Below are 44563 nucleotides of genomic sequence, written 5' to 3'. Positions count from 1 at the left end.
AAGGCGCTGAAGCGCCAACTCTGGTCGACCGCAAGTACCTTGCATGGGACCAGAGTAAGGCGCTGAAGCGCCAACTCTGGTCGACCGCAAGTACCTTGCATGGGACCAGAGTAAGGCGCTGAAGCGCCAACTCTGGTCGACAGGAGAAACGCCGTGTTCAATCAGTGCGAATGGCTGAACGAGCCCGCGACATGGGTTCTGGAAGGCGATCTGCTGCGTGTCACGACAGATGCCAGCACCGATTTCTGGCGTGGGACGCACTACGGTTTCGTGCGCGATTCAGGTCATTGCTTCGGCACGCGCACAAAAGGCGATTTCACGGCGCAGGTGCAGATTCGCGGCGGCTTCGAATCGCTGTATGACCAGGCCGGGCTGATGGTGCGCATCGATGAGGCGAACTGGGTGAAGGCGGGTGTCGAATTCACTGATGGCGCGCTGTTGCTGAGCAGCGTGCTGACCGTCGGGCAGTCGGACTGGGCAACCGGATCCAGCCTCGCGACGGCCGGCGAATTCTGGCTGCGCGCGACGGTGTCGAAAGGCGTGCTCAAGCTGCAGTTCTCGACCGATGGCAAGACATGGCCACTTCTGAGGCTTGCGCCGTTTCCTGTTGCGCAAAGCTATTTCGTGGGGCCGATGTGCTGTACGCCGGAACGCTCGGGCCTCGTCGTCGACTTTGCGGACTTCGAGGTCGGGCCACCACGTGAGAAGAATCTGCACGATCTCACATAGCGTCGCGTTCCGCGTGCATGTTCCGTGGCCTGCTGCGTGGGGCCACTGGCAGGCCAAAAGCAAAATGACGACTTGCGATTTTCCTATAAGAAACACCGGCTTTTCCATCAGGTCGCGCCGGCATGGCGGGTGTCGTCGCTCACCCGGGAACCGCGGGTGGCAAAGGGTCAGACGTTGCCGCATCGGGCCCTTCATGATGGCCGCTGGCTCGGGCCTACCCGGGGTTGTCGCCATAAAACCCACCGTGTATAGTCTCCGGATCTGCTTTTGTTTCGTATTGGAAATCAAAGGACTCATGCCATGAACGCTTCGACCATCCTCGCCGATCTCGGCATTGCCCATCTGGCTGAAGCCGGCGACATCGCCGTGCATTCGCCGATCACCGGCGAGCTGATCGGGCGCGTGACCAGCAACACCACCGCCGAAGTCGACGCGGCCCTTGCCGGCGCGAAGCAGGCTTTCGCCCGGTGGCGCGATGTCCCGGCGCCGCGTCGTGGCGAACTGGTGCGCCTCCTCGGCAACCGTCTGCGCGAAAAGAAGCAGGCGCTCGGCAGCATCATCACGCTCGAGACCGGCAAGATTCTCCAGGAAGGTCTCGGCGAAGTGCAGGAAATGATCGATATCTGCGATTTCGCGGTGGGCCTGTCGCGTCAGCTGTACGGCCTGACGATCGCATCGGAGCGCCCCGGTCATCGCATGGCGGAATCGTGGCATCCGATGGGCACCTGCGTCGTGATCTCGGCGTTCAACTTTCCGGCGGCCGTCTGGTCGTGGAACGCGGCGCTCGCGCTCGTCTGCGGCAACGCGGTGATCTGGAAGCCTTCCGAGAAAACGCCGCTCACCGCACTCGCCGTCAACCAGATCCTGGTCGAAGCACTAAAGGAATTTGGCGACGCGCCTGCCGGGCTCACAGCCGTGATCAACGGCACACGGGAAGTCGGTGCGAAACTCGTGGCCGATCCGCGTGCTTCGGTGGTGAGCGCCACCGGCAGCACGGAAATGGGTCGTACGGTGGGCGTCGAAGTCGCGAAGCGCTTTGGCCGCTCGCTGCTTGAACTTGGCGGCAACAACGCGGGCATCGTCACGCAGACTGCCGATCAGGAACTGGCGCTGCGCGGCATCCTGTTCTCGGCGGTCGGCACGGCGGGCCAGCGCTGCACGTCGCTGCGGCGTCTCTTCGTGCATGAGAGCGTGTATGAGCAGACCGTCGAACGCCTCAAGCAGCTTTACGCGAAGGTGCCGATCGGCAATCCGCTGGAAAAGGGCACGCTGATGGGACCGCTCATCGACAAACAGGCGTTTGCGCGCATGCAGGAGGCGCTACAGCAGGCTGCCAGCGAAGGCGGCAAGGTGACGGGCGGCGAGCGCGTCGACGTGAAGGGATTCGGGAACGGCTACTACGTGCGTCCGGCGCTGGTCGAAATGCCGTCGCAAACACCGGTCGTGCTGAAGGAAACGTTCGCGCCGATCCTGTACGTGCTGCGTTACACGGATTTCGCCGAGGCGGTGGCGGCGAACAACGCGGCGGCGCACGGCCTGTCGTCGTGTGTGTTCACTACCGACCTGCGCGAAGCGGAACGTTTCGTCTCCGACGCCGGCAGCGACTGCGGCATCGCGAACGTCAACATCGGGCCGAGCGGCGCGGAAATCGGCGGCGCGTTCGGCGGCGAGAAAGAAACCGGCGGCGGCCGCGAATCGGGTTCGGACGCGTGGAAGGCGTATATGCGCCGCGCGACGAACACGGTGAACTACTCGTCGGCGTTGCCGCTCGCGCAGGGTATCGATTTCAACATCGGCTAGACGTTCTGGCCGCCCGGTCAGGCGGGCGGCGATGGCGATGCAGACGCAGATAACGTGTAACGCCCGGGCGCCGCGCAGCGCGCCCGGCACGCAGCTTCCTCACGGAGTGAGACGTGGATTCGAGAGTCGTGGTCGTCGGCGGTGGCGTCATTGGCAGTTCGATTGCGTATTTTCTGCGTGCGTCCGATCCCACCGTAAGCGTCACGGTCATCGAGCGCGATCCGACTTACGCGCGCTCTTCGTCGGCGTTGTCGGCGGCTTCGATCCGTCAGCAGTTTTCCACGCCGCTATCCATCCAGATGTCGCTCTACGGCATCGAATTTCTGCGCTCGATCGGCGAGCGGCTCGACATTGATGGCGCGAAACCTTCGATCGATCTGCATGAGGGCGGCTATCTGTTTCTCGCGACGCCCGCGGGTGTCGGCACGTTGCGCGAAAATCACGCGCTGCAGCAGAGTCTGGGCGCCGACATCAGCCTGCTCGATCGCGAAGCGCTGCAAACGCGCTTTCCATGGCTCAATACCGACGATCTCGCCGCGGGCGCGTACGGCGAATCGGGCGAAGGCTGGTTCGACGGCTATGGCCTCGTGCAGGCGCTGCGCAAGAAGGCGCAGGCGCTGGGCGCGCGCTACGTGGCAGCGGAAGTGAGCGCGATGCATCGCACCGGAAGACGCGTGACCGAAGTAATCGCATCGAACGGCGAAACGTATGCGTGCGACGTGGTCGTGGACGCGGCAGGCGCGTGGTCGCGAACGGTCGCGGCGATGGCCGGCATCGACATCCCGGTTTTCGCGCGCCGTCGCAGCATTTTCAATGTGAGTTCGCCCGCGCAGCTTGCGCACTGTCCGCTGCTGATCGATCCGTCGGGCGTTTATTTTCGTCCGGAGGGCAAGTCGTTTATTTGCGGCACGTCGCCTGCGGCGGACAACGATCCCGACGACCTGCCGCTCGACGAAGTGGACCATGCGCTCTTCGACGACGTGATCTGGCCGACGCTCGCGCATCGCGTGCCGCAGTTCGAGGCGTTGCGCGTGCAGAACTGCTGGTCGGGCTATTACGAGTACAACGTGTTCGACCAGAACGCGATCATCGGACATCACCCGGATGTCGATAACTGCATCTTCGCGAATGGTTTCAGCGGGCACGGCTTGCAGCAGGGGCCGGCGACAGGGCGCGGCATCAGCGAGCTGATCCTGCATGGGCGTTATACGACGCTCGATCTGTCGTCGCTCGGTTTTGCGCGCGTGCTGGAGAACCGGCCGATTGTCGAAAAGAATGTGGTGTAGGCCGTGCGAAAACGCGTCGCGATGAATGAAAAATAAAACAGGTGTATTGAGTGGCGCATTTTCAGATTGATGGCCGTTCTCAATCCGGCTTTCCATTGCCGGGTTTTATCTGGGTTGCATATAAACCGTCGGATATTGCCGCTGTTCGAGACGGCCTGAATATTCCGGTCTGACGGAGTAATCCGCCGTATTGCGCAAGCTGATTCAGACGATTGTTATATGTCGTCAAATTTCGAGCGATCCTGGCTTGCGCCAGAAAATATCGGTTATGATCGCCACGACCGTCAGCCGGGCCGCTTCGCATGGGTTTAACTGGTTCTAACGGTTTAACGGTGTCAGTCTTTTAGCATGACGTTCAGTGTTGAACGGTTCAATGCTGATACTTTTTGTGCCGGTTTTCGGCCTTCCCGAACACTGCATCGGGCGATAACAATAAGCATTCGAAATCAGATGAAGATGTCGCGTAAGAAAATCGCCATTCTCGTGGCCAGTGTCCTGGTTGTCGCCGCCATCGGCATAGGGACGGGCTGGCGGTATTTCGGCAAACAGCATGCGGTGCAGACGGCCGAAGTCGTCCTCGATATTCACCATCCCGACGCCATCATCGATAGCGAAGCGCTCTCGCGGCTGCCGCGCGACATCCTGCGCGTGCCGCTGCTGCACGACGTACTGACGCAGGATTTCGTCGACTATTACGAATCGAACAGCAGCCGGCTTTCCGCGGAAGGCGCGCTGCGCCGGCTCGCGTTCGAGCATCACCTCGATCTGCGCGACGAGCTGGTCAGGCGCGTTTTCGACGAACCCGCGCACGTGTTGCTCTGGCGGTCACCGGACGGCCGTCCCGGCTACTGGATGATGTCCATGCATCGCAATGGACTCGCGAAACTCCTGCAGGCGCTCGCCACCGTGGCGGCGAGCGATACGCAACTGAGCCAGGTCGCGAAGCTGCGGGGCGACGTGCCCGTCTACGCCCTGAAGCTCGCGGTGGGCCGCACCGTGCTGTTCGCCGCGAAGGACGATCGCCTTGTCGTTATGTCGGCGCCCGGCGTGCTGCTCGATGCGGATAACGTGCCGATCGGCGAGCGCGCCGATCTCGTCGCCAGCATGCTGTCGGGCCACGACGACACGGCACGCGCTTTCCGGCTCGACGCATTGCCGGCGGAAGTGAAGGGGCATCGCGTGGTCGTGTCGGCGAACTGGCTGTCGTTCGGCTATCAGGCGTTTTTCTCCGGCATCGTGGCGCTGCGGTTTGATTTTTCATCGACGGGCGATGCGCCGGCGGTCTGGCAGACCGCGGCGCTGATCGATCCCACCCGTTTGCCGCAGCAATGGAACGGCACTGATCTGTGGCACGCATTGCCCGCCAACCCCGCAGCATGCGCGAGCCTGCCTGTCGACTGGAACGATGCCGCGGGCCTGCTCGGCAACGTCATCGCGGGCGGCCCGCAAGCGGCCACGCAGATCAGCGATCATCTTGCGGGGCCGGCGGCGGCCTGCTGGTACGCGAAGTCGACGCTGGTCGCGCCGGTTTTCGTCGCACGCCTGAAAGCCCCGGCCACAACGGTCGATCCTGCGCTGAAAACGGCGCTGGCCAGTGCGTTCGGCGAAGTAATCGGCGCGTATGAAGCGAACGCCGGCAAGGAAGCGGGCTATCGCCGTCTGCCTGTAACGACGCGAGCGCCAGGCGCTGACGTCACCGTCTGGCAGCGGCCCGTCAGTGCGCGCTCGGGCACGGCGCTCGCGGCCAGGGCGCCATTTGGCGCCCAGCTGGCCGCGCCGCGTTACTTCCCGGTGACGCTCGCGCTTGCCCACGGCTACCTGGTGTTTTCGCCCGACGCGCGGCTCGTCGACGACACGCTTGCGGTGCTCGACAAGCGCTATCCGGCGCTCTCGGATACGCTGTCGCCGCAGCGCCTCGCGCGCACGATCGTCACGCTGACACCCGCCGCGGCCGCTGCGCTCATCGAGCGCGAAGCCGGCGCGGCGCTGCCCGCCGATCAGGAATCGATCTTCCGGAACGCGGCCCGCACGCATCTGACGCCGAAACTGCATGCGCTCGCGCACTATCCGCCGCTGTCGTTGAGCCTGCCGTCGAATCTGCCATCAACGACGTCGTGGGTGCCAGTCGAATGGCACTTCGATCGCGCGGGCACGGCCGCCGCCGGTGCGGAAGACCTGGAAAACGGCGGCGCGGATACGCCCCCGGATCAGCCCGGTGCCGGGAGCGACTGACATGCCCGCGCGCAACACCTCGGGTGTGCCTGATTCGCTGCGTCGCGCGTGGCTGGCACGCGTGGCCGCCGCACTGGTTACGCCGCTTGTCGCGTCGGGCGCGCACGCGCTGTCGGGCACGACCGCCCCGCCTGATCCCGATGCGCTTTCGCCCGGACAGTCCGCCGCATTTCGCGCGTGGTTCGTGCGGATCGTCGACCAGCAGATGCGCCGCGGCCCGACGCCGCGCTGGACGCAACGCGACTGCGCGGGACTCGTGCGCTTCGCGGCCGGCGAGGCGCTCAGGCCGCACGACGCGAAGTGGCTGCGCGCGAATGGCATGAGCGGCGTCGCCGACGCGAGCCGCTTGCCGCCGGAACTGCAGCTTTCGCCATCGCAACGCTCGCTGGCCAACCGCTGGGCGCATATCGACGGCAGCGTCGGGCCGTATGCGTCCGCGATTGCGCTGGTTCAACGCAATTGCCGTTTCGTCGCGAAGGACGTAAATCAGGCGCTACCCGGCGATCTGCTGTTCTTCGACCAGGGCGACGACCAGCATCTGATGATCTGGCTCGACCGCTGCATCGCCTATCACACAGGCACCGTCTCGCCGACCGATAACGGTCTGCGTGCCGTCGCCGTTTCCGATCTCATGCAATGGAAAGACTCCCGCTGGCAGCCGTTCGACGGCAATCCGAATTTCGTCGGGGTTTTTCGCTTTGCCTTTCTCACGCCATGATCCGTATGCCTTTCATCAACGCTTGCAGCGAATCTTCCGTCGGCACGCGGCGCCGCGCGCGCATGGTGTTTCTGGCCCTGATGTCGCTACTCGTGTTGTGCCTGTCGCTGCCGGCTTTGCCCGCGATGGCCGACGATGCCGCGACAGCGCCGGCCGTCTCCAGCACCGGCGACGATGCGGCGAACCCGCCCGACAATCCCACGCTGGCGTCAGCCACGCCGAGCGGATATGACACGCAGGTGGTGAACGGCCAGCCGTTCTTCCTGCTCTCGGACAAAAGTTTCGGCGCCAGTCAGGTTGCACAGGTGCGCCTCGAGGCGCCAGGCCGCGAATTCAGGTCGGAACTCGAGGCGTATGGCGGCGCGGATGTCGTCGTCTACCGCGTGCCGCGGCCGCTCGAATTCCTGAAGGCGCAGAAGAATCTGCATCGTCTGACCATCGCACCGAACTATCAGGGCGAAGGGCTTGCCAATACGCTCGCGTATCTGTGGGACCGGTGGTTCACCGGGGCGCGTCGCGCGTGGCAACGCGTCCTGTCGTTCGCCACGCGCAGCAAGGTCACCGAAGCCCAGCCGCAGTTCAGACTCGGCGAGCAGGCCGGCAAGCCGACGCACTTCGAACCCGCGTCGCGCTTCGCGCCGCTGAAGGGCTACGACGTGGTTGCGCGCTTTCGCTACCCGATCTGGGACGCGAAAAATATCGAGCCGCCGAAGGGCGTCGATCTTGCGGGCAGTAGCAGCAACTTTATCGAGGCTTCACCGGGCAACGTGATGATTCCGGTCGGCAAGCTGCCGCCGGGGCTGTACCTCGTCGAGGCGATCATCGGCAACTATCGTGCGCACACATTGCTGTTTGTATCGGATACCGTCGCGGTGGTGAAGGCTGCATCGGGCAGCCTGCTCGTGTGGACCGCGCGTCGCGACAACGGCAGGCCGGTGCCCGGTACAACCGTGAACTGGACCGATGGCGTGGGCGTCCTGCAAAGCGGCACGACGGGCAACGACGGCGCGCTGATGTTGCAGCATGTCAGCCCGGAACGAAGCTATGTGCTTGGTAGCGATCCGGCGGGCGGCGTGTTCGTGTCGGAGAATTTTTACTACGACAGCGAGATCTACAACACGAAGATTTACGCGGTGACCGACCGTCCGCTGTACAGGCCAGGCGATCAGGTGCATGTGAAGTTCATCGGCCGCACGTTCAAAAATGCAACGACGTCGACGCCCGCGGCCGACGCTGACATCAACCTCGACGTGCTCGATCCGAACGGCTCGCCGATCGCGACGAACAAGGTGCATTTCTCGTCGGATACCGGTGCGCAGACAGATTTCAACATTCCCTCGGAGGCGACGGCCGGCGGCTACACGCTGCGCTTTCGCTACAACGGCGATATGTATGGCAGCGCGTTTCGCGTCGCCGAATATGTGAAGCCGCACTTCGACGTCAACCTGACGATGGACAAGACCGACTACGCAACCGGCGACACGCTGAAAGGACGCATCGCGCTGCGTTATCCGGACGGCAAGCCGGTGCGTGACGGCAAGGTGTCGGTGACGCTGCGCGCGCAGCGTGTCACGATCGTCGACGGCGAGCTGCGCTATGCGGGGCTCTTTCCCGTCAAGCTGGAGCAGCAGGAACTCACGACCGACAGCGACGGCAACGCGACGCTGAGCTTGCCCGCCGCGAAGGAGCCGAGCCGCTACGCGTTGACGCTGTTCGCGCAGGATGGCGCCGCGTACCGCGTGCGGGTGACACGTGAAGTGCTGATCGCGCGCGGCGCGACGCCATGGAAGCTCTCTGCGCCGAAGTCGTTCTCAAAGCCAAAGGAAACAGTCAACTTCACCGTGCAGGCGCTCGCCGCAGCCGACGCGGGCGCCACTGCCCGCGCGCCGGCCACGTGGGAATGGGTGCGCCTCGAATCGCAGACGCATGCGGGCGGCATGCTCAACGGCGCGCAGGCAGGCGCCACGCTGGCGTTCCCCGTCCAGTTCGACGAACCGGGTTCGTACATGCTCTCCGTCAAGGACGGCGCTGGCAACCTGCTCGCCGCGGCGAGCCACTGGGTCGCGGGCGACGGCGTGAAGGCGGTTCCCGGCAGCGTCGAGATCGTGTTCGACCGCGACCGCTATCGCGTCGGCGACACGGCCGAGGCACTGATCACGTTCCCGATGGCGGTCGACGACGCATTGCTGACGCTCGAACGCGACAACGTCGAGCGCCGCGCGTTGCTGTCTTCGGGCGGCGACTGGGTGAACCTGCAACGCGTCGCGCCCACGCAATGGAAGGCGCGTATCAAGGTCGGCGAAAACTTCGCGCCGAACATGACGTTCTCGGTGCTTTACGTACACGCAGGCGAATACGTGTTCCAGAACGCCGGCATCGTCGTCGCGCAGCCATCGATCGATATCGCCGTGAAAAGCGACAAGCCGGTGTATGGCCCCGGCGAGCTCGTCACGCTCGATCTCACGAGCGCGCTGAACGGCAAGCCGGTGACGTCGAATCTGACCGTGAGCGTGGTCGATGAAATGGTCTACGTGCTGCAACCGGAGATCGCGCCGGACATCGTCGATTTCTTCTACCACCCGCGACGCAATAACGTGCGTACGTCGTCGAGCCTGTCGTTCATTACGTACGATCTGGCGTTGTCCGCATTGCGCGGCGCGCCCGGCGGTCCGCAGCGCGGGCAGTACAACGAGCGCGGCGTGAAGGTGCTGGAACGGCCGCGTCGCGACGACATGGACACCGCGGCATGGGAGGGCAATCTGCACACGGATGCCGACGGCCATGCCCGCATGACGTTCAGGATGCCGGACGCGCTCGCGCGCTGGCGCATCACCGTACGCGCGGTTAGCGTCGATGGCATGGTCGGCCAGCGCACCGCCTACGTTCGCTCGGACAAGGCGCTATATCTGAAATGGAGCGGCCCGACGCATTTTCGCGCGAACGACCAGCCTGCGATCGACATGCTTGCGTTCAACCAGACAACGGCGGACGTGAGTGCCGACTGGATCGTCGATGGCGGCGGTCTGTCGATTAACCAGAAAGTCATGCTGAAACCCGGCGCGAATTATCTGAAGCTGCCAGGTGGCGCGCTGAAGCCGGGTGTGGTGACCGCGAGCTTGCGCCAGGCGGGCAACGCCGTCGATCGCCTGCAGACGACCATCGGCCTCGATGCAACCGGCTGGCTCGATCTTCACGAAACGGCGGTCACGCTGGATGCCGCGCAAAAGCCGCTTGCGCTTGCTCCGGACGCGCGGGATATCAGCGTACGCCTGATGGGCAGCGCGGCGAGCCAGTTCGCGCGCGTCGCGGATGATCTGATCGCGTATCCCTATGGCTGCGCTGAACAGACATCGAGCCGGCTCATTCCTCTGACGCTGGCGCGCGATGCAATCAGCCGTGGCGAGAATCCCCGCGCGACGCAAGACATCGACGCGCTGCTGCGTAACCAGCGACAACGTCTGGCGATGCTGGCGGGCGTCGGCGGTACGTTCGGTTGGTGGGGCGATACCGCGCGCGGCAGTGCGCTGATCACCGCGTACGCGTATTACGCGGACTGGCTGGCGAGCCGCAGCCTCGGCATCTCGCTGCCCGCCGACAACTGGCAGCGCGCGATGGACGTCTATCGCGATGCCGCCGGCAGGGAGCCGTTACTGCACCGAGCGCTCGCGCTGTGGTTCATGCAGCAGATGGGGCTGCCCGTCGCGACGCCGCTCTCCGGCGTGGCCGGTCAGCTCGCGCATGAGAGCGCGAAGCCTGCCGATGCGCACGCCGGCACGTTCGATGCGTCGGACAGCGTGATCTTCGCGCAGGCGGATACGCCGCGCGGCAAGGCGATGGCCGTTGTGTTGACTGCATCGATGGCACGCGGCGTGAATGCGCCATTGCCCGACGGCTTCGACGCGCTTGCCAGTGCCGCGCGCGCTTCACTTGCCGCGGATCCCGCACCGGTTGTGCAGAGCCTGCTGATCATGACCGGTGGCGTGGGGCGTTCCGCGACGAACGACGTGTCTGTCCTGCTTGCGAACAGCAGCGCCGGGTATCCGACGCTCGATCGCGCGTTGACGCTGCTATGGCTGCGCAAGTCGCTGGGCGGCGACGTGGTCGATACGTCATTGCCCTCGGTGCAGGGCTCGGGCTGGACATCGTCCACCACACCGACGGGCGCGGCTGTCTGGAACTGGAGCGGCGCCGCCGCACCCGCGACACTCGACGTCAACACAGTGCGGCCCGATGTTACCGCGCTGGTTTCTTTCCGAAGCCACGCGAGCGAAGCGAGCCGCTTGCCGGTCACGATCGAACGCACGCTGTACCGGCTCGTGCCGGTGGCAGCCACCGGCGACAAGGACAAGACGCAGGAGCCGGGCCGCTTCACGTTCTCCGCGAAGGCACTCAAACCGGGCGATTCGATCGACAGCAACGCGCTCTACGTCGACGAAGTCCGGCTGACGCCAAAGAAGGATGGCGCGTTTCACTATGGCCTGCTCGACGTGCCGTTACCGCCTGGCGGCTCGGTGGAGGCGACAAGCTGGGGCGTGAGCATCGAAGGTCTGCCCGGGCCGGGCGAGGGCGGCAGCGGTCCGCAGCCGTTCCAGCGCGCGGCGACGTTTGAAATGGGCGAGATGGCGTATCACCAGCCCGTGCCGTTGCTCGATCGTCCCGTCACGCTGCGCCAGCTCGTGCGCTTTGCGTTGCCGGGCACGTTCGTCGTGCCGCCAGCCCGATTCTTCCGGATGTACCAACCCGACGCGAAGGCTTTTGAAGGCGGCACGAGCGACAGGTTGATCACGATGCGGATCGAGTGAGTGACATGTCGATGATGCGGCTGCTGCGTGTGATGTCGGTGATCGTGTTGACGCTCCTCTGGGCCGGCCCGACGAACTCGCTCGCAGGCACGCCGATGCAATCATCCGCGCCCGGAACGACGCGCTTCGCGTGGCTGCATGACGGCCGCGCGGCGCTGTGGCAGTTCGATGCGCGTGCCGCGTCCGGCACGCCGCTGTCCGCGCAATCGGCGCAGGCGTTGCCGCCGACGCTTGAAACGCAGCTTGGCAGCGTGTGGAAGCTGTTTGTCTACGGCTACCTTGTCGACAAGGGCATCGCGTCGCCGGATTACACATGCGCTGGCGGCGATCCCGAAGAGGTGTATTGCTGCATGACGGGCGGACGGATCGATCGCGAACATGCGCTCGTGCAATCATGCGGCCTTTACTTCGCGCCCGCCCGTTTGCATCTCGATCCGGCCGGCTGGCGACAATACTGGAGCGCGGCGCATGCGCCCATGTGGCTGCGCGATCTGCGTTCGATGAGGTCCGGGCAGCGTGTGAGCGTCATCGATCTGCTGACGGCGTTGCAGTCGATGCCGGCACGTCCCCGCGCGGATGCGGCGAACACCCTCGTATCGGTGCTGACGAGCGGACGCGGCGAAGGGACCGTATCGTTATATGGAAGCGTGTTGCGCGCGAAAACGTGGACGATGCCCGATCCGGCGCGACCCGGCGCATCGATCGGCGGCGCCGCGGGCTGGCTCGCGGACGGAACGCCAGTGTGGCTCGGGGGCGCGGGTGGCAGCGCGCGCGTGCTGGCCGAGGCAGCGCCGGCAGTGGGCCCATTGCTGTCGCGGGTGAGCGTACCCGATGACTCGGCGTGCGTGGTGGTCGATTTCTTCGCGCGATACCCGATCCGTGAGGTTCTGGGCGAATCGAAGGGGAGCGCGAAGGTCACGCAACCCGGGCCGCTCGATGGCGCGTTTCGCGTCGGGTTTGCAAACGGCAACTGGTTGCGTATCGAGAGTCGCGATGAACTGATGCTCGACAACGATGCGGCCGGCCTGCCGCGCATCGTCGGGCGTTTCGGGTTGAACGACTATATCGCCCGCGTGGTCGAGCGCGAAGGCGACACGGATGAACCGGAAGCCGCGAAAGCGCTTGCCGTCGCCGCGCGAAGCTATCTCGTGCAACAGGCGCGACGCGACCGCGGGTGCTTCCGCATTGACGACAGCAGTCGTACGCAGCGTGTGTTGTCGCGTGCCGCGCGGGCGTCTGCGCGGCGTGCGGCGGATTTGACCGACGGGCTCGTGCTGACGGGCGTCACGGTTCAGTATCACCACGACCGGGCGGCGCCTCTACAGATGAGCTGGCTCGACGCGAAAGCGGCTGCGCGGCGCGGCCTCGCGTTCGATGCGATTCTCGCAAGGACATGGCCTCAGGCGACGCTGACATCGTTCCAGAGTCCGCTCTCGGACGATTGCCAGACGGTTGCCGGCGCGCGCGAGTGGCTCGACCGTAACGCCAGGCTGTGGGCGCGCCGCCTCGATACGGAACCGGGTTACGAAACCCCCGATCTGCCCGCCGTATGTGCGGTGCGTGATGGCCGCCCCTATGCCGATGCGCGGCGAAATCGGCTGTATATCCATCGTTTGCAGACTGAGGACGACCACATCGCGCTCGCGCATGAATACGTGCATCTTGCGTTTCAACATCATCCGCGCGGGCAGGACGAGGCGTTCGTCGAGCGCACCGCGCGCGCGTTAATTCGCTCTGACTGGAGCAGTCAATGAAACACGCCCCATGCAGCCGGCGCAACACGCGCCGCTGGTCACGCATCCATCCGACGCTCGTCGCGGTTACCGCGATTCTTCTTCTGTGCGCAAACCCCGCACGCGCGACCGGTATCGACATTACGGCGCCGCTGAACGGCTGGCGCAATACCAGCGGCGACACCGCGCGTTATACGCAGGACGTGCACTATCCGGCGGTCTCGGTGGCGACGCCCGAGGGGCAGTCGGTCAATGCGATGATCGCGGGACACATCAAGGGCGCACCGAAGGCGACATCGAAAAAGACATCTGTCGCGACCATGGTCGTGAACGGGACGCCGTTGCCGCAACGCGTCGAGGCCGACGGCAGCTTTTCGCGGCCGTATGCGTTCGCCGGCGGCAGCAACAGCGTCGAGGTGCGCGCGGCCGACGGGACCAGCAAGCGTGTCCAGTTCTACGACGCGTATAGCGGCAAGACGCGTCCCCGTCTGCGTATCGTGCTGGCATGGGACACGGACGGCACGGATCTCGATCTGCACGTCGTTTCACCGGACGGCGTGCACACGTTTTATGGCGACCGTGTCGCGCCGAACGGCGGTGCGCTCGACGTCGACGTCACGACCGGTTACGGGCCGGAGATCTATTCATCCGCGGCGCCGCTTCCCGGTACGTATCTTGTGTACGTGAACTATTACGGCAGCGGGAACCGCACAGGCGATATGACTGTCGCGCAGGTCTCGATCATCACCGACGAGAACACGCCGAACGAGAAGAGCGAGACGGTCCGGGTGCCAATGCGCAAGGCGGGAGAGCTGACGCTCGTGAAGACGTTTTCGATGCCGTAGCGGTCGGTTACATTGGGTTTGAACAACGGAACAGGTTGTTCGCGGATTGTCGTCAGACGTTTGACGCTTGCTGTTCCGCGGGACCTCACGGCCGCATCGTGAACGACGGAAGCGGCCTGTCCGGCCGGGAACGTGACCATGCGGAATCGCAACTGACCGTGAAGGCCATGTTCGAAGCGTGGCATCCCGAGGAGATCGTGGACAACACATCGGACGGCGCCAGAAGTGTCCGCCAGATGTTCGAACTGCACCTGTTGCCGGATTCAGGCGATACGCGGGTTGTTGATACCACGCCAGGCGACATTCGCACGGCCGTGCGCAGGCTCATCGACGCGGGGAAAATTTCGTCTGCATATCGCTGCACATGTACGTCAATGCAATGTCCATGCGGGCGAGCATCCGCCACACATCGCTTCCTCCAGGGGTGCCTTTCCGGCACCCGCTTTTTGGACAGTCAGTACGTTTGATTTTCCGCAACGTCGCCCCGAAAAATCATCCGTTTCCTACGCGATTTCAAATGGGTCCTATTGCATCCGTGCGATCTCGCTGGGCATCATCGCGGCAGAATGAACTGTCGCGAAATGTCGAACGGAGACTCAAAAAATGAAAAGAGAGGGAATGGCTGATATCGCACAGCCGGTGTCACTTGCAGGACGCACAAGGCGGCAGGCCTATTTTCTGAATGCCTGGCATCGCCAGGCACCGCATTGCCTGTTAAACACGCTCGGTCAAAGGCAGACCGAAAGGACTTCGCATGGCTACTGTTGAACGCATCATTCCACCCACGATAGCTGCCGACGGCTCAGTGCACTATTCATCCGTGACATCCGCTCCGGACGACAGTATCGCCGTTTGCTACATGGTGCCGGACCGCATTATTCCGGTAATTTTTGTGCCGGGCGTCATGGGCACGAACCTGGAGCGCAAGGGGCAGCCGGATCCGGTGTGGCTGCTCGACAGCCGGACGACGGTCACACCATGGATGGGGAAAAGTCCAGCCGTACGCAAGCAGATGCTGAATCCAGACCAGACCGAGGTATATGGCAGTGGCAAGATTCCATCCGGCACGGTGCAAACGGAAGGTGAGTTGCGACGCCGCGGTTGGGGCGAAGTGGCGTACATGAGTTACGGCGAGTGGCTGGTCTGGCTTGAAAATGCGCTCAATGATGCGCATGCGGGGACTGATTACGGACGCAAGGGGCTGCGCAGCGAACTCATGAAGCGCCTCGTGGCAGAAGCGCCGGGCGTTACGCCGCTGACTCACGACGAAGTGGCCCTGACGTACAAGTACCAGTTCCCGGTTCATGCTGTGGGCTACAACTGGCTGCAATCCAACGCGGTATCGGCGGAGCGGCTGGCTGCGAAAATAGACGAATTCACGAAGTACTATCGAGAAAAATTTCGCTATCGCTGCGAGAAGGTGATCCTGGTCACGCATTCGATGGGCGGGCTGGTCGCGCGTTACTACTCGGAGGCGATGGGGAATCGCGACAAGGTGCTCGGCATCGTGCATGGCGTGATGCCTGCCACCGGGGCGGCGGCCACCTACAAACGTATGAAGACGGGTGCGGAAGGTGTTGCCGGCCTCGCACTAGGGCCGAACGCGGCCACCATGACGGCGGTGGTCGGCAATGCACCGGGCCCGCTACAGCTTCTGCCGAGTCCCGAATACGGAATGGGCTGGCTCAAGATCAGGGATGGCGAGCAGTTCGTCACGTTGCCGCGATCCGATCCCTACAGCGAAATCTATACCGCGCGCGGCGCATGGTGGGGCCTGTGCGACGACAGGCTGCTCAATCCGCTTGACCCGGGAAAGAAAATGATCGATCAGGATTGGGGGAGTTTCACTGATCTCATCAATAAAAGAGTTCAACCTTTTCATAAGACATTGTGTGGAACAGATGGGCGAGGTAAATACCATGCCAACACTTACGCCTTCTACGGCGACGATGAGAAGCACAAAGCATACGGCGATGTGAGATGGGTGCAACAGGCCCCCTCGTTGCTGCGCGGCGATTCACTTCCGCTTGTCAGTCTGTTAGGTGGCCAGGCAAGCGATGACCCCGGCACGGATGGCCAACTCGTGAAGGCCAGCAGTGGCGGAAAGACTTCATTTGCCCAGTTTGCGTTGAGCGATGCCGACGAGAACGGAGACGGCACCGTGCCAGTACGCTCCGGCAGGGCGCCCGCCGGCATGGCGCGGGCATGCGTAGGCTATCCGGGAATCGACCATGAGGGCGGCTACAAACCGGAGGTCACGCGACGGTTCGCGTTGTGGGCGATTACGAAGATCGCCCAGAACGTGAAAGGCACCAGCCTTGAGTACAAGGCATGAAGTGCCGACGCGCAGGACTGACCGTCTGCATGCTAGTCGCACTTGCCGCGTGCGGGAACAAGCCGGCGCCATTGACGCAACAGGAAAAACAAACTGTGAACGAATTGACCGCGAATCTGAAGACCCGATGTGTGGGCCGCTACCTTGTCGATATGCCTGAAGGCATGTATGTTTCCGGCTACGCAAAAATTCAAGGTGTCGATATTGAAACGAAAGCGATGTCGGGTGATGCGTATCAGCGGGAAATCGAAAAGCGCGAGGCAGAGTTAAAAGCGACCAGGAGCGCGCTCGGCTATCAGTTCCTCTATCAGGATGGCGAAGCATGGGGAAAGGGGACAAGATATTTTGTTCATCTCGGCAATCCTGCCGATCCGAGTGATGCGGCGCGCGTGATCGAGGCTTATAAATGGGATCACAACTATCAGATCCGGTTGACTATCGAGGCTTCGGATTACACCCACTCTGTTTTTAAAGATGAGCCGTCAATCAAGCAAATGACGGTTAAGAACAACGTGCCCGAAAAGACGCGCCTGGTGTTTGGCCTGCTTGAAAAAGTCCGTGGCCGAGCCGACGACGAGATCCCAACCGAACCCGGCCTATGTTTTTACGGAGGCTTCCTGCCAGCGAAGGCCGGCAGCGAAGAGGAGATGAGCGAGCAGTATGTGCTCAAGGGTCACGACGACATCAATTTTGCCTTCGAGACCACTCCAGACCTTCGTGAGAACACGACGCTGTTGCAGCGCACCGACAGCCTGGAAGTCCGCGAGCAACTCAGGGCGGCCGACGGCGTGCTTATCCGCAAAGGATCTGTCGATCTGTCTGGCCTGAGAGCAGAGGAATGGCTGATCGAAGGCCGCAGACCTGGGGACGGACGCGGCAACTCATTCTCCCTCGTTGTCAACGAGATCACGAGCAGCCCTTCGTCGCCGTTCCTGTCCATGGATCTGACTACAGGGGGGCAGGTGCAGATCCAGGGCCAGTATGTCAAGCTCGACAAGGCGTCGCTGACAACAGGCGAAGCCGTTGCGCTGTGGGACGCCGTGTCACGTACCCTTCGGCCACGTCCAAACGGCTATTAATCTGGGCGCGAGCAGCGCTCCTAACAAGACACACGTCTAATATGTACGGCCGTCCTTCTGTAGGCAAACGAAGGTTTCCCCGAACCGCAGCGCGTCGGGAAATGGATGTTTGAGCGCACGAGGGGAAAGAAGTTTCTCCCACACGCTGCCCGGAAAGCCTTATGCGGCGGGACTGTTTATCACAGGGTGTGATTTGTCCATAGGCTTGCGCACATTTTCTGTTGATAACCTCAGCTACCCCAACCGCAGATGCGGCAACATCGCCATCCCATGCCCGCCGTGCCACCAGACATGCCCGGCGACAAACCACGCCGCTACCCACGCCGCGCCGACAACCAGCAGATCGCAGCGTCCACTGTTCCACCAGTTGAGCGAATGACGCCCGGCGACCCACGGTACGCCGAGCGGATTGGGCCAGTCCGCGAGCAGATGCATCAGTCCACCGCACGCGAAGCCGAATAACGGCGCAGCGAACGTGCGATGACCGAGCAGGTGATACGACCATGCGAGCAGCGCGAGCCAGCCGACGCCCCAATGCGTGACTGTGCGATGCGTGATCCAGAGTCGTCGCGAGCGCGACCACCATGCGACTTCGAGCCAGTCGGGCGCCGTGCCGCCAGCAACACCGCCGCCGAACGCGAGCAACGCCCACAGATGATACGGACCGCTCGCGTGCGCGTGCGCGACGAGCGCCGCGGCGATGAGACCGGCGGCCCAGCCGGTCGCATGATGTGCGTTGCTTGATGCCATCGATATCCGCGCCGCGTGAGAAGGAAGGGCGGCTATGTTCGCAGATGCATGCGCCAAACGGAAGCGTGCGGTGCATTTATCGCCGACGCTGCGGCGACCGCCACTAGACCGCGCAGCGCGCGATATCGAAACGCAGCTCCGGTTCGGGCGGGTCTTCCGGCGAATCGTCGGGGCGCAGCACCTTGATCACTGAGCCATGAGCCGACGGCGTCAGCGTGACGAAATACGAACTGTGTGAACTTGAGCCCACCGTGAGTTCGGTCGAGCCGTTAGCACCGGACGTCTCGACACGCGAAAGACGGCTCACGAGGCAACTCGCGATATCGGCGGTTGAACGGTGCGACGAGACGTACATCATCGGGCCGGTGGAACCCGTCTTTGGCGTGCTGCCGGACGAGCCGCACGCGGCGAGGACAGCAACAGGAAGCAGCAGAAGAAGTCTTTTCATGAGTCCAGTCGTCGGCGTCCCCGTCGATGTGCGGGAACATGGGGCGCGGGCGGAGCGCGATACGGACAGCCGTGATTCACCTGCTCCGCGACGAAGGCCGCCGTTCTTCAGGCGTACGCGTCGCGGGAGATGCAGCACGACGTGACGCACAACAGGAAGGCGACTGGCGCAAAGTATACGCGTCGTTATCGAATGAATCGACCCATGTAGGGACCCATCCGCTCACGAAAACGCGTGCACGAAGCAGGCCAGACGGAAACGCACGCATATAAAATGCGCTCGCAAAAAAACGCGCGCGTGGCGGGAGCACGCGCGCGTTTCGCCAGACCGGACTGAACGTCCGGTCCGCATGCAACATCAGAAGCGGTGACGCAGACCGATCGCAACAGCCGTCTGGTTCGCCGTCGACGACGGTGTCAGCGTGTTGATCGCCGCCACGTTGGCGCCGAAGTTGCCGAGTTCACCCGATGCGTGCTGGTACACGCCTTCGAGGTAGACATCGGTGCGCCTGCTCAGCGCGTAGTCGCCCTGCAGCGACACCGTATGCCACTTCGGATCGCCCGAGCCGTTCGAACCCGACACCTTGCCGTTCGTGAACGTATAGGCAGCCGCGAGGCTCAACGCCGGCGTGAACGCGTACTTGCCGTTCACTTCGTAGTTGTCCATATGCAGGTTCGTGCCGGCGAGGCCGCCGATGAACGTACCGCCCACGTTCGCGCTTTGCAGGTTGTCGAGCTGCGTGTGCGTCCACACGAGGCCGACCGTTGCCGGACCATACGCGTAGTTCGCGCCGACCCCGTACGTGCGTTGCAGTTCGGCGGCGAGGTTCGCGTTGCCGTCGCCGCTCGACACTGCGCCGCCCGTGTTGTTGCTGCCGCTGTTGTTCAACTGCAGGTAGGCAGCCGCGACGTTCAGCGGACCGTTCGAATACGATGCGCCGGCGCTCCACGCGCGGTTGTTCGAGAACTGGCCGGCGGCATTGCTGAAGCCGTACAGGCCGCCGAACTGGAGACCGGCGTAGTTCGCGCTGGTGTACTTGACCGCGTTCTTCACGGAGAACGAGTTGTCGAGGTTGTCGTTGTCGAGCGGATGGCCGGCCAGGTTGTTACCGTAACCCGAGCCCGCGGCTGACAGCGGCGCGAGGTAGTCGACGACGGAATCGTACTGGCGGCCGAGCGTCAGCTGGCCGTATTGATCGCTCTTCAGGCCGACGTAGGCCTGGCGGTTGAACATCGTATTGTTCTCGGAGAACGAGCCGTTGTTCAGGTTAAAGCCGCTTTCGAGGGTGAAGATGGCGTGCAGACCGCCGCCCAGATCCTCGCTGCCGCGCAGGCCGAAGTACGTGTTCGAGACGGCGCCGCTGCCTTGCTGCCAGTTGCTGTGACCCGTCTGGTTGTTCGTGTAGACGAGGCCGGCGTCGAGCGTGCCGTACAGCGTGACGCTGCTTTGCGCCTGTGCCGAGGCGGCAAACGCGCCGAGAATACCCGCAACGATAAGGGTTTTTTTCATGCTTTTTAACTCCGGGACAGTGCATGGGGAATCGCCTCCAGTTCCTCTCTGGTAGAGCCGGTCTGTTGACGATTCGCAGCGAAGTGTATTCGTCTGGCGACAGATTTTTTGTCCCGAACGACGCAATAATGATTTACGGAATCAGTAACGATTAAATGAATTGCCGTAACTGCGGATTTATAAAGGAATTTCGGATTCTGTTATCGGCCACCGTCGTGTTTCAGTTGGTGACTCCGTTGCTGTACCGCGACGGAAGGCGATGGATGGCATATGCCGCTGTGCGGAGAATTGTCAATTCTGGAAAAAGTTCGCGCGCTTTCATGCAAGGTATTGTTGCGGTTTTTGAGGGTGTGATATCGGTTTTAAAATGAAATCGCCTCTGATCATGAGATTTGTTTTCTCGTTTTTTAAAACAATTACCAGGTCAGGTTTTTTTGAATATCGTCAGTAATATATTTTAATTAACGCGATATACGCAATTCATCGTTCCACGCATGGATGTATTGCGCAGGCGTCTTGTCCGTCTGGCCGGGTGACGGCTTCGCGCGCCGCGATGCGGGTAAAATCCGCTACTTGCCCGCTGGAGTGTCCCTGAACGTGAGTAAAACAGTCATGCCCGAAAATTCGCTTCCCCTATCCGATCCGGCCGCCGAAGACGAGGCCACCGAGCCCGAAGTCCAGCAGAATCCCCGTCTGTGGCGCGACGACGGCTGGACGGCGCGCGTCATCAAGAACGAGGATGATGACGGCTGGGCGGTGCAAATGATCAAGGACGGCGAGCCGGAGCCCGCGCTCGTCGGGCCGTGGACGATGGGCCGCGACAAGAAGAATCCGAAGCCGCTCGATACGTCGGCGTTCAACACGCTGGTGAAAACGGCATCGGAAGTGTTGCGGCGCCACGAGCAGCAGTTGCACGCGCTGCTTCACAAAAGCGTGAACGTCGCCTCGGCGTCGGGTGACGACGAACTGGAAATCACGCTCGACATCGTGCCTTCGGAAGACGATCCCTACGCGCTCCTCACGGCGCTCGATCCGTATGGCGAGCAGCTCGCGCAGGTCAAGGTCGCGCCAAACTTCAGGCTGACGAAGGCGAGCGCGGCAACGTGGGTCGAGAACGATTTTCGCCGGCCGGGCTGAGTTGCGGCAAGCGCGGGCGCGGCGGCGTCTAGCTGCGTTTGCAGAAGATCGCGGTCAGGTGCGGCCCGGCGTGATGGACGACAGCCGTGCCGCCCAGACTGTCGACAACGGCCTGTACCTTCGTGTCGCTGGCGAATACCACGACGCCGTAGGCCGATTTTGCGAGCGGCTCGCCGTCGCCGGTACGGAACATCGGGTCGTCCTTTTCGAAGCCGACCACCGCGAATACCGGAAAGCCGAACGCCGTGAGCCTGGCGCCACGCGCAGGCCAGAACGCGTTGATCGAGTTGCTCTCGACGCGCATGGGCTTCGGATCGATCAGTTGCTGGCCGGCGAGATCGGCGAAAAAGCTGTGGGCGGTGGTGTTGCAGGCGAGCGCCGCGTCGAGATCGGACGCGTGCGAAAACGTGGGTAACGCAGCAAGCGAAAGGGCAAGAACGGTAGAAAGGGCAGAGATGAAACGTTTCATGGGAATCCGGATGGTGCGTTCGCAATCCGCCGACGATCTTCGTGGCGGAGGTTGCGCCGCAGCCATGACACCCATGGTGGCGCAACAGGTACGGCACTTTACCAGGAATCCCAAAAACGTGCGCCGGGGACCACGCCGAAACGACGATTTTGCGCAACGAAACAGTGACGTAGACAGCAAGGATTTCATAACCCGTATATATTTCCGGGTTATGAATCGACGACCCCCTATCCGCCCGAACGTTCCCGCGCCCCGTACATGGGACGCGCGGCTCGCCCGCCGGCTTGTGACGCCTCTCATCGACACCCGCATCACCCCCAATCATCTCACCACGCTACGCCTGCTGATCGGCGTTGCGGGCGCATTGTGCCTCGCTCGCGGCAGCTTTGCTTTTTCGAACGCGGGTGCTTTTCTGATCGTCCTGTCGAACTTCGTCGATCACACCGACGGCGAACTCGCGCGCATCAGCGGCAAGACGAGCCGGATCGGTCATTTTTACGATCTCGCGAGCGATGCGCTCGTGACCGTTCTGCTGTTCCTCGGCATGGGCATCGGCATGAGCACGGCCGAGGGCCTCGGTCTGGTCGCATTGCCGACGCTGCTGGGTGCCATTGCGGGCGTATCGGTGGCCGTGATCTTCTTTCTGCGCATGCGGATCGAGGAAATGGCGGGCAAGGCCGGCACGAAACAGGCCTCGGCCGGCGGCTTCGAGACCGAGGACGTGCTGTATCTGTTGCCGCTCGTCACGCTGACGTCCGGCACATCGCCGTTCATCATCGCCGCATCGATCGGTGCGCCGCTCTTTGCCGTATGGGTGATGATCGATTACCGCCGCGTGTCGCGCCGTGCGCGACCCGAGGCGCAGTCCAGTCAGGTTATGGGTTAGCAGATGAATGTGCATGCTGGAGACGACGTGATGGAATCCGTCGCGCTGGACAATTCACAGGTCACGGGCTCGCAGCGCGCGACGCCCGACGCCGATCGCGCCGTCGCAAGCCGTACGCACGGTTTTGACAACGCGCGCCTGAGCAAGGATTTCGCCGACCAGGGCGCGTTCCTGTATCTCGACGATTTCCTCGCGCCGGAAGTGACTGCGCAACTCGTCGCGAGCGCCCGCGGGCTGCTCGACGAGGTGAACCGCAACTATCTGCCGGGCCACAAGCAGGGCGGCAGCGTGAGCCGCCACACGATCGATCGCCTCGCGCCGTTCATCGCAGAACTGTATCGCTCGAAGGAACTGATCGGCTGGCTCGAACAGCTGTCCGGCGATCAGTTGATGGTGTCGCCCGCCGACGATCCGCACGCGTATGCGCTCTACTACTACACACGTCCGGGCGACCACATCGGCTGGCATTACGATACGTCTTACTATGACGGCCGCCGTTACACGCTGCTGCTCGGCGTGATCGACGAATCGACGTGTCGTCTCGACTACGAACTGCACACCCGCGACGACAGCAAGCCGGACCTGCCCGGTTCCGTGCAGATTCCGCCTGGCGGCCTCGTGTTCTTCGATGGCGACAAGCTGCGTCACCGCATCTCGCCGATGGGCGAAAACGAGATGCGCGTCTCGCTGACGTTCGAATACGTCACCGATCCGAACATGCGTCCGTGGAAGCGCTTCATTTCGAACATGAAGGACGCGATCGCGTACTTCGGTTTCCGTCAGGTCTTCAGGCAACTGATGAGGCGTAGCGGAGACGCTGCGTGACGCGCGCGGCGATGATTCTGCTGACGATCGGCACCGCGCTGTTCGTCGCGCTGCTCGCGTGGCAGGGCTTTGGCTCGGTCGCCTCGACGCTGCTCGCGGCGGGTTGGGGTCTCGCGCTTGTCGCTGCGTTCCACGTACTGCCGCTCGTGATCGATGCCGGCGCCATCTCCGTATTGTTCAAGCCGCGCCAGGACCACGTGACGCATCGCGACGCCGTGTTCGCGCGCTGGATCGGCGAATCGGTGAACAGCCTGCTGCCGGCCGGCCAGATCGGCGGCCCGGTCGTGATGGTGCGCCAGCTCTCGCAACGCGGCATGCGGATGCGCGATGCCGCTGCGGCGGTCACCGTGAGCACGACGTTGCAGGCGCTCGCGCAGATCGTCTTCGCGGTGCTCGGCCTGTTGCTGTTCAGCGCGTACGCCACGCACGGCCCGCTGCGCGAACTGCGTACCGCGACGTTCGTCGGCACCGGCGTGCTCGGCGGCATGGTCGTGATGTTCTACTTCGCGCAACGGCGCGGGCTGTTCGGCCGCCTGCTGCGCACCATGTCGAAGGTATTCGGCAAGCGCGACTGGTCGGCGCTCACCGACAGCGCCGATTCGATCGACGCCGCCGTGCATGCGCTTTACCGCGAGCGCGGCCGCGCCGCGGCAAGTTTCGCGTTGAGTTTCCTGGGCTGGCTTGTCGGCACGGTCGAAGTGTGGCTCGCGTTGCGGTTCCTCGGCCATCCGGTTGGCTGGGTCGACGCGATGCTGCTGGAGAGCATCGGCCAGGCGATCCGTGGCGCGGCGTTCGCGATTCCCGGCTCGCTTGGCGTGCAGGAAGGCGGGTATCTGCTGCTCGCGCCGCTCGTCGGTCTGCCGCCCGATGCGGCGCTGGCGCTCTCGCTCACCAAACGCGCACGCGAACTCCTGCTCGGTCTGCCGGGCCTGTTGTATCTGCATTTCAGCGAACGAAAATGGCAGCGTCGTCGTGCGACGCGCGTGCCTGTTGCCGATTAACCGTCTTTTAGAAAGGGCCGCCCATGCGCGCGATCATCCTTGCAGCAGGTCTTGGCCTGCGTCTCCAGCAACCGGCTGGCGATCAGTTTCCGAAGTGCCTGTTGCAATTCGACGGCGTGACCCTGCTCGAGCGTCACCTGCAGATGCTCGACGCCGCGGGTGTCCACGATGTCGTGCTCGCGCTCGGCTTCCAGCCGGAACTCGTCGAGGCGGAGCTCAAGCGCATCAACTGGCCGCATCACGTCGAGATCGTGCTGAACCCGCGCTACGACCTCGGCAGCGTGCTGACCGTGCATACCGTCGCCGATGCGCTCACGCGGGGCGGCGACGTCCTCGTGATGGATGCCGACGTGCTGTACGACGAGCGCATCCTGAGCGCGCTGGTGGCGGGCGAGTCCGTCAACCGCCTGCTGATCGACCGCGACTTCGAAACCGGCGACGAGCCCGTCAAGCTGTGTCTGCAGGACGGCGTGCCGGTCGAACTGCGCAAGCAGCTGGCCGTTGGCCTGCAATACGACACGATCGGCGAATCGGTCGGCTTCTTCCGTTTTCGCGAGGAAACCGCGCGCCGCTTCGCGGAAATCGTCGCGGGCTATATCGACAGCGGCCGCGCGAACATGCCGCACGAAGAAGCGGTGCGCGACCTGCTGCTTGAGCGCAGCCAGGTGTTCGATACCGCCGATGTGACGGGCGCGCCGTGGATCGAGATCGACTTCCCGAACGACGTCGCGCGTGCGGGCCGCGAGATCCTGACGCAGCTGCGTCCGTTCGTCAGCCTGGCGCGTCAGACCACGTCCTGATCTCGCGCGGGCATCGGGGTCGGGCACGTTGGTGCGTTTCGTGCCCGCTGGCAGCCCCAAACCGGATTTCGTGCGCGATTGACAGCATCGCGCACGCGAGCGATGCGATAATCGCGTCTTTACGTTTGCGGCTTTGACGCCTGCTGTCCATCTGCCAATGCCTCTTGCTCTAGGCACGTTCATCGTTCCCCTGATCGTCGCGTGTGCGATGTTCATGGAAAACGTCGATGCCACGGTCCTCGTGACGTCGCTTCCCGCACTTGCACACGACCTCGGTCACGATCCCATCACGCTCAAGCTCGCGATCACCGCGTATGTGATCGGCCTCGGCGTATTCATTCCGATCTGCGGCTGGGTGGCCGACCGCTTCGGTTCGCGTACCGTGTTTCGCACCGCGATCGGCATCTTTATCGTCGGCTCGCTGATCAGCGCCGTGTCGACGTCGCTCGGGATGTTCGTCGTCGCGCGCTTCGTGCAGGGCATCGGCGGCGCGATGATGGTGCCGGTCGGGCGGATCATCATCTTCCGCACGGTGCCGAAGTCGGACTTCATCCGGGCGGTCAACTACCTGACGGTGCCCGCGCTGCTCGGGCCGGTCGTGGGGCCGCCGCTCGGCGGTTTCATCACCACGTATCTGCACTGGCGTCTGATTTTCGTCATCAACGTCCCGATCGGCATTTTCGGCATCTGGCTTGCGAACCGGCATATCGCGAACGTACGCGAAGCGCATCCGGGGCGCCTCGACTGGGCCGGCTTCGTACTCTCGGCCGGTGGCGCGTCGCTCTTCATGCTCGGCTTGTCGCTCGTCGGCGGTGAGCTGGTATCGGGCACGGCGTCGACGCTCATGTGCGTGGCCGGCGTGCTGCTGTTGCTCGCCTACTGGTTTTATGCACAGCGCGTCGAACTGCCGGTACTCGATCTGCGTCTTCTGCGTATCCCGAGTTTTCACGCGAGCGTGGTGGGGGGCTCGCTGTTTCGCATCGGGCTCGGTGCGGTGCCGTTTCTGCTGCCGCTTGCGTTGCAGGAAGGGCTCGGGATGACGGCGTTCGCGGCGGGCGCGATTACGTGCGCGTCCGCGTTCGGGTCGATCTTCATGAAGCCGTTTGCCTCGGGCGTGCTCGCGCGCTTCGGCTTTCGCCAGGTGCTGATGATCAACGCGGCCATTTCGGGCCTCGTGATCGCCGTGTACGGAGTCTTTGTTCCTGGCACGCCGCACTGGTTGATCTGGTGTGTGGTGCTGGTGGGCGGCGTGTTTCCGTCGTTGCAGTTCACGAGCCTCAATTCGCTGGCGTACGCCGATATTGCGAGCCGTGACATCGGCCGCGCGACGAGCGTGGCGAGCGTGATCCAGCAGATTTCGCTTGGGCTTGGCGTGACGCTCGCCGGCCTCGTGCTGCAGATTTCACACGATCTGCAGGGTCACGCCACGATTGTCTGGACGGACTTCTGGCCGGCATTTCTCTTCGTCGGGTTGTTCTCGGTGGCTTCGATTCCCGTCACGGCGCGCCTGCCGCACGGAAGCGGCGACGAAATCGCGCGCGGCGGCCGCGGCAGCACGTAACGCGCTATATGGCGGCGCCGCGGGCGCCGGCTGCTGCGTCGCGATGGCGCCGCGGGTTCGCCTCGTCGAACGTTCGTTCGCCCGTGCATTGCGGACGATTGCCGGGCACGTTGATCGACGATGCCGGCACGATCGCGCGTCTTGGCGTGCGCGTCGCCTTCATGAGCGCCTGTGCGTCTTGATGATTCTCCTTGCTGCCGGATGACTTTTTTCGTGCCGCACCATCGGTCGCACATACTGGGACGCTTCGCAAATCCCGGACTCGCGTGATATAAGCCCAGAACAGACTTGTTCATCGCTGCATGAGGGAGTTGACATGGGGGACACGCAATGAAGCTGCTCAACAACGTGAAATCGTCGGCAACGGGCTTTGCGCTGGTTGCGCTGGTATCGGTCTCGACTGCGTTTCTCGAGAGCGCGCCGGCCGTCGCCAAGGGTGTCGTCAGGCCGCAGCCGGCTGTACTGAGCGCATCCGCGATTGCGGTGGCGGACAAGTACAGCGCCGATGCCGCCGGGCAGATTTTCAAGGAAGGCGGCAACGCCGTCGATGCGGCCGTTGCGATTGCCTTCACGCTTGCCGTGACGTATCCGGAAGCGGGCAACATCGGCGGCGGCGGTTTCATGACGCTCTACGTGAACGGCAAGCCGTATTTCATCGACTACCGCGAGCGCGCGCCGCTTGCGGCGACCCGCAACATGTACCTCGACGACCAGGGCAACGTCATCAAGGGCAAGAGCCTGTACGGCTACTACGCGGTCGGCGTGCCGGGCACGGTAGCGGGCATGTGGGAAGCGCAACACCGCTTTGGGCGGCTCAAGTGGAAGCAGGTCCTTGCACCCGCGATCAAATACGCCACCGACGGTTTCGAAGTCGACGAGCAGCTCGACAAGCGCCGCGAGACCGCTTCGAAGGAATTCGCCGGCAAGACGAACTTCGACACGTACTTTGGCAACCTGAAGCAGGGCGTCAACTTCAAGCAGCCCGATCTGGCCGCCGTGCTGACGCGCATCGCGAACAACGGCGCGAAGGAGTTCTACAACGGCAAGACAGCGGACCTGATCGCGGCTTCGATGCGCGGCCACGGTCTGATCACGAAACGCGACCTGCAGGATTATCGCGCCGTATGGAGGAAGCCAATCGAAGCCGACTGGAACGGTTACCACGTGATCACCGCACCGCCGCCGAGTTCAGGCGGTATCGGTCTCGTGCAACTGCTGAAGATGAAGGCGGATCTCGCGTCGGACTTCAAGGGCGTGCCGTTGAATTCCGCGCAATACGTGCATCTGATCGCCGAGATCGAGAAGCGCGTGTTTGCTGACCGCGCGCAATACCTGGGCGACACAGACTTCTACAAGGTACCGGTCGAGCAGCTGATCGACGACCCGTACATCGCAAAGCGCGCCGCCGAAGTGAACCCGACGACGCCTTCGGACACGAAGAGCGTGCAGCCGGGGCTTGGCACATCGATGCCGGAGAAGGCGGAGACGACGCACTTCTCGGTGGTCGACAAGTGGGGCAATGCGGTATCGAACACGTATACGATCAACGGTTACTTTGGATCGGGCGTGGTGGCCGAGGGCACGGGGATCGTCCTGAACGACGAGATGGACGATTTCGCCGCGAAACCGGGCGTGCCGAACATGTTTGGCGTGGTGGGCAGCGACGCGAACTCGATCGAACCGAAGAAGCGTCCGTTGTCGTCGATGTCGCCGACGATCCTGACGAAGGACGGCAAGGTATCGCTGGTGATTGGAACGCCGGGCGGCTCGCGGATCTTCACGTCGATATTCCAGGTGATCAACAACGTGTATGACTTCAACATGCCGTTGCCGGAGGCGGTGGCCGCGATGCGCTTCCACCATCAATTGTTGCCGCCGAACACGATTTTCTGGGAGCCGTACAAGCCGATCGATGGCGAACTGGCGAAGGAGATCGAGGCGAAGGGATACGTGCTGAAGGGACAGGATTTCAGCGGCGACATCCAGGCGATCAAGATCAATGGAGACACACCGGAGCCGGTATCCGACCCACGGGGACGCGGGATATCGAGAGTGATCCAGTAGCCGGAAGGGCGGAAGAGGAAGGAAAGGCGGGCATCGAGAGTCGGTGCCCGTTTTTTATCGTGGCGGGTGGGTTACGTCAATTCACTGTGGCGAATCAAGGCGTACTGCCCCGAGAGGAATGCTGGATATCTGGCTTGTTTCAGTTCTCAAGCATCCACGACGGGATATCGCGCTGCACATGGAGGATGCGCCACACGTCGATATGGTCGTCGCGCTCAAAATAAAAAACCAAGTAGGGATAACGTGACAGCGACCAGCTCCTCAATCCGGGAAGATCCAGTTCGTAGGCATATCGGGTTGAACCGGTTTGAGGACGCCGCTCTATATGGCTGTATGCCGCTTCCAGTGCGTCAATAAGGCCGAGTGCAGCGTGTTGCGAGCCTTTGCCCAGGTAGTAAGCGATGGCATCCTGTACGTCCTGCGCGGCCTGCTTTCGCTGGGCAACTATTTTCGCGCGTATCAACCGCGAGTACCGGTCTTACCCGGCTTTCGAACCTTGGCGCGCAGACCGTCAAAATATGCTGGGTCTGCTACTCCGGCGGGCTCAGAAGCGCCGCCGACGAGCAGCATTTCCCGAAGGCGCGAGCGGTCCTGATCGTTTCGGATCAGCTCACGCACATACTCGCTGCTCGTACCGTATCCGCGCTGGATGACTTGCTCGTCGACATAGGTCTTGAGAGCGTCGGGTAGGGATATGTTCATGGTCGTCATATCCGCATACTAGACAATTTGGCAAAATTTGGCAAGATTGAGGTGCGAAACCTGTTGCAACGACGCAAACGAAGAGAGACCTTCGCGGCGCCGCACGAAGTGCGAAGCAGGTCGAATGAATGCTGTGCCACAGGCGGCGCTGCGCGAGAGATCAGATCGTGCGCGGACCAGCGCGGCTTGGAATGTGAGGGCGACACTTCATGGGTTGCCATTCCCCGGAAATGACACACCGGGAAGAAATGAGTTTTCGAAGCGCCTTTCTTTTGCCTGCTTTTCTTTGGCAAGACGCCCCGAAGGAAGTCCCCTTGGGGGACAAAGAAAAGTAGGTGCCGCCCCGCACAGGGGCGACGCTAATAGACCGACATGATCACAAGGAAAGGCCAAAAAAAATGAAAAACAAAAAACCCTAAAGCTTCAAAATCCGCTCAAAAAACCGGCACCAGGCATCGGCATGAGCGGCATCCTGAGAGGACAAGGAAGAGGAACCAGAGGAAGAAGAAAAAGAAGAAAAAGCCTCATCCCCAGCCTGCCGGCAGGCAAAAACAAACCGTTCCAGCGCTTCACGATCGCCGAACACCATTTCCCGCTGCGCTGCAACAACCACAACCCGCGCGGGTCCGCGCCTGACCCTGGGCACACCGAAATCGTCATATCCAGCGATGTCACGCGCAACTTTCACCTGGTAGTCACTGGCCAAGTCGCTCTCCTCAGCAGCTGATCGATCTCCCCAGTATAGGCAACGAATCGGCAACAAAACGGCTAACTGGCCTGCTCAACCGGCGTCAAGGCCAGTTCGAGCTTGCGCGTGCCGCGCAGGACAACCACCGAAACCACACGATCGATCCGCGAAGCGTCGAGCACCCGCTGCAATCCGTCGACACTCTCCACCTCGACGCCGTCGATACCCACGATCGTGTCGTCGGTCCGCACGCCGGCCGTCGCGGCCGGGCTGCCTCTGACCACTTCCATGACGCGCACACCGCTCGCCGCCGGCAGCCCGAAATACCGCTGCACGCGTCGCGAGAGGGGCGTCGTCGTACCGGCCACGCCGATATAGGCGCGTCGCACGCGCCCGTAGGCGAAGAGCTGCATGATCACCCACTTCGCCGTATCGATGGCCGTCGCGAAGCAGATGGCCTGGGCGCCGGGGATGATCGCCGTGTTTACGCCGATCACCTGTCCCGACGCGTTGATCAGCGGGCCGCCCGAATTGCCCGGATTCAGCGCGGCGTCGGTCTGGATCACGTCGTAGATCATGCGTCCCGAATTCGCGCGCAACGAGCGGCCGAGCGCGGACACCACGCCGGTCGTGACCGTTTGCGCGAGCCCGAGCGGATTGCCGACCGCGATCGCGATCTGCCCGACGCGCAGCTTGCCCGATTCGCCCAGTTCGACGTGCGGCAACGGTTCGGGCGAGCCGATCCGCAGCACGGCGAGATCGCTGTCCGGATCGTCGCCGACGAGATCGGCGTCGAACCGGGCGCCGTCGGCCAGCGTCACGCGGATATGCGTCGCGCCATGCACGACGTGGCTGTTGGTCAGCAGATAGCCGTCGGGCGTGAAGAGAAAGCCCGAGCCCGTGCCGCCGCGCACGCCACGGCCGCCCGGCCCGCTGGGGTCGCCCGGCGGGCGCCGTTCGACGGAAATAAACGCGACGGCCTGTTGCACGCGCCCGAGCGCGCCGATGACGGTGCGGGAGTAGGCGTCGAGCAGCGCGTCGTCGGTGGCGAGCGGGTGAGGCGCGGCCGCGTCCGATGGCACGCCAGGCGACAGATCATCGATGAAACGGGGACGGCTTCCCATGATGAAGCTCCAGATAATTGGACCTGCAGATGCGGGGTCGCGCCGCTGTTTTTCAAGTGTCGCGGCGTCGACGCAGGGACGCGCGATGCCAACGTGCTGTGAGACACTTCCCTGACATTGGCCTTGCGCTGCTTTCGCCTCCATCACCGCAGTCCACGGTTGGAGCGGCAACCCTGCAGAACAATTCGCGCGAAAGGAGCACGACAGCATGAACGAGCCCGAAGTCGAATCGCTCAGTGCGATCACGCTTGCGACGCATGACATGGCCCGTGCGGTAGCATTCTACGAAGCGCTGGGTTTCCCACGCCGCTTCGGCGGTCCCGACGAGGCGTTTACATCATTCGCGCTGGGATCGTCGTTCCTCAACGTGATCGCCGACACGCGCGGCCCGATCAGCTGGTGGGGGCGTGTGATCATTTACGTGTCCGATGTCGACGGCATGTACCGCAAGGCGCAGGCCGCCGGGTTGACGCCGGAATTCGCGCCAGCGGATGCGCCGTGGGGCGAGCGCTATTTTCATATCGTCGATCCGGACGGGCACGAGCTGAGCTTTGCGCGACCCCTGGCCCACACCTGAAGCTGTCCGTACGCTGTGACAGCCACACCGGGGTAACACGGTTGACATTTGGCGCTTCGATAATCGGTTCGTCGACGCTGCCGCATCGTGCGGGCAGTCCGTTTCCGTCGCACAGGAGAATGACGATGAAAGAAAATGACATGGCTCTCGACGCCGCGGCGTTTGCCGAACGTCAGCGCCGTTTCGAAGAAGACCTCATCGATGCATACGACGAGGAACTCGAAATGGAAGTGGACGACCGCATCGTCGACGGCGCGGACGGCCTCACTGCCGAAGCCCGCGAGGCGCGCAAACACTATTTTCGCGAGCTGTTCCGTCTGCAGGGCGAACTCGTCAAGCTGCAGGACTGGATCATGCACACGGGGCACCGGCTCGTCGTGATCTTCGAAGGCCGCGATGCGGCGGGCAAGGGCGGAGCGATCAAGCGCATCACGCAGCGCCTGAATCCGCGTGTGTGCCGCGTGGCGGCGCTGCCGGCGCCGAACAACCGCGAACGCACGCAGTGGTATTTCCAGCGTTACACGCAACATCTGCCGGCGGGCGGCGAAATGGTGCTGTTCGACCGCAGCTGGTACAACCGCGCAGGCGTCGAGCGCGTGATGAATTTCTGCTCCGACGAAGAGTACGAAGAGTTCTTCCGCTCAGTGCCGGAATTCGAAAAGATGCTGGTGAGAAGCGGGATCCAGATCGTCAAATACTGGTTTTCGATCACCGACGAAGAGCAGGAAATCCGCTTCCAGAACCGCATTCTCGATCCGCTCAAGCAGTGGAAACTAAGCCCGATGGATCTGGAAAGCCGCCGTCGCTGGGAAGCTTATACGCAGGCGAAAGAAGTGATGCTGCATCGCTCGCACATTCCCGAAGCGCCGTGGTGGGTCGTGCAGGCGGTCGACAAGAAGCGCGCGCGTCTGAACTGCATTCACCATTTGCTGAGCCAGGTGCCGTACCACGAGGTCGACCATCCGCCGGTCGCGCTGCCTGACCGCGTGTACAACACGGAGTACATTCGCCAGCCGGTGCCGGCTTCGATGATCGTGCCGGAAATCTACTGATCCAGTCCGGGCGCAGGTCATGAAAAACGGCGTGCAGTTCAATGAACTGCACGCCGTTTCCGCATCCGCTGCGCCGTCGAAGCTGCTTCAGAACACGAAGCGAAACGCCCAGTACAACCCGCCCGCGAGCACGATCGAAACCGGCAGCGTCAGCACCCATGCGAGCACGAGGCTGCGCACGGTGTTCCATTGCAGGCCCGAACCGTTTGCCGCCATCGTGCCGGCCACACCCGACGACAGCACGTGCGTCGTCGAAACCGGCAGGCCGTACATGTCGGCCGCGCCGATCGTCAGCATCGCGACCAGTTCCGCCGAAGCGCCTTGCCCGTAGGTCAGATGCTGCTTGCCGATCTTCTCGCCGACGGTCACGACGATCCGCTTCCAGCCGACCATTGTGCCGAGTCCCAGCGCGATCGCGACCGCAACCTTCACCCATGTTGGAATGAACCGGGTGGCGTGATCGGTCTGCTTCCTGAAGTTGTCGATGGCCTTGAGGTCGTCCGCCGCGAACGCGGGCTGCTTCGCCTTCTCCATCAGGCGGATCGCTTCGGACGCGACGTACATGTTGTTACGCACGTTATCGACCAGGTCTTTCGGCACGTTCGCCATCGAGCCCGACGAGCCGACCTGCTGGCCGATCTGCTCCGTCAGCTGTTGCAGCGCGGGGATCGTCGCGGGCGTGAGCTGGCGCGTCTGCACGAAGGTTTCCACGTCGGTACGCGGGTTCGCCGAAGGCGGCGCGCCGTTCGTGTATTTCGCGAACGTCGCCGCAGCCTGTTGCGAGACCGCGAGGAACGTCTGCGTTTCGGCCGGTGTGACGGCCTTGTTCAGCGCGAAGGAAGCGGGCACCGTGCCGATCAGGATCAGCATGATGAGGCCCATGCCTTTCTGGCCGTCGTTGGAGCCGTGCGCGAACGACACGCCCGTGCATGTGAGGATCAGCAGGCTGCGGATCCAGAATGGCGGCGGGTTCTTGCTCTTCGGTTCCGCATAAAGCGCGGGAACCCGCACGACCGCCTTCAACACGCGCAACAGCAGGGCGGCTGCCAGAAACCCGACCAGCGGCGAAAACAGCAGCGACTTGCCGACGCCGAGCGCCTGGTTCCAGTCCACGCCGCTTGTGCCTGACGAGCCGTGGATCAGCTGGTTCATCAGACCGACGCCGATGATCGAGCCGATCAGCGTATGCGAGCTCGACGACGGCAGCCCGAAATACCACGTGCCCAGATTCCAGATGATCGCGGCAATCAGCAACGCGAACACCATCGCGAAACCGGCGCTGTTGCCGACCTGCAGGATCAGTTCGACGGGTAGCAACTGCAGGATGCCGAACGCGACCGCGCCGCTCGACGTGAGCACGCCCAGAAAATTCCAGGTGCCCGACCAGACGACAGCGAGGTTCGGTGTCAGCGAATGGGTATAGATGACGGTCGCGACGGCATTGGCCGTGTCGTGAAAGCCGTTGACGAATTCGAAGCCGAGTGCGATCAGCAACGCGATGCCGAGCAGGAAATACGGCAGGAACGCGTTGGGGCGAAGCGGCTGCAGATCGTCGATCAGATGGGTGGCGACGTAAAAGGCGCCGGCGGCGATGACGAGCACGAAGACGATGAGGCTCGCATTCCGGCCTCGTCCAGCTGCTACGTCCGGTTGCGGATAGGAGAGATCTGGCATGGCCTTGCCCTGAAGGATCGGTTAGCGGGACCTTCGATCCTGCAGGGCGGGTGTGTCAGGCTGATGACGAAACCGTGTCGGTTATGCCCCTTAAAGCATGCCTCAAGCGGCCGCTTCGGGAAAAATCGCGCGGCCTTGCGTCATGTCGCGCAGCGCTTCGCGTGCTGCGTCGACGACGGTAGCGGGCATCCGGATGGTCAGGATCACCGCCATGCCGTAGGCGCTTTCCGCGAGCGCGTGATGTTCCTGCTCGATCCAGCGGCGCACGCGCGCCTCGTCCGGGTACCCGATCTCGACGGCCAGCGTCACCTGGGCGATGCGCTCGACGCGCGGTGCATCCTGGAGCGCGGTCGCGATCGCGTCGGTGTAGGCGCGCACGAGACAGCCCGCGCCGAGCTTGACGCCACCGTAATAGCGGACCACGGCGGCCAGCACGCCGTCGAGATCGTGATGCCGCAACACTTCCAGGATCGGCCGGCCGGCGGTGCCCGAGGGTTCGCCATCGTCCGACATGCCGGACTGACCGCCTGCGAGCAACGCCCAGCATACGTGCGTCGCGCCCGGATGTTCGTCGCGCAGACTGCGCAGCGCGGCCATGGCCGCATCGCGATCCGCGACGGGAATCGCGTGCGCGATAAAGCGGCTCTTGCGGATTTCGAGTTCGGCGGTGAGGGCGACGGGCAGTGTGTAAGTCGGCAAGGCGAGGTTCTGCGAAGAAAAGGAACGCGTCGCACGAGACGGCGCAGGCGTCATGGTAACGGATCGCCGGTTCACGGGGCCGCGCGGGGCCGCGCTACCCCCGGACCAGCGCGCCTCGCACTCGCGGATTTCGCAACGGTGTCTTGCGTGAACGCGTGATGACGCCATCCGGGGCAGCCCGCATAATCCGGGTCTTGACGGATCTAGCTCCCGGCTGGGGCGAAACCGGGTTCCTCACCTGGTCGGTCCGTCACCTCTACTTCTTCTTCCATCGCGCTCACGGCCATGCGGGATTCCTCGATCAAACCGCGGAACGTCGTGGTGCTGAGCGTGCCGTCAGGTGCGGCGGCGGGCGCATCGGGTTTGTCCCCGGGCGGCGCGCCGAAACCGATAATGAGCGCGGCGGACGTTTCCTGCGCGCGCACGCGTCGCACGAGGTTGCGCAGATAAGGCGGCGACGCGGCGGCATCCAGAGATATCACACACATCACCGATACGCGATTCACATCCACCGAAGCCACATCGCCGCGACGAAAGTGCTCATAGGTCGTGGCGACGCAGGCGGTCCGGTAACGCGTCAGCAACTGCACGGCAATCGCCGTGGCAACTTCGTCGAACGCGCCGCGTCCGGCGACGCATAGCACCGGTTCGCCTGTCATCGTGGCGACGCGGGTGGCGTCCGCGGATGTCGCCGGGTTCGGTTCGTCAGGCGCGAGTATGTCCGGAGCGCCTTCCACTGCTTCGAGGTTCTCGACGATATCGACGAGCGCCTCGTTGATCCGCGCAAGCTGTTCCGTATGCAGCACACCGCGCAACGCATCGTTGCGTGCGAGGCGCAATCCTTCGAGCACGACCTGATCGTAGTAATCGACGATCGACATCTCGCCGAGCAATCGTTCCGCCTGGACGATCGCTTCATGCAGATCGTTCGCGAGCAGCCGCTGGTAGAAGTTCTGGGCAGGCGTCAGCGCCGGCTGGTCGCCCAGCAGCACGGTAAGGAAGTTGAGGCGGTCGGCGTAGCGGCCGAGCGTGACGATGCACAGCGTGAGCGGCGTCGACAGCACGAGACCGACGGGCCCCCATAGCCAGCTCCAGAAAATCGCCGCGACGATCACCGCGAGCGGCGACAACCCCGATCGATGTCCATACAGAAGCGGCTCGAGAACCTGCCCGGCCACCAGATCGATGACGATAAAGAGCACCAGCGTCCATACGGCCATCGTCCATTGCGGCTGAATGGCGGCGGCCAGACACACGGCGAGCACGGCCGCGATCCAGATGCCGATATACGGCACGAAACGCAGCAGCGCCGAAATCACGCCGAAGAGCAGCGCGCCCGGCACGCCGAGCAGCGCGAGCCCGAGCGCGATGATCGCGCCCACGCCGAGATTCAGCCCGAGTTGCGCGACGAAATAGCGGGAGAGGCGCACGGCGGCGTCGTCGATGGCCGTGGTGGTGCGATGCAGGTCGCTCGACCCGAACAGGCTGATCAGGCGGTCGCGCAGGTCCTCGCGCTGCAGCAGGATGAAGATCGTGACGACCAGCACGATGAACGTCGTCTCGATCGGCGCGATGGCGGGAGAAAACGCGCGTTGCGCAAGTTCGAGCGGCGTCGGCGCAGGTTCGTGGACCTCGACCGTCATCGGCGCGGCGGGGGTCCCGCGGGCGGGGCGACCGGTGACACGCGGCGCGGGCCGCGAAGGCGCGACCCGCTGCAGCGCGCTGGCGGCGCGGCTGAGCAGTACGTCGGCGCGACCGACCGTTTTCTCCTGCACGGTTTCGATCTTGCGTTCGATGGCCGCCTGATACTGCGGCAGGTCGGCGGCGAGCTGGACGATCTGTGCGCCGATCAGCGCGCCCGCGCCGAGCAGCACGGCCAGTGCGAAGAACACCGCGATGAAGATCGACGGTAACTGGCCCATGCGCAGGCGGCGCAGCGTGGTGACGAGCGGGGCGAGCAGAAAGCTGAGCAGCACCGACAGGATGATCGGGATGAGAACGGCGCGCCCGAAGTACAGCCCGCAGACCACCACGACCCCGGTCACCACCGACGCGAGTCCATGCAGCGTCGGCGTGTGCGGCGGATACACGCGATTGGGTCTTCCGTTCGGCGGCGACGGGAGGTTCATGAGTCAGGGTTCCGGGTGAAAGGGCGCCTCGCCGCGAGAAGGCGGCTTCAGCGACAGGGAACGAATTTTAGCAATCCGCGTGCCCGGTGGCATTGGGCCGGCGCGGCCGGAACACCGGCGCCGGCAGAGCGATCGATGCGGCTAACGCGTCTGTCGAGTATGCGCTGTCGGGCGGGGCGAGGCCAGCGTGTCGATTTCGCCCAGGCCTTCTTTGGCATCTATCTGGCGTCACCATCTCCGAGGCCGCAAACAAACTGGACGGCAGCGAGGTCTATTCGATCTGAGCAGGCTCGCACCGCCCGGCGTACTCAAGCGCAAGGTCAAGGTCTACGTCGCGCCCAATCCAAAGGACCACGCACAACCTCGTGTTCCGTGAACGAGATATGCCAGGGTCCTGGTGTCGTGAGTTAGACGTTCGTTGTATTAATGTCCGGTACAGTCAGCGATGACGAAATGCGGCTTGAAGAGCCGCCTGGACTCACGTAATCCTTCTTCGGAAAAGATCGCGGCCGATCGCGGATTGGCGTTGTAGCCATCGAGGTAGTAGCGGATAGCGTCGTCGTCGAGTTGTCGTGTCGGACGATGTGCGCCGCGTCGGCAAGAGTGTTCCGGCGTGGTAGTGAAGCCGCACTTTTCGTGTCCGCGACCCGGACATGCAGGCAAACGGAATTCGCCAGGCTGCGTCCCGTCGAAAATCAATCACTTGCTAACGAACTCTGTCATCAGTTCCGGTCTACCCGAACCGAATTAGTTGGACTGCGCGGATTTTTGTCGCGAATCCGTCAGACCAGGATTCAATCCCTGGCTGCTACGGCAACGATCGCCCCGTCCTGTGCCGGCCGCGTGAGGCTGCATGCGGCCACGAGCGGACCTTCGTAGCCCAAAAGCGGATGGCAGAGATGCGACCAATTTCGGACCCTCGGAGAGAATACGGTGCGGTAGCGTTGAGACTTGCCTTCTAGTTATCAAGAATTCCTGCTCCGGACTCGGAAGCGGGCAATGCTGGTCGCGCGCGACCAGTTATGCTCGATGCACCGTCTACTCCGAATCGCGTCGTGCATATCAGATTCCCTACGCGTAGTGCGGCGGCGATCACTCATCTAAAACAGGAATCCAAGTGTCAAACCGTACGGAACACGTAGCCATCCTGCGCTGCCAGACGTGGAATGTCTGGCCCGACATGACCTCAATAAAAGGACCGCAATTCTCCATTCAACACGACGAAGAAAGCCTCCCGGCGCGCCTCGCAATCCTTTCCTACCCGAATAGAAAGCCAGTAGAGGCTTACCAGGATGAAGATACGAAGCTTGGCCCGCTGGTCTGGACGGGGACGGTACCTGGTCTTTACGTAGTTCGAGATGCGATATTAAAAGACCCCGCGGACGTTATCCAACTGACCGTCCCGTTCCGACATGGTCACCGAGGTGAGATTGACCTCTGTTTAAATTTCCTGTCACGGGACGAGCATTTCCCAGCAATTGTCGACGTTGTCAGGTCCACGCTTTCAGCAGTCGCTGCTCTCATCAATCTTCGACTACACGACTATTTGACCCCGATGGCTCCACTGCAGATCCGCAAAGTAGCGGCGGAAGGTGGCCAGATCGGTACCGAATTGCAGGTGTCGGTGCTTGAACGCAGGACTCTGTCCACCGCAGATATCGAGGCATGTTTTTCCGGTATCGGAAACGCCCTCTACGGCCAGGCTACCTCAGCAAAGCTCACTGTTGCTCTTGAGCTATATGCGGCGCATTTCGTCGAGCGCCAAGTACGGGTACGGTTCCTTCTTCTGGTCATGGCCATGGAATCCTTGGCGAAGGAGACTTCGAAGCACGACGTTGCGATAGCCTTGCTCAAGGAATGGGAGCAACAGCTTAAATCCGAGATGGAGAAGCACGAGAAAGAAAGTGAAGCTTATCTGAGCCTCGATGCTTTATCCCGAGAGATGCAATTTCGGGCTACCGACTCCATTCGAAGTCAAGTTCGGAAGCTCTTCCGTGAACTTCCGGACATCTCCGAGGATGAGTCCCGTGATTACCAAAAGCGCGCGCTCCGCGTGTATGACAAGCGAAGCATATTGGTACATGACGGTTTTTTACCCGCTGCTGAACTGGTGTTTTGTGAAAACGAATCTCGCGCGCTTGTCGAGCGTCTGCTGTTGGCTCTTATATCACCGCCTGAGTCCACCGAATAGTGTTGAGTAGCTGATTCACGCTAGGGAACGGTCGTTCACGCGCGCGCCGCGGATGACGGCGAAGGGTCGATTAAAACCAATCATATCGACAACGCTTTCACCGTCTCACGCCGCTAGCAAGCGCCACCCGGCCGCGCCGGCAAACCGGCCGCTTTCAACCCCGAGATCGCGATCACTATGCCTGCCACCATGACTACGCCTGCCAGTATGACGGCGGTGTGCAGTCCGTTGACTGGATTGCCTGCGGCCCCGGTGATGAGCGACCCGAAGACGCCCACTCCGAGCGCCCCTCCAATTTGGCGCGCCGTGTTCAGCAAACCTGAAGCGATGCCGACCGAACGCGGATCGACATGATCAAGGAGCGCCGTATTGATCGACGGAACGGCCGGCGCGACGCCGACACCGATCGCCAATAACGGCGCGGTAATCGTCAGGTAACTGCTGTTGACCTCGATCACCTCCAGCGACAGAAAGCCGCCCGCCGCCAGCACCTGCCCGGCGACCATCGGAAGACGATAGCCGAAACGCGACGTGAGGGCGCCCGACGCGAGGTTGGCCACGGTGACGACGGCGGTCATCGGCAGGAAGGCCAGACCGGTCTCGAGTGGCGTGTATCCTCTTTCGTGCTGGAAGAAGAGGCTCATGGCGAACATCAATCCGTAGTAGCCGAAGTTGAGCGACAGTCCTATCGCCGAACTCACGCTGACCGCTGGTATCTGGAATAGCGAAAGCGGCAGCATCGGTTCCCTTTGCCACGCTTCCACCAGCACGAACAGTGCAGCGGACGCGACAAAACAAACGATGCCCGTGATTACAGCTGGACTTCCCCAGCCCAATCGGCCACTTTCTACGACGGCGAACATCAGCGCCGCGAGCGAAATCACCGCCAGCGTCTGCCCCGCCAGATCGATACGGCGCGTCGCGGTGCGCAGGGTATCGGGCGCATGGGCCAGCGTCAGCCAGATGCCGGTGACACCGAATGGCACGTTGATCAGAAAGATGCCCGGCCAACCGAAACGGTCGATTAGCAGACCGCCGACGAGTGGACCGGCGCCAAGCGCCAACGCGGCCGTCCCGGCCCAGATACTCACGGCCTTTGCCCGCGCCAGCGAGTCGGGAAAGGCCGCGCTGAGCAGCGACAGGGACGACGGCACGCATAGCGCCGCCCCGACACCCTGTACTGTCCGCGCCGCGACAAGCGCGACCGCGCTGGGTGCGAGGCCGCATGCCACCGACGCCAAGGTAAAGATCGCGAAGCCGCCTGCGAACACGCGCCGCGCGCCCAGCCGGTCGCCGAGCGCGCCTGCGCTGAGCAGAAGCGCAGCGAAGGCGAGCGTGTAGGCGTTAAGCACCCATTCGAGTTCCGTCGGGCCGACAGAAAAGCTTTGTTGAATCCGCCCGAGTGCGACGTTCACGACCGTGACGTCGAGGCAGATGATGACGAAGCCAAGACTGGCGGCAACCAGGGCGAGGCGCGGCGAGCGGGTCGATTGTCTGTGCATGATGTGCGATCTGACAGGGCGCGATGCAAACGGGATCGCTTGATCGTGAGCCACGCTGCACTCTAATACCCCAGTAATTCTTGATAAATGGTCTTAGAATTGGCACAGAATCAACTAATATTGAGCAATGGACCTTCTCAAAGCGATGACGGTATTTGTGCGCGTAGTCGAGACCGGTAGCCTGACGGCCGCCGGGCTCGCTTGTGAGCTGTCGCCCACCATGGTCGGCAATCACCTTCAGGCACTGGAAACCAGGCTCGGCACCAGGCTCATCCACCGCACCACGCGCAAGCAGCAGATCAGCGCGTTCGGGCAGGCCTACTACGAACGTTGTGTAGAAATTCTCGGTCTCGTCAACGACGCCGAGCGATTGGCGCTCGATCATCACGGCACTCCGCGCGGGCGGCTGCGCATCACAGCGCCGGTGATCTTCAGCAACGAGTGCCTGATTCCCGCCATCGCGGATTACTGCGGGCGCTACCCCGGGGTCCAGTTGGACGTCGTCGCCAGCGATGCGTTGTCGGACCTGATCGAGGACGGTTTCGAAGCGGCAATCCGCATCGGTGCGCCGGGCACTCCTGACCTCGTTGCGCGTCCTTTGCAGCCGTATCGCCTCATGCTCTGTGCGTCATCCACCTACCTTGACGCGAACGGCATACCGGCGACGCCAGAGGACCTTCGCTCTCACCAATGTCTGACCTACGCCTTTCCGCCGCGCTCCGAATTGCACACGGCGCAGCCCGAGTGGACACTATCCGTCCCGAACGGACTCGTGAGCGTGCCGGTCGCTGGCCGCCTGAGGATCGACAACGCGGACGCCCTGCGCAGGGCCGTGCTTGCCGGTATGGGGATCGCGATGTTGCCCTCCATTCTGATCGACGCAGATCTCAAGACAAACCGGTTGATCGAAGTATTGCCCGACCATGCGGCGCCCATACGGCCGATCAACCTGCTCTATCTGCGCGACCGCCAGATGTCGCCGAAGCTTCGCAGCTTCATCGAATTTGTCACGGAGCGCTTCGGTAGAACCTCCGATGCTCAGCGTTAAAGCTATCGGTGGGGCATCAGTCTCGGTGCGGCCATAGAGCATCATTCACCTGAGAGTTCACGCGCACACTCGAACGGCTGGCCTGTTCCAGTAGTCGACCTTGCCCGATCAATCAGGCTCGTTGTGTCGTCGCCCGACATGAGGCGGTCACGTCGGGCGCTTAATCCTGTTCAACAGCTGCCGTCGAACTGCGCCGAGTTCTATCGTCTCGTTCAGCGATACAATTGGGCGGGCCTCGATGTAGCCCGTTCCAGACGCTGCAAACGGTGGAACGGTCGCTACTCGCTAGATCCGTGGTTCGGAAGTGTTGTGCTGACACGGAATGCCGTGTCCCGTGGAAGACAAACAAAACGACCTGACTGAGAGGCGTGGGTCATGTGCGTTCGGTACGCTGTGTGGCGCCTTGCAATCGCGCGGGCAAATGGCGAGGTCGCTTGACAATGCCTGCACTCCGGATGCATTGGACCTGCCGCGCATCGTGGGCGTGCGCCGCTCTGGCGTTCACCCTGTTGCCCCGCCCGTCGAATGCGCAGGCCGCGCCGAGCCAATCGACGAGCACTACTGTGATCGGCGGCAATGTGAAGCAGCACGCGAACGCCGTGCTCGCGATCATGACCTACACGACGGTCCCCGACGTTACCACCAGTAACCTGTCGGTCAACAGCGGTACCACCGGTAATCCCGGTTTTGGCCAGACGCAGTTTGGCGGCGGCTTCACGATCAGCAAATCCTTTCCGTTGTATCTTGAAGGGACGCTTGCCTACAGCCGTTACGATCCGATCTTTATCGCTACGGACGGCGCCGAGCAGCGTGCGATCCCGACTAAATGGAACACTTTCAGTAGCACGGTCGGCGTCGGCTGGGATTTCCGGATCACGGATGAACTGGTGTTCCGTCCAATCCTGAACGGTACGATTGGGCGTGTCTCAAGCGATCTGAAGGTGGGGCAGTCGATCTTCAATCACGTCACTGACAGCAATCTGAAGTTCCTCGAGAATGGCTCGCTGGACGCGTACGGCTACGGTGGATCACTAATGCTCGACTACGAGCACTACCGCGAAAACTACGAAATCGATGCCGAATTGCGTGCCACCGACATCTACCTTCGCAGCTTCGGCGCTTCGTCGGAGGCCGTTCAGGGTTCGGCCATGGCGCAGCAAGTGAGCCTGTGGACACGCTGGCGAGCGCCTACCGGCTGGCACGCGCTGGACCGGCCGATCCGCTATGTGCTGGAAGCCGCTTATTCGCACTATTTGGGCGACAGCGCCGGCGTGCTGGGGTTCAACGACCTCACGTCGTTGGGAGTCGGGCTTGAACTCGATAGCAGCAAGTATCCCGTCATCATCACTCGCACGCGCGCGATGGTGCGATACGTCTTCGGTCACAACGTCCACGGCGTGTCGTTCGGGTTTGCAATGAGTTTCTAGCTCTTCCGGACCGCCGGTCCCCAGATTCTGGTTTGCTCGCTAGCGCCTGGCTGTTTCCTCGCAAAGCAGGCATGTCCCAAGCCCTGTCGTGCGCCGTCCGGCGTCGGCCACGAACGGATGCTTCCAGGACGGCTCTTTCCGGCACAAGATGCGCCGGGGCAACGAGCGTGCGTCCATTACCTGGAGGGGGCGACCGTCACCGAGGTGGCAGGCAGCCACGTGCCGATGCTGTCCCAGCCGAATGTTGTTATCGACGTAATCCGCAAGGCGGCGGCCGCTTTTCAAAGTCTGCTAGACCTCGCTACCGGCCGTGCCTGCCGGCTCAGCGTTACGGCCTTCCCCAGCGGCTTTTTCTTCTTCACGCCATTGCTGCCGCGAGCGATACATCCGTCGCAGCGCGAGCCGCGCCATCTTGCCCCAGCCGGAAGGACGCGGATCGGCCAGCATGCTGAGCGCGCGTGCGTAATCGAGCGTGAGGCCGGGCGTCCACGCCATCGTCGTCGCGCGCTTGCGGATCTGCGCCGCGATCCAGAGTTCGGGCGTGGTCAGCACGCGCACGAACGGCCGCCAGCCGCCCGCGCGTTGCCAGACGCGTGCCGATGCGCCCTCGATGGCCGCTTCCAGCGCGCGCGAAACCGTGCTCGAGCAATTCCGGTGGGTCAGGTTGTAGGTGGCGTCCTGGCGATACGTTTCCCAGAACCGGCGCAGCCGCTCGGGATCGTAATTGCGGATACGGACCTG

35 protein-coding genes and 1 pseudogene (1 of these 36 running past the window's edge) are annotated in these 44563 nt (G+C 62.8%); 23 read left to right on the top strand and 13 right to left on the bottom strand.

What is annotated here, in order from left to right; genetic code table 11:
* Nucleotides 1-153 precede the first annotated feature (153 nt).
* The 11 genes from LPA37_RS08745 (at nt 154) to LPA37_RS08695 (ending at nt 17559) form a co-directional block, all read left to right on the top strand.
* Nucleotides 154-729 (top strand): DUF1349 domain-containing protein, encoded by a 576-nt coding sequence (locus LPA37_RS08745; protein ID WP_229012296.1) that lies wholly within the window; start codon nt 154-156, stop codon nt 727-729.
* Between the two features lie 300 nt (nt 730-1029).
* A complete protein-coding gene (amaB, locus tag LPA37_RS08740) occupies nt 1030-2529 on the top strand; it encodes an L-piperidine-6-carboxylate dehydrogenase (protein WP_229012295.1) in 1500 nt (499 codons plus the stop codon).
* A gap of 113 nt (nt 2530-2642) precedes the next feature.
* The gene (locus LPA37_RS08735) at nt 2643-3815 is read left to right on the top strand and encodes an NAD(P)/FAD-dependent oxidoreductase (protein ID WP_229012294.1); all 1173 of its coding nucleotides are present in this window, start codon (nt 2643-2645) and stop codon (nt 3813-3815) included.
* Nucleotides 3816-4265: 450 nt separating this feature from the next.
* Entirely contained in the window at nt 4266-6047 is a 1782-nt protein-coding gene (locus LPA37_RS08730) for a DUF2138 domain-containing protein (protein ID WP_229012293.1), read from the top strand.
* Nucleotide 6048: 1 nt separating this feature from the next.
* Nucleotides 6049-6765, top strand: a complete 717-nt coding sequence (locus tag LPA37_RS08725; protein WP_229012292.1) for a DUF1175 domain-containing protein — start codon at nt 6049-6051, stop codon at nt 6763-6765.
* On the top strand, nt 6762-11567 hold the full coding sequence (locus LPA37_RS08720) for an alpha-2-macroglobulin family protein (protein WP_407672502.1): 4806 nt from the start codon (nt 6762-6764) through the stop codon (nt 11565-11567). The genes LPA37_RS08725 and LPA37_RS08720 overlap by 4 nt, the downstream gene beginning before the upstream one ends.
* Before the next feature lie 95 nt (nt 11568-11662).
* Nucleotides 11663-13321 (top strand): DUF2300 domain-containing protein, encoded by a 1659-nt coding sequence (locus LPA37_RS08715; RefSeq protein ID WP_228979496.1) that lies wholly within the window; start codon nt 11663-11665, stop codon nt 13319-13321.
* Nucleotides 13318-14145 carry a YfaP family protein gene (locus LPA37_RS08710; RefSeq protein ID WP_228979319.1) on the top strand — a complete coding sequence of 276 codons (828 nt, stop codon included), beginning with the start codon at nt 13318-13320 and terminating at the stop codon, nt 14143-14145. Before LPA37_RS08715 ends, LPA37_RS08710 begins: the two co-directional genes overlap by 4 nt.
* 98 nt (nt 14146-14243) lie before the next feature.
* Nucleotides 14244-14612, top strand: coding sequence for a hypothetical protein (locus LPA37_RS08705; RefSeq protein WP_229012291.1), 369 nt, complete (start codon nt 14244-14246; stop codon nt 14610-14612).
* A 287-nt stretch (nt 14613-14899) separates the two neighbouring features.
* Nucleotides 14900-16480, top strand: coding sequence for an esterase/lipase family protein (locus LPA37_RS08700; protein ID WP_229012290.1), 1581 nt, complete (start codon nt 14900-14902; stop codon nt 16478-16480).
* A 29-nt stretch (nt 16481-16509) separates the two neighbouring features.
* The gene (locus LPA37_RS08695) at nt 16510-17559 is read left to right on the top strand and encodes a T6SS immunity protein Tli4 family protein (protein ID WP_229012289.1); all 1050 of its coding nucleotides are present in this window, start codon (nt 16510-16512) and stop codon (nt 17557-17559) included.
* 234 nt (nt 17560-17793) lie between these two features.
* Here LPA37_RS08695 and LPA37_RS08690 read toward each other — a convergent pair whose 3' ends face one another.
* The 3 genes from LPA37_RS08690 to LPA37_RS08680 form a co-directional block, all read right to left on the bottom strand.
* Nucleotides 17794-18309: a metal-dependent hydrolase gene (locus tag LPA37_RS08690; protein WP_229012288.1), complete on the bottom strand. Its 516-nt coding sequence runs from the start codon at nt 18307-18309 to the stop codon at nt 17794-17796.
* Between the two features lie 103 nt (nt 18310-18412).
* Nucleotides 18413-18757: a sugar ABC transporter ATPase gene (locus LPA37_RS08685; RefSeq protein WP_229012287.1), complete on the bottom strand. Its 345-nt coding sequence runs from the start codon at nt 18755-18757 to the stop codon at nt 18413-18415.
* 357 nt (nt 18758-19114) lie between these two features.
* Nucleotides 19115-20266: a porin gene (locus tag LPA37_RS08680; protein WP_229012286.1), complete on the bottom strand. Its 1152-nt coding sequence runs from the start codon at nt 20264-20266 to the stop codon at nt 19115-19117.
* A gap of 612 nt (nt 20267-20878) precedes the next feature.
* Between LPA37_RS08680 and LPA37_RS08675 the strand changes: the two genes are divergently transcribed.
* Nucleotides 20879-21403: a hypothetical protein gene (locus LPA37_RS08675; protein ID WP_228979494.1), complete on the top strand. Its 525-nt coding sequence runs from the start codon at nt 20879-20881 to the stop codon at nt 21401-21403.
* Between the two features lie 28 nt (nt 21404-21431).
* Here the strand turns inward: LPA37_RS08675 and LPA37_RS08670 are convergent, their stop codons facing one another.
* On the bottom strand, nt 21432-21872 hold the full coding sequence (locus tag LPA37_RS08670; protein WP_228979306.1) for a hypothetical protein: 441 nt from the start codon (nt 21870-21872) through the stop codon (nt 21432-21434).
* 211 nt (nt 21873-22083) lie between these two features.
* Here LPA37_RS08670 and LPA37_RS08665 point away from each other — a divergent pair, with 211 nt between their 5' ends.
* The 6 genes and pseudogenes from LPA37_RS08665 to ggt all read left to right on the top strand — a co-directional run bounded on the left by LPA37_RS08665 (nt 22084) and on the right by ggt (nt 29009).
* Nucleotides 22084-22758 carry a CDP-alcohol phosphatidyltransferase family protein gene (locus tag LPA37_RS08665; protein ID WP_229012285.1) on the top strand — a complete coding sequence of 225 codons (675 nt, stop codon included), beginning with the start codon at nt 22084-22086 and terminating at the stop codon, nt 22756-22758.
* 3 nt (nt 22759-22761) lie between these two features.
* Nucleotides 22762-23583 carry a HalD/BesD family halogenase gene (locus LPA37_RS08660; RefSeq protein ID WP_229012284.1) on the top strand — a complete coding sequence of 274 codons (822 nt, stop codon included), beginning with the start codon at nt 22762-22764 and terminating at the stop codon, nt 23581-23583.
* On the top strand, nt 23580-24584 hold the full coding sequence (locus LPA37_RS08655) for an HpnL family protein (protein WP_229012283.1): 1005 nt from the start codon (nt 23580-23582) through the stop codon (nt 24582-24584). Before LPA37_RS08660 ends, LPA37_RS08655 begins: the two co-directional genes overlap by 4 nt.
* Nucleotides 24585-24607: 23 nt before the next feature.
* Nucleotides 24608-25384 carry a phosphocholine cytidylyltransferase family protein gene (locus tag LPA37_RS08650; protein ID WP_228979294.1) on the top strand — a complete coding sequence of 259 codons (777 nt, stop codon included), beginning with the start codon at nt 24608-24610 and terminating at the stop codon, nt 25382-25384.
* Between the two features lie 88 nt (nt 25385-25472).
* Nucleotides 25473-26945: pseudogene (locus tag LPA37_RS08645) on the top strand (MFS transporter); the annotation flags it as partial.
* A 330-nt stretch (nt 26946-27275) separates the two neighbouring features.
* Nucleotides 27276-29009, top strand: coding sequence for a gamma-glutamyltransferase (ggt, locus tag LPA37_RS08640; protein ID WP_229012281.1), 1734 nt, complete (start codon nt 27276-27278; stop codon nt 29007-29009).
* Nucleotides 29010-29148: 139 nt separating this feature from the next.
* Here ggt and LPA37_RS08635 read toward each other — a convergent pair whose 3' ends face one another.
* The 4 genes from LPA37_RS08635 to LPA37_RS08620 all read right to left on the bottom strand — a co-directional run bounded on the left by LPA37_RS08635 (nt 29149) and on the right by LPA37_RS08620 (nt 31523).
* Nucleotides 29149-29472 (bottom strand): type II toxin-antitoxin system RelE/ParE family toxin, encoded by a 324-nt coding sequence (locus LPA37_RS08635; protein WP_324251873.1) that lies wholly within the window; start codon nt 29470-29472, stop codon nt 29149-29151.
* Nucleotides 29469-29720, bottom strand: coding sequence for a ribbon-helix-helix domain-containing protein (locus LPA37_RS08630; RefSeq protein WP_228979288.1), 252 nt, complete (start codon nt 29718-29720; stop codon nt 29469-29471). The genes LPA37_RS08635 and LPA37_RS08630 overlap by 4 nt, the downstream gene beginning before the upstream one ends.
* Nucleotides 29721-30126: 406 nt before the next feature.
* Nucleotides 30127-30417 carry a hypothetical protein gene (locus LPA37_RS08625; RefSeq protein WP_229012280.1) on the bottom strand — a complete coding sequence of 97 codons (291 nt, stop codon included), beginning with the start codon at nt 30415-30417 and terminating at the stop codon, nt 30127-30129.
* Nucleotides 30418-30479: 62 nt separating this feature from the next.
* Complete coding sequence (locus LPA37_RS08620) at nt 30480-31523, bottom strand: S1C family serine protease (RefSeq protein ID WP_229012279.1); 1044 nt, start codon at nt 31521-31523, stop codon at nt 30480-30482.
* 208 nt (nt 31524-31731) lie between these two features.
* Here LPA37_RS08620 and LPA37_RS08615 point away from each other — a divergent pair, with 208 nt between their 5' ends.
* Complete coding sequence (locus LPA37_RS08615) at nt 31732-32100, top strand: VOC family protein (protein WP_228979281.1); 369 nt, start codon at nt 31732-31734, stop codon at nt 32098-32100.
* A 125-nt stretch (nt 32101-32225) separates the two neighbouring features.
* Nucleotides 32226-33152, top strand: coding sequence for a polyphosphate kinase 2 (gene ppk2, locus LPA37_RS08610; protein WP_228979279.1), 927 nt, complete (start codon nt 32226-32228; stop codon nt 33150-33152).
* Nucleotides 33153-33239: 87 nt separating this feature from the next.
* On the opposite strand, the gene LPA37_RS08605 is transcribed toward ppk2, so the two are convergent.
* From LPA37_RS08605 to LPA37_RS08595, 3 genes are all read right to left on the bottom strand, one after another.
* A complete protein-coding gene (locus LPA37_RS08605) occupies nt 33240-34826 on the bottom strand; it encodes an inorganic phosphate transporter (protein ID WP_229012278.1) in 1587 nt (528 codons plus the stop codon).
* 102 nt (nt 34827-34928) lie between these two features.
* On the bottom strand, nt 34929-35525 hold the full coding sequence (locus tag LPA37_RS08600) for an IMPACT family protein (protein WP_228979275.1): 597 nt from the start codon (nt 35523-35525) through the stop codon (nt 34929-34931).
* Nucleotides 35526-35728: 203 nt separating this feature from the next.
* Complete coding sequence (locus LPA37_RS08595) at nt 35729-37654, bottom strand: AI-2E family transporter (protein WP_229012277.1); 1926 nt, start codon at nt 37652-37654, stop codon at nt 35729-35731.
* 1117 nt (nt 37655-38771) lie between these two features.
* Between LPA37_RS08595 and LPA37_RS08590 the strand changes: the two genes are divergently transcribed.
* Nucleotides 38772-39845, top strand: coding sequence for a HEPN domain-containing protein (locus LPA37_RS08590; protein ID WP_229012276.1), 1074 nt, complete (start codon nt 38772-38774; stop codon nt 39843-39845).
* Between the two features lie 113 nt (nt 39846-39958).
* Here LPA37_RS08590 and LPA37_RS08585 read toward each other — a convergent pair whose 3' ends face one another.
* The gene (locus LPA37_RS08585; RefSeq protein ID WP_229012275.1) at nt 39959-41347 is read right to left on the bottom strand and encodes an MFS transporter; all 1389 of its coding nucleotides are present in this window, start codon (nt 41345-41347) and stop codon (nt 39959-39961) included.
* Nucleotides 41348-41474: 127 nt separating this feature from the next.
* Here LPA37_RS08585 and LPA37_RS08580 point away from each other — a divergent pair, with 127 nt between their 5' ends.
* Nucleotides 41475-42395 (top strand): LysR family transcriptional regulator, encoded by a 921-nt coding sequence (locus tag LPA37_RS08580; protein ID WP_228981002.1) that lies wholly within the window; start codon nt 41475-41477, stop codon nt 42393-42395.
* Nucleotides 42396-42835: 440 nt separating this feature from the next.
* Nucleotides 42836-43822, top strand: a complete 987-nt coding sequence (locus tag LPA37_RS08575) for a hypothetical protein (protein ID WP_229012298.1) — start codon at nt 42836-42838, stop codon at nt 43820-43822.
* Between the two features lie 291 nt (nt 43823-44113).
* On the opposite strand, the gene LPA37_RS08570 is transcribed toward LPA37_RS08575, so the two are convergent.
* Nucleotides 44114-44563, bottom strand: partial view of an HdeD family acid-resistance protein gene (locus LPA37_RS08570; RefSeq protein ID WP_228981005.1) — the end only. 960 nt of this gene lie beyond the right edge of the window; the window shows 450 of its 1410 coding nt (coding positions 961-1410); its start codon lies beyond the right edge, outside the window; the stop codon is at nt 44114-44116.

It is taken from the genome of Paraburkholderia gardini (assembly GCF_907164545.1).
Taxonomy (GTDB): Bacteria; Pseudomonadota; Gammaproteobacteria; order Burkholderiales; family Burkholderiaceae; genus Paraburkholderia; species Paraburkholderia gardini.
The sequence above is the reverse complement of the archived record's forward strand: the minus strand, read 5'-3'. Positions and strand labels throughout refer to the sequence as shown.

Bases quoted from the DNA above. Each gene is read 5' to 3' on its own strand.
- amaB (WP_229012295.1), top strand. From the start codon at position 1,030: ATGAACGCTTCGACCATCCTCGCCGATCTCGGCATTGCCCATCTGGCT.
- LPA37_RS08730 (WP_229012293.1), top strand. From the start codon at position 4,266: ATGAAGATGTCGCGTAAGAAAATCGCCATTCTCGTGGCCAGTGTCCTG.
- LPA37_RS08725 (WP_229012292.1), top strand. From the start codon at position 6,049: ATGCCCGCGCGCAACACCTCGGGTGTGCCTGATTCGCTGCGTCGCGCG.
- LPA37_RS08720 (WP_407672502.1), top strand. From the start codon at position 6,762: ATGATCCGTATGCCTTTCATCAACGCTTGCAGCGAATCTTCCGTCGGC.
- LPA37_RS08715 (WP_228979496.1), top strand. From the start codon at position 11,663: ATGCAATCATCCGCGCCCGGAACGACGCGCTTCGCGTGGCTGCATGAC.
- LPA37_RS08710 (WP_228979319.1), top strand. From the start codon at position 13,318: ATGAAACACGCCCCATGCAGCCGGCGCAACACGCGCCGCTGGTCACGC.
- LPA37_RS08700 (WP_229012290.1), top strand. From the start codon at position 14,900: ATGGCTACTGTTGAACGCATCATTCCACCCACGATAGCTGCCGACGGC.
- LPA37_RS08695 (WP_229012289.1), top strand. From the start codon at position 16,510: ATGCTAGTCGCACTTGCCGCGTGCGGGAACAAGCCGGCGCCATTGACG.
- LPA37_RS08690 (WP_229012288.1), bottom strand. From the start codon at position 18,309: ATGGCATCAAGCAACGCACATCATGCGACCGGCTGGGCCGCCGGTCTC.
- LPA37_RS08685 (WP_229012287.1), bottom strand. From the start codon at position 18,757: ATGAAAAGACTTCTTCTGCTGCTTCCTGTTGCTGTCCTCGCCGCGTGC.
- LPA37_RS08680 (WP_229012286.1), bottom strand. From the start codon at position 20,266: ATGAAAAAAACCCTTATCGTTGCGGGTATTCTCGGCGCGTTTGCCGCC.
- LPA37_RS08675 (WP_228979494.1), top strand. From the start codon at position 20,879: ATGCCCGAAAATTCGCTTCCCCTATCCGATCCGGCCGCCGAAGACGAG.
- LPA37_RS08670 (WP_228979306.1), bottom strand. From the start codon at position 21,872: ATGAAACGTTTCATCTCTGCCCTTTCTACCGTTCTTGCCCTTTCGCTT.
- LPA37_RS08665 (WP_229012285.1), top strand. From the start codon at position 22,084: ATGAATCGACGACCCCCTATCCGCCCGAACGTTCCCGCGCCCCGTACA.
- LPA37_RS08660 (WP_229012284.1), top strand. From the start codon at position 22,762: ATGAATGTGCATGCTGGAGACGACGTGATGGAATCCGTCGCGCTGGAC.
- LPA37_RS08650 (WP_228979294.1), top strand. From the start codon at position 24,608: ATGCGCGCGATCATCCTTGCAGCAGGTCTTGGCCTGCGTCTCCAGCAA.
- ggt (WP_229012281.1), top strand. From the start codon at position 27,276: ATGAAGCTGCTCAACAACGTGAAATCGTCGGCAACGGGCTTTGCGCTG.
- LPA37_RS08630 (WP_228979288.1), bottom strand. From the start codon at position 29,720: ATGACGACCATGAACATATCCCTACCCGACGCTCTCAAGACCTATGTC.
- LPA37_RS08620 (WP_229012279.1), bottom strand. From the start codon at position 31,523: ATGGGAAGCCGTCCCCGTTTCATCGATGATCTGTCGCCTGGCGTGCCA.
- LPA37_RS08615 (WP_228979281.1), top strand. From the start codon at position 31,732: ATGAACGAGCCCGAAGTCGAATCGCTCAGTGCGATCACGCTTGCGACG.
- ppk2 (WP_228979279.1), top strand. From the start codon at position 32,226: ATGAAAGAAAATGACATGGCTCTCGACGCCGCGGCGTTTGCCGAACGT.
- LPA37_RS08605 (WP_229012278.1), bottom strand. From the start codon at position 34,826: ATGCCAGATCTCTCCTATCCGCAACCGGACGTAGCAGCTGGACGAGGC.
- LPA37_RS08595 (WP_229012277.1), bottom strand. From the start codon at position 37,654: ATGAACCTCCCGTCGCCGCCGAACGGAAGACCCAATCGCGTGTATCCG.
- LPA37_RS08585 (WP_229012275.1), bottom strand. From the start codon at position 41,347: ATGCACAGACAATCGACCCGCTCGCCGCGCCTCGCCCTGGTTGCCGCC.
- LPA37_RS08580 (WP_228981002.1), top strand. From the start codon at position 41,475: ATGGACCTTCTCAAAGCGATGACGGTATTTGTGCGCGTAGTCGAGACC.
- LPA37_RS08575 (WP_229012298.1), top strand. From the start codon at position 42,836: ATGCCTGCACTCCGGATGCATTGGACCTGCCGCGCATCGTGGGCGTGC.